44 protein-coding genes, 1 tRNA gene and 1 pseudogene (1 of these 46 running past the window's edge) are annotated in these 57671 nt (G+C 38.4%); 11 read left to right on the top strand and 35 right to left on the bottom strand.

Annotation, left to right across the window (positions count from 1 at the left end; all coding sequences use genetic code 11):
- The 3 genes from IEV57_RS00670 to IEV57_RS00660 form a co-directional block, all read left to right on the top strand.
- Nucleotides 1-2176 carry the 3' portion of an ATP-binding protein gene (locus tag IEV57_RS00670; RefSeq protein WP_188438581.1) on the top strand. It extends 2012 nt beyond the left edge of the window, so the window shows 2176 of its 4188 coding nt (coding positions 2013-4188); its start codon lies beyond the left edge, outside the window; the stop codon is at nucleotides 2174-2176.
- 319 nt (nucleotides 2177-2495) lie between these two features.
- Nucleotides 2496-2921: a hypothetical protein gene (locus IEV57_RS00665; RefSeq protein ID WP_188438579.1), complete on the top strand. Its 426-nt coding sequence runs from the start codon at nucleotides 2496-2498 to the stop codon at nucleotides 2919-2921.
- Between the two features lie 492 nt (nucleotides 2922-3413).
- Nucleotides 3414-3541 (top strand) — tRNA-Asp (locus IEV57_RS00660).
- A gap of 378 nt (nucleotides 3542-3919) precedes the next feature.
- On the opposite strand, the gene mtgA is transcribed toward IEV57_RS00660, so the two are convergent.
- On the bottom strand, nucleotides 3920-4615 hold the full coding sequence (mtgA, locus tag IEV57_RS00655) for a monofunctional biosynthetic peptidoglycan transglycosylase (RefSeq protein ID WP_188438576.1): 696 nt from the start codon (nucleotides 4613-4615) through the stop codon (nucleotides 3920-3922).
- Nucleotides 4616-4626: 11 nt separating this feature from the next.
- The gene (locus IEV57_RS00650; RefSeq protein ID WP_188438574.1) at nucleotides 4627-5445 is read right to left on the bottom strand and encodes a class I SAM-dependent methyltransferase; all 819 of its coding nucleotides are present in this window, start codon (nucleotides 5443-5445) and stop codon (nucleotides 4627-4629) included.
- Nucleotides 5446-5526: 81 nt separating this feature from the next.
- Between IEV57_RS00650 and IEV57_RS00645 the strand changes: the two genes are divergently transcribed.
- Nucleotides 5527-5991 carry a MaoC family dehydratase gene (locus IEV57_RS00645; RefSeq protein WP_188438572.1) on the top strand — a complete coding sequence of 155 codons (465 nt, stop codon included), beginning with the start codon at nucleotides 5527-5529 and terminating at the stop codon, nucleotides 5989-5991.
- A gap of 61 nt (nucleotides 5992-6052) precedes the next feature.
- Here IEV57_RS00645 and crtD read toward each other — a convergent pair whose 3' ends face one another.
- The 11 genes from crtD to IEV57_RS00590 form a co-directional block, all read right to left on the bottom strand.
- Nucleotides 6053-7516, bottom strand: coding sequence for a 1-hydroxycarotenoid 3,4-desaturase CrtD (gene crtD / locus IEV57_RS00640; protein ID WP_188438571.1), 1464 nt, complete (start codon nucleotides 7514-7516; stop codon nucleotides 6053-6055).
- Between the two features lie 242 nt (nucleotides 7517-7758).
- Complete coding sequence (locus IEV57_RS00635; RefSeq protein WP_188438568.1) at nucleotides 7759-8340, bottom strand: HD domain-containing protein; 582 nt, start codon at nucleotides 8338-8340, stop codon at nucleotides 7759-7761.
- 17 nt (nucleotides 8341-8357) lie between these two features.
- Entirely contained in the window at nucleotides 8358-9398 is a 1041-nt protein-coding gene (locus tag IEV57_RS00630) for an adenylate/guanylate cyclase domain-containing protein (RefSeq protein ID WP_188438566.1), read from the bottom strand.
- Nucleotides 9399-9413: 15 nt separating this feature from the next.
- Nucleotides 9414-9791, bottom strand: coding sequence for a response regulator (locus tag IEV57_RS00625; RefSeq protein ID WP_188438564.1), 378 nt, complete (start codon nucleotides 9789-9791; stop codon nucleotides 9414-9416).
- Between the two features lie 6 nt (nucleotides 9792-9797).
- A complete protein-coding gene (locus tag IEV57_RS00620) occupies nucleotides 9798-10685 on the bottom strand; it encodes a sensor histidine kinase (protein WP_188438561.1) in 888 nt (295 codons plus the stop codon).
- Between the two features lie 83 nt (nucleotides 10686-10768).
- Entirely contained in the window at nucleotides 10769-12550 is a 1782-nt protein-coding gene (locus IEV57_RS00615) for a patatin-like phospholipase family protein (protein ID WP_188438559.1), read from the bottom strand.
- 208 nt (nucleotides 12551-12758) lie between these two features.
- Complete coding sequence (locus tag IEV57_RS00610; protein WP_188438557.1) at nucleotides 12759-14147, bottom strand: sensor histidine kinase; 1389 nt, start codon at nucleotides 14145-14147, stop codon at nucleotides 12759-12761.
- A gap of 283 nt (nucleotides 14148-14430) precedes the next feature.
- Nucleotides 14431-15000, bottom strand: coding sequence for a porin family protein (locus tag IEV57_RS00605; protein ID WP_188438555.1), 570 nt, complete (start codon nucleotides 14998-15000; stop codon nucleotides 14431-14433).
- Nucleotides 15001-15274: 274 nt separating this feature from the next.
- Entirely contained in the window at nucleotides 15275-15478 is a 204-nt protein-coding gene (locus IEV57_RS00600) for a hypothetical protein (RefSeq protein ID WP_188438553.1), read from the bottom strand.
- A gap of 149 nt (nucleotides 15479-15627) precedes the next feature.
- On the bottom strand, nucleotides 15628-16005 hold the full coding sequence (locus IEV57_RS00595; RefSeq protein WP_188438551.1) for a response regulator transcription factor: 378 nt from the start codon (nucleotides 16003-16005) through the stop codon (nucleotides 15628-15630).
- A gap of 225 nt (nucleotides 16006-16230) precedes the next feature.
- Nucleotides 16231-16914 (bottom strand): hypothetical protein, encoded by a 684-nt coding sequence (locus IEV57_RS00590; protein WP_188438549.1) that lies wholly within the window; start codon nucleotides 16912-16914, stop codon nucleotides 16231-16233.
- Between the two features lie 384 nt (nucleotides 16915-17298).
- Here IEV57_RS00590 and IEV57_RS00585 point away from each other — a divergent pair, with 384 nt between their 5' ends.
- A complete protein-coding gene (locus IEV57_RS00585) occupies nucleotides 17299-19185 on the top strand; it encodes a sensor histidine kinase (RefSeq protein ID WP_229744188.1) in 1887 nt (628 codons plus the stop codon).
- Between the two features lie 259 nt (nucleotides 19186-19444).
- Nucleotides 19445-19744, top strand: coding sequence for a hypothetical protein (locus IEV57_RS00580; protein ID WP_188438547.1), 300 nt, complete (start codon nucleotides 19445-19447; stop codon nucleotides 19742-19744).
- A gap of 81 nt (nucleotides 19745-19825) precedes the next feature.
- On the opposite strand, the gene IEV57_RS00575 is transcribed toward IEV57_RS00580, so the two are convergent.
- The 5 genes from IEV57_RS00575 to IEV57_RS00555 form a co-directional block, all read right to left on the bottom strand.
- On the bottom strand, nucleotides 19826-20635 hold the full coding sequence (locus IEV57_RS00575; RefSeq protein ID WP_188438544.1) for a sterol desaturase family protein: 810 nt from the start codon (nucleotides 20633-20635) through the stop codon (nucleotides 19826-19828).
- Nucleotides 20636-20648: 13 nt separating this feature from the next.
- A complete protein-coding gene (locus IEV57_RS00570) occupies nucleotides 20649-21281 on the bottom strand; it encodes a DUF2306 domain-containing protein (protein ID WP_188438542.1) in 633 nt (210 codons plus the stop codon).
- 24 nt (nucleotides 21282-21305) lie between these two features.
- Nucleotides 21306-21701 (bottom strand): RidA family protein, encoded by a 396-nt coding sequence (locus IEV57_RS00565; RefSeq protein ID WP_188438540.1) that lies wholly within the window; start codon nucleotides 21699-21701, stop codon nucleotides 21306-21308.
- 94 nt (nucleotides 21702-21795) lie between these two features.
- Nucleotides 21796-22257 carry a YybH family protein gene (locus IEV57_RS00560; protein ID WP_229744187.1) on the bottom strand — a complete coding sequence of 154 codons (462 nt, stop codon included), beginning with the start codon at nucleotides 22255-22257 and terminating at the stop codon, nucleotides 21796-21798.
- A 398-nt stretch (nucleotides 22258-22655) separates the two neighbouring features.
- On the bottom strand, nucleotides 22656-23417 hold the full coding sequence (locus tag IEV57_RS00555) for a hypothetical protein (RefSeq protein WP_188438530.1): 762 nt from the start codon (nucleotides 23415-23417) through the stop codon (nucleotides 22656-22658).
- A 172-nt stretch (nucleotides 23418-23589) separates the two neighbouring features.
- On the opposite strand from IEV57_RS00555, the gene IEV57_RS00550 reads away from it, so the two are divergent.
- The gene (locus IEV57_RS00550) at nucleotides 23590-25533 is read left to right on the top strand and encodes a tetratricopeptide repeat protein (protein ID WP_188438528.1); all 1944 of its coding nucleotides are present in this window, start codon (nucleotides 23590-23592) and stop codon (nucleotides 25531-25533) included.
- Nucleotides 25530-26264, top strand: coding sequence for a LytR/AlgR family response regulator transcription factor (locus tag IEV57_RS00545; protein ID WP_188438526.1), 735 nt, complete (start codon nucleotides 25530-25532; stop codon nucleotides 26262-26264). The genes IEV57_RS00550 and IEV57_RS00545 overlap by 4 nt, the downstream gene beginning before the upstream one ends.
- A 17-nt stretch (nucleotides 26265-26281) precedes the next feature.
- On the opposite strand, the gene IEV57_RS00540 is transcribed toward IEV57_RS00545, so the two are convergent.
- The 14 genes from IEV57_RS00540 to IEV57_RS00475 form a co-directional block, all read right to left on the bottom strand.
- Nucleotides 26282-26473 carry a hypothetical protein gene (locus tag IEV57_RS00540; RefSeq protein ID WP_188438524.1) on the bottom strand — a complete coding sequence of 64 codons (192 nt, stop codon included), beginning with the start codon at nucleotides 26471-26473 and terminating at the stop codon, nucleotides 26282-26284.
- A 3-nt stretch (nucleotides 26474-26476) separates the two neighbouring features.
- Nucleotides 26477-30289: a sensor histidine kinase gene (locus IEV57_RS00535; protein WP_188438522.1), complete on the bottom strand. Its 3813-nt coding sequence runs from the start codon at nucleotides 30287-30289 to the stop codon at nucleotides 26477-26479.
- Between the two features lie 123 nt (nucleotides 30290-30412).
- Nucleotides 30413-30841, bottom strand: coding sequence for a hypothetical protein (locus IEV57_RS00530; RefSeq protein ID WP_188438520.1), 429 nt, complete (start codon nucleotides 30839-30841; stop codon nucleotides 30413-30415).
- Between the two features lie 431 nt (nucleotides 30842-31272).
- A complete protein-coding gene (locus IEV57_RS00525) occupies nucleotides 31273-32373 on the bottom strand; it encodes a sensor histidine kinase (protein WP_188438518.1) in 1101 nt (366 codons plus the stop codon).
- The gene (locus IEV57_RS00520) at nucleotides 32374-33450 is read right to left on the bottom strand and encodes an FIST signal transduction protein (RefSeq protein WP_188438517.1); all 1077 of its coding nucleotides are present in this window, start codon (nucleotides 33448-33450) and stop codon (nucleotides 32374-32376) included.
- Nucleotides 33451-33523: 73 nt separating this feature from the next.
- Nucleotides 33524-34696, bottom strand: coding sequence for an FIST N-terminal domain-containing protein (locus IEV57_RS00515; RefSeq protein ID WP_188438515.1), 1173 nt, complete (start codon nucleotides 34694-34696; stop codon nucleotides 33524-33526).
- A complete protein-coding gene (locus tag IEV57_RS00510) occupies nucleotides 34693-42294 on the bottom strand; it encodes an ATP-binding protein (protein ID WP_188438512.1) in 7602 nt (2533 codons plus the stop codon). The genes IEV57_RS00515 and IEV57_RS00510 overlap by 4 nt, the downstream gene beginning before the upstream one ends.
- A gap of 95 nt (nucleotides 42295-42389) precedes the next feature.
- Nucleotides 42390-44012, bottom strand: a complete 1623-nt coding sequence (locus tag IEV57_RS00505; RefSeq protein WP_229744186.1) for a sensor histidine kinase — start codon at nucleotides 44010-44012, stop codon at nucleotides 42390-42392.
- Nucleotides 44013-44099: 87 nt separating this feature from the next.
- Entirely contained in the window at nucleotides 44100-45242 is a 1143-nt protein-coding gene (locus IEV57_RS00500; protein ID WP_188438510.1) for an FIST signal transduction protein, read from the bottom strand.
- Between the two features lie 36 nt (nucleotides 45243-45278).
- Nucleotides 45279-46955: a flavin monoamine oxidase family protein gene (locus tag IEV57_RS00495; RefSeq protein ID WP_188438508.1), complete on the bottom strand. Its 1677-nt coding sequence runs from the start codon at nucleotides 46953-46955 to the stop codon at nucleotides 45279-45281.
- Between the two features lie 12 nt (nucleotides 46956-46967).
- Nucleotides 46968-48713: a thiamine pyrophosphate-binding protein gene (locus IEV57_RS00490; RefSeq protein WP_188438506.1), complete on the bottom strand. Its 1746-nt coding sequence runs from the start codon at nucleotides 48711-48713 to the stop codon at nucleotides 46968-46970.
- Nucleotides 48714-49185: 472 nt separating this feature from the next.
- Nucleotides 49186-50052: an HIT family protein gene (locus IEV57_RS00485; RefSeq protein ID WP_188438504.1), complete on the bottom strand. Its 867-nt coding sequence runs from the start codon at nucleotides 50050-50052 to the stop codon at nucleotides 49186-49188.
- Nucleotides 50049-51101, bottom strand: coding sequence for an HNH endonuclease domain-containing protein (locus tag IEV57_RS00480; RefSeq protein ID WP_188438502.1), 1053 nt, complete (start codon nucleotides 51099-51101; stop codon nucleotides 50049-50051). Before IEV57_RS00480 ends, IEV57_RS00485 begins: the two co-directional genes overlap by 4 nt.
- Nucleotides 51102-51209: 108 nt before the next feature.
- Entirely contained in the window at nucleotides 51210-52601 is a 1392-nt protein-coding gene (locus IEV57_RS00475; RefSeq protein WP_188438500.1) for a DUF4403 family protein, read from the bottom strand.
- Between the two features lie 144 nt (nucleotides 52602-52745).
- Between IEV57_RS00475 and ytxJ the strand changes: the two genes are divergently transcribed.
- The gene (ytxJ, locus tag IEV57_RS00470) at nucleotides 52746-53081 is read left to right on the top strand and encodes a bacillithiol system redox-active protein YtxJ (protein WP_188438498.1); all 336 of its coding nucleotides are present in this window, start codon (nucleotides 52746-52748) and stop codon (nucleotides 53079-53081) included.
- Nucleotides 53082-53270: 189 nt separating this feature from the next.
- On the opposite strand, the gene IEV57_RS19490 is transcribed toward ytxJ, so the two are convergent.
- Entirely contained in the window at nucleotides 53271-53522 is a 252-nt protein-coding gene (locus IEV57_RS19490; protein ID WP_188438496.1) for a hypothetical protein, read from the bottom strand.
- A 505-nt stretch (nucleotides 53523-54027) separates the two neighbouring features.
- Between IEV57_RS19490 and IEV57_RS00460 the strand changes: the two genes are divergently transcribed.
- The gene (locus IEV57_RS00460; protein ID WP_188438494.1) at nucleotides 54028-54273 is read left to right on the top strand and encodes a hypothetical protein; all 246 of its coding nucleotides are present in this window, start codon (nucleotides 54028-54030) and stop codon (nucleotides 54271-54273) included.
- A 99-nt stretch (nucleotides 54274-54372) separates the two neighbouring features.
- Nucleotides 54373-55542 (top strand): hypothetical protein, encoded by a 1170-nt coding sequence (locus tag IEV57_RS00455; protein ID WP_188438492.1) that lies wholly within the window; start codon nucleotides 54373-54375, stop codon nucleotides 55540-55542.
- Nucleotides 55543-55617: 75 nt separating this feature from the next.
- Here the strand turns inward: IEV57_RS00455 and IEV57_RS00450 are convergent.
- Nucleotides 55618-56813, bottom strand: a pseudogene (locus IEV57_RS00450) (IS256 family transposase).
- Nucleotides 56814-57013: 200 nt separating this feature from the next.
- A partial coding sequence (gene istB, locus IEV57_RS00445; RefSeq protein WP_444542115.1) for an IS21-like element helper ATPase IstB occupies nucleotides 57014-57671 on the bottom strand: 658 nt, incomplete at its 5' end.

The raw sequence follows: 57671 nt of genomic DNA, 5'->3' as shown, positions 1-57671 counted from the left end.
TAATGGTGATTTGTACTTCGCTTCGCAAATGGGCATAGTGAAAATCGATCCAAATACAATTGGTTTAGATATTCCACTTTCAAAAGTAGTAATAGATCAAGTTTATTCGAAAAACAAGAAAGTTGCTTTTGAAGATGGACAAATCAAATTGGAACCTAATGAAACAGATTTTTCGATTGATTTTACCAGCCCAGGATTTACAGCACCAGAGAGAGTTCGATATAAATATAAGCTTGAAGGATTTGATAAATATTGGGTTGAAAGTGGTGTTCGGAGAGAAGCTATTTATACCAACGTTCCTGCAGGAGAATATAAATTCTCGGTAGTAGCATTCTATGAAGGAGGCTTGGGCAATGCAGTGATCACTGAAATAGCTGTCATTAAACTTCCCAAATATTATGAAACCCAATGGTTCAAATTAGGAGTGCTCTTTCTATTTACTTTTCTAGTGATTGGATTCTATAAGGTTAGAGTTCGTCAGCTTAAAAAGAAGCAGCGGGAATTGGAGAAGTTGGTGGAATTGAGAACACATGATTTGGAAGAGGAAAAAAAGCTAACCGAGGCTCAAAAAGAGAAGTTAATTGAATTTGATAAAGAGAAAAATAAGGTCTTTGCGAATATAAGCCATGAATTTAGGACTCCATTGACTTTGATTTTGGGGCCACTGCAAGAGTTAAGAGAAGGTCGGGACGGCTGCATCTTAACGCAGGAAGCAAAAAGCTCTTTAGACATGGGCGTGAGAAATACAAAGAGGCTGATCCGACTAGTTGAGCAATTGATGGATCTTGCTAAGCTAGAAGCTAAACAAATGTCTTTGGATCTTCAACCTTCACCCTTGAATGACTACTTGATGGATATTGCCTTATCATTTCAGGGAATTGCTGAGAGCAAAAGTATTAATTACAGCATTCATATGCCTGAGGAAAGTGTCATCTTAAATTTTGATCCAAATCAGTTTGATAAAATTATTGCCAATCTTCTTTCCAATGCTTTCAAATTTACACCAAGTGGCGGAACTATTGATTTGAGCCTAAAGGTAGAGGATCAGGAGGCTATAATTGCCGTATCAGATTCTGGTATTGGAATATCTAAGGATAATCTGCCTAGACTTTTTGATCGATTTTATCAAATCGAAAAGTCAGAGCTTCAGCCGGGAAGTGGAATTGGACTTTCTTTAACAAAGGAATTGACAATCCTTCATGGCGGAATGATAACAGCCCAAAGTGAGCTTAAAAAGGGTACAACGCTTACCTTAAAATTTCCTTGTGAAGCATGTCTTGATATGAAAGACGTAGGTACTCTACAGTCATTTAATATTTTTCAAGAATCAGATTTTGAATCGAAAGAGTTGCCTCAAGAGCAAGAGGAAAATGAGGATTATTCATCTGATAAGGCTGTCATACTTATCGTAGATGACAATAAAGATATCCGAAAATACGTCATGAATCACCTCAATAAAAAATATAAGGTGATAGAAGCTACTTCTGGTAGAGAAGCTTTGTTAAAACTAGAAGAGTCCCTTCCAGATTTGATTATTTCTGATGTGATGATGCCAGATGGAGATGGGTTTTTCTTTCTTAAAGCGATTAGAAGCAATCCTAATTGGGCATTTCTTCCTTTTATTTTTCTTACTGCAAAAAATCAAATCGAAGACAAACTCGAAGCTTTGGAGATCGGGGGAGATGGATTTTTACCAAAGCCATTTAAAATGGAAGAACTATTGGCAATTGTCAAACATCAATTTCAACTGAGAAAAAGATTACAGGCCCATTATTCATATTCAGAATCTAGCACTACAGATTATGTGACTTTTAATCATGAAAACTCCAAACTAGAGTCTAGTGAAGCGCAATATCTTAAGGTTCTTTTTGAGATCGTTCGAGAGCATCTTTCTGATGAGAAGTTTACTGTCGAATCGCTTGCAGATAAAATGAATCAAAGTAGGTCGAACTTGTATAGGAAAGTTTTTTCGCTGACTAATGAGACACCAAGTAATTTATTGAAGAGAATGCGACTTGAGAGAAGCGTTCTCTTGGTAGAGTCAAGGGCAGGAAGTATCAGTGAGATAGCCTATTCATGTGGGTTTAATAGTATTGCACACTTTTCAAAAATTTTTAAAGATAAATACGGTAAATCTCCGTCGGACTACGCCAATAGCTTTATACAAGAAAAATAATAGGATTATCCGCAATTAAGTCAGTCAGTAAATTTAATACGTGGATTCTCGCGGATAATCGTCAACAGTCATCAGTCAACTGATGATAAATGTAAACTGAATACATTATTTAAGCGGCAAGTGGTATGCAAGCAGAAAGACACAATGAATAAATGTGGTTTTTAACTTTTTGAATCATCTAAACAAATAATTGCAACATCACAACAATTCCATTTTGTAGATCTTCGCTACATTTGAGTTCTAGTAAAGCTTACTTTATTATTTATAGGAAGCAGAGACTTTGTCTCTGCCTCCTTTCATTTGTCTAAACGGAGTCCTTATGAAATCAACTTCTGACAAACATAAAGATAGCTCTTCTGATTACGTCAGAAAGGAGGTGGATTTTTTATTAGAAATGGCTTCACCCGATTTTTCATCTCCTCCAGATTCTTTCGAAGACTCTAGAATCTTAATTGTATTGGAAAATAAAAATAAAATCGAAAAGTGCAGATCTCAATTTAAGAATGTTCTTGGAAGTGGGGTATCGTTACATGTAATTCATAATCTACAATTTTCGGACAACCTGTACACAGATCATTTTGATTTGATTATTTTTCAAAACAATGGTAAATCGAAGTATTTTTATTCTGATGCAGAGGTGATTGTTCCCAATGGTGCATCGGAAAGTTTTAAAAATTGGTTTTTCAAATCCCCCAATGCAGAAAAAATTCATCGTATCCTTCAGAAGCTTAATCCTAACCTCTAAATGAAATATGATGATATGTAGAATCACGAGTATGTGAATATTTCACTTGTATTCAAGACAATACTTATCACTGGTCTTTTACGTCATGGCGAACAAGTGACCACAGCTGATTGAAATGAACTTCATACAATATTACAGATCGCTACTGCTAAGGTAGCAGATACTCGTTTGTCACCATATAGATTTTGTTTAATTCCAAGATTTGATGTTTTTAATTGTTTCAGACTTACAGGATAAAATTTTAAAGATATCTTTTGAATCTATAGCTCTATAATATTTTTCAATAGAAATCAAGTTTTACCCCATTTCCATATTCTTAAAATCAATGTAGATTAAAAAGGTCTTATTACTATATGTGTAATAAAAAAGCTTAATAAATAAAAATAATGTAAAGTTTTAACTATTTTATTGAATAAATTTTAATGAATAGAATGTTTTATTAACTTTGAAACATCAAACAAAGACAAAAGGTCAAAAAATTGATAAACAACTTGTAGGATGTTGAAATTGGCAGACAAGCCCTCCTGTCTCGAGGGTGGAGAACCTAGGATAAAGCGAATATCGAGCTCGTATTTTTGCCTAACTACTCCGTGGAGGTTCGAATCCTTCTCCTACAGCCAAATTTTAGAAGTGTAAGACTTCTAAGAATTAAAATTTGAAAGTATTATACTGTAGGATGTTGAAACTGGCAGACATGCCCTCCTGTCTCGGGGGTGGGGTCCCGGCATAAAGCAAATATCGAGCTCGTGTTTTGCCTAACCGTCCCGTGGAGGTTCGAATCCTTCTCCTACAGCTGGTTATTTTGGGTTTATTGTTAATTGACTAAAGCTGTGAGACTTTGTTTCGCGGCTTTTTTATTTTAGATATCTATTATCATCAGTAGTCAGACAAATTTTTTATTTCAATGTCTCTTGATGCACTGATAACTGATAACGATTGTCCGTTTTAATTTAAGTGCCAAATCTTCTTCCATGTTCAATTGCGGATAATCATTTTTATCACTTCCCAAAGCCTACAGGCTCCAAATTATTCATGTTTCTTAAAATCCAAGCTTGCCTTCCGTAAATATACCCCGTTGGTTTGGCTGGAGACCACCTCCTTGGATTTGGTAGTGTGGCGGCGATTAATGCTGCTTCATTACGTGTAAGTTTGGAAGCAGATTTTTTGAAAAAGACATCTGCGGCAGCTTCTGCCCCATAAATTCCATCTCCCATCTCTATGACATTGAGATAGACCTCCATGATACGTTCCTTGCTCCAGATAAATTCTATCAAAACTGTAAAATAAGCTTCAAGTCCTTTTCTTACTAAGGTTCTTCCAGGCCATAAAAATACATTTTTAGCAGTCTGTTGTGATATTGTACTCGCGCCTTTGATACGTTTTCCCTTTTTATTTCCTTCCCAAGCCTTTTTCATCGCTTCAATATCAAAACCATTGTGCGTAGGAAATTTTTGATCTTCAGCAGCGACTACTGCTTGTGGGAGATGCTTTGAAATATTGTCAATAGATTCCCAGTTCTTGTATAGGCGAACTTCTTTTTTATCATCGAAACTTTGTTCCCAAACACGAATGAGCATCAATGGAGTAATTGGCACTGGGACAAATTTATAGACTACAGTTAATCCTATGGTGATAATGAAAAACCACATCACCAACTTAGCGAATAACAGAAGGATCTTTTTGAATATTTTCATAATTGAAGTTTTTAAGCGAAAGCTGTCGCCTGTATAAATCTGTAATAGAATATAGAATCTCTCCTTTCACTTAACTCATCCATTGCCTCTTGCATGGCTTTGATTTGAGCGGATGTGATCAAACCTTCTTCCAATAAAAGCGGTGCACCACTACTCATTAAGTTTTTCCAGTATGTAAAGACAGTTTTTTTATCTTCTGAATTTCTACTATCTAGGTGAAAACCTCCCGATCGAAGCGAGATATCCGAATATCCAGTTTCCTCTAAAAGATCTCCCAACCTCGCTCCCACATCTGGATCACCTCCAATGTTCACTTGATAGTCATTGTAAACTTTCCAGTAATCCATAATAGCAGGGACTAGTGGATAGGTGTAGAATGTGGCATTGAATACTTCCGTGATGACGACTTTCGCTTGAGGCTCAAGAAAGGTCTTCATGCTTTGTAAGACACGAATCGGATCTGAAATATGCTCCAAAACCCAACAGATAAATGCCGCGTCATATTTCTTTGAAAGGGATAATTCTCTTGCATCCTGATTGACAAATTCTATCTGTGGTGCTTCATAGCCAAGGTTTTTCATGTTTTCCTTTGCTTTTGCTATTTGTCTAATCTCGTACTCTACACCTGTGATTTGTAGGTTTGGGAATTTTCGAAGCAATATTTCTGTCTGAGCGCCTACCCCACTACCTATTTCTAAAAGTTTTTTGTTTTTAGAAAAATCTATGAAATCATAAATCGGCTTTTCGATCACAAGAGCTTGGTTTCTAAGTCTATCTTGTTCGGTTTCTAGGTAGCCGTGGATGTATTTTGATGGAGTGTTTTGGCTCATATTATTGACTATTCAACAGCAAATTAAGCTGAAATTTACTGGATTTTTAATACCTTTAATTTTTTTAAAACAGATAAATCTATGAGTCAGCTAAGAATTGGAAGTTTTGAAGACTTCGAAAAATATATTGGATTAGAATTAGGGGTTTCCGATTATCATAAAATTACACAGGAACAGATCAATCAATTTGCTACTGCTACATTGGATCATCAATGGATTCATACAGATCCTGAGCGCGCAAAGGCCGAGGGAGCATTTGGTGATACCATTGCGCATGGTTACTTGACGCTTTCGATTGTTCCATATCTTTGGGGTCAGGTTGTAGATGTTCAAAATCTAAAGATGATGGTGAACTATGGTATCGAAAGCCTTCGATTTGCACAGCCGGTACTAGTCAATAACGAGGTGCGACTCAATGCAAACCTTAAAAGTGTGGTTAATCTTCGTGGTACCATCAAGGCTGAAGTTAATGTGAAATTAGAAATTAAGGATCAAAAGAAGCCAGCTTTTTCAGGTGTTTTGGTTTTCTTATACCATTTTCAATAGGAGTTAAATAATATCTTAAGAGACCTAGCAGGTTTTCAAAACCTGCTAGGTCTCCCTTTTTTTAATCTATCATCTCGGTCATAATCTTCGCAGAAAGCAGACAAAGTGGGATTCCTCCTCCTGGATGAACGCTTCCTCCACAGAAATAAAGATTTTCGATCTCCGAGGAATAGTTTGCATGCCTCAAAAAAGCCGCGTATCTGTTATTGGAGCTATTGCCATAAAGCGCTCCATTGGCACTTGATGTCTTACTTTCTATCGTCCTCGGTTCAAGTATTTCTTCCACTTCAATCAATGGCTCAATATCTGTCTTCAATATTCTATTGATCTTTGCAATAATATTTTTCCTTGCTTCCTGGATCAGTGTGTCCCAATCTTGATCTTGGTTATTTGGCACATTGATCATGGTAAACCAATTCATACAACCTTTAGGTGCATCATCCTCTTTATAAACTGAGGTGATGTTGATATAGACCGTTGGGTCGTGATAAATACTGCTCTTATTGAATATATGCTCAAACTCCTCTTTGTAATTATTACTGAAAAGGATATTGTGAAGATCTAGTTCGGAAAATTCCTTTTTGATTCCCCAATAGAAAATAAGTGCAGAACTTGATTTCGCCTGATCTAGAAGTTTTTGAGGCTGTTTTTGTTTTTTGAGAATGGTCTTATATGCATTGACCATATCCATATTGTTGACAATAAGGTTAGCCAGCACTTCCTGCTGATTGACTTTAACACCAAGTGCTTGCTTCTTTTCCACAAGGATTTCTTCAACCTTAGCATTAAAATGAAACTTCACTCCTAGATCTAAAGCAAGCTTATAAAGACTTTGGGTGATGTCATGCATTCCTTTTTTTGGAAAAAAGGCACCTATATTAAATTCAAGATGAGGGATGATATTTAGGGTAGCTGGGGTTTCGTAAGGATTAGAACCGTTGTAGGTCGCGTAACGGTTGAAGAGTTGCACCGTTTTTTCCTGTCGGAACTGCTTTTGATTAGCACCATTCATGGTATCAAAAATCCCTAATTTTCCCATTTTCAAATAAGACCGGAGTGCTTGAGGATTGACCCAGGTGTTCCACTGATGAAGTGATCTATGCATAAAAAGAGGGGCAAGATGTTCGTAGATGTAAGCCGAACTTCTGAGGGCTTTTCTGATATTTTCAGAGGGTTCGCCTAGTTTGGTTTCTACTTCTTCCGCAAATGCATTGACATCTCCATATGCTTTGAGTGATTTGCCATCTTCCCAAAAATAGTGGCAGGCGACATCCAATTTGATATAGTCGAAATGCTCAGAAGGAATTTTCCCTGCGAGGAGAAATAACTCTTCGACTTGCTCAGGAAGAGTAAAAAGTGAGGGTCCAGCATCGAATCGATAACCCTTGCGAGTGATTTCAGAAAGTTTGCCTCCCGGATAAGGGTTAGATTCAAATACTTCTACTTGGTAGCCCTTTACGGCGAGTCGAATAGCAGCGGCGATTCCAGCGATTCCAGCTCCGATGATGATTGATTTTTGATTCATTGTAGTATAAACTCACTTGTAAAGTTATGGTTTAGATGAAGAAAAAGGGTAAATTTAGTTTATCAAAGATATTATTTAATAGCATATTTTACGATAAAAAATTTTGCGAAACATGCACAAAACAGAATTATAATTTTTAAATGCAAAAAGTAAGATTTGAAAGATTTGACGAGTAGCTTTAATTTTTCTGATTTATCCAAATATTGTTTGGTAAGTAATTAATTATCAGTGATGTGTCTGATTTATAGGGATCCCTCCTTTAGCTTTTTTAGGTTTAATTCCTTTTGAGGTTGTCGATTTTTTTTACAATAATCTGTATGATAATGATGTGATTCTAAAAAATCAATTTTCATAAGACGCCATTCTTCTTCAGTTAATAAAGGGATAAAGTACTTCATTTCTTTGAATAGCAATTTACTTCCTAGTTCAAAAAGATCAGTCCCCAAGTACTCTAAATCAGCATCTGCAACGATCATTTCCAAATGATTTTTTGGTTGTTGTGGTGTTTTAGTTGCTCTGATCATTCCACAGATTATCTCAACTTCATCTTCGTCTAAATCGAAAGCAGGTAAATCTCTTTTGGCTTCCTGACAACTGATTTCTTCATGTCCGTCTCTTTGTATTAAAAAACCTAAATCATGAAATAATACAGCGATTTTGAGAAGTGTAAGTGATTTTTCTTCTATGTTTTCTGATTTTGCAATGTATTCTACGCTATTTAAGACATGCTTAGTGTGGTGTACATTGTGGTATCTAAGGTAAAGAGGCGTATTTTTTTCTAGTTTGTCTAACTTTTCTTTAAAGAGTACTTCAAGGTTTTTCATGTGCTTATTTTGGATTTTTATTCTAAGACTTGGTAAGTCAAGAAGGGCTCTTTTTTATTTTTGAGATTTAACTCGCCAACTTTTTCACAGTGAAATGATTCCTTGACTAATTCATAGCTCTTTGATGAAATTAAGATTTGATTTTGCGCTGCTGCTGCTTGCAACCTAGCTGCTACATTGACTGTGTCTCCTATGACGGTAAAGTCAAAACGCTTTAAGGTAGAGGAACCGATATTTCCAGATACCATTTCCCCTGAGTTTAGCCCAATAGAAACCTTAGGTTTGAATCCTGAATCTGTAGACTCTTCATGAATCTTTCCGAGCGTTCTTTTGATCGAGAGACAAGCATCTAATGCTCTATCGATATGATATTCTCCTGTAAATACAGCCATAATAGCATCACCAATAAACTTGTCTACTACCCCACTTTCTTTAATGATTTCCTGAACCATGATATCAAAATAGCGATTCAGCAATTCTACGACTTGATCTGCACTTTCGTTTTCACTGATAGAAGTAAAGCTACAAATGTCTATAAAAACCACCGTGCCTTCTATGATTTCATTAAGGAGCATGGCTTGTTCTATTTCCTTTCCTCCCATGAAATTGAGCACCGTCTCATCCACATACATTTTGAGAATGTTATTTTCTTTGACAGCTTTTAGAGTATCCCTAAGCATAAGGACGTGATTCATCGTGCGGTCTATGGTAATCTCGAGATCTGCAAAGTTTACTGGTTTGGTGACAAAATCGAATGCTCCTCGATTCATCGCAATCCGAATATTGTCCATATCTCCGTATGCGGATACAATCACTGACTTCAAAAGTGTGTTTTGTTCACTTAGTTTTGAGAGCAGCGTCAAGCCGTCCATTTCAGGCATATTGATGTCACTCAAGACAATGTCTATGTCTTTATGGATTTGCAATTGCTCCAAAGCATGTCTTCCATTCATGGCGAATACAAATTCATATTCGTTCTGACGGATTTTTTGTCTAAACTTCTGTTTGATTAAAATTTCTAAATCCTCTTCATCATCGACTACTAAAATTTTTGCCATTCTTTTTTAATCTTACTATTGGTTGGATAATCTTTTTATTTCTGCTTTTAAAATATCAAAATCTATGGGCTTCGTGAAAAATTCCTTCGCTCCTGATTTGATAGCTTTGTCATAGTTTTCTGTATCTCCGTATGCTGAAATCATACTGACATTGATTTCTGGAAACTTGATTTTGATCTTATCCAAAAGCTCTAATCCTGTCATGCCAGGCATATTGATATCTGAAAAGACATAGACGAACTGCGGGGGATGATCGCTACCCAAAATTTCTAAGGCTTCATTTCCTGAAAAGGCAAATGCTAATTCGATTTCATTTGCACGAACTTCCTTTCGGAATTTTTGCCTGAAGAGCATTTCAACGTCTCTTTCATCATCAACAATTAGTATTTTCATATCTTCTTATTTTTTGTTTTTGGGTATGGTGATTACGAACTCCGTAAAAACTCCTTCGTCAGAATTGATAACTATCGTACCTCCATGATCTTTTATAATATCATTTGTAATACTTAGTCCTAACCCTGTTCCTTCTTTGCCTTTTTTGGTTGTGAAAAAAGGCTCTAGAATTTTATCTTTGATTTCTGAAGAAACACCCATGCCGTTGTCTTTTATGATAATGACTATTTGATTGCCATCACATATCGTTTGGACTGTAAGTAGGGCATGAAAATCATTCTGCTCAGATTCTGGGAGTGAATAAATTTTTTCTCTAAGTGTATCAAAAGCATTGTTACACAAATTTAAAATTACCCGGCTAAATTCTTCAGGGTTTAGCCTTACCTGACCCACTTCAAGATCTAGAGCTAAATCAATTTTCACATTTATGGCTTTTTTATTAGCCCTCATGCCGTGAAAAGCCAAGTTTACGTACTCTTTGATCATCTCGTTGAGATCAATTTTTTCTTTTTCACCTGTACCTCCACGACTGTGCATCAGCATAGATTTCACTATGCCGTCCGCTCGACTTCCATGATGATGGACCTTTTTTAAATTTTCATTGACATCATTCAAGATGTCGATGATGTTATTTTTGGCGGGGCTATCTTCTATTGTTTTCAGTTCTTCATTGATCTCTTCAATCAATTCCATGCTCAATTCAGAAAAGTTATTCACAAAATTCAATGGGTTTTTGATTTCATGGGCGATTCCAGCAGAAAGTTGACCTAGGGATGCAAGTTTTTCTAGCGCTATCAATTTCATCTGAGTCGCAGCCAAAGTATGCTTTACCTCTTCAAGGGCATCCTTGCATTTTTTGTTTTCTAGTTCAAACTTCTCTCGTTCATCACTCATAGAGCATTATATTTTTGGAGATAATTTATTCTTTGAAAAATTCACTGACTTAAAACATTATTTAAAGATTGAAAAAACAATTACTAGCCTTTCCAAAACCTATTTTCATCATCTAGCTCATCAAGATAAGATTTTATCTGATCATGTCCTTTTTTTATGACTTTTTTCCATTTGCTATCATCGAGCATACTTACAGCTCTTAGATTAATATCGAAATAGAGTGAGACTTTCGATTTCGTAATTTCTTCTTTTTGGATACTTTTGAAGGTCATTGAATTTAGCAGTACAGATGTCACTACTGGATCATCAAACTTTTTGGTTTTGCTGAAAGTCCCTTTTATCTGTTTCCATATGGATGGGATATCTTTATTATTCACATCTTGAGGTTCTGTGCCTGAAAGGGAAATGGCAATGATATGCTTGACAGGAAACTGATACATGGGGTCGACAGGGAGACCATCTGATGTGCCGGCATCTATATGAAGTTGGTCGCCGATTACCACAGGAGGAAAAATCCCTGGAAGTGAAAAACTCGCTTGGACATGTTGCCAGACCGGTCCATGACGATGGATTTTCACTTCTGAGTTGGAAACTGTGGCCGATACGCAATAGGAGTTGATCCAAAGGTCTTCGAGGTTTGTTTTTCCAAAAATAGATTTCATAAAAGCACTAATATTTTTCTCAGATGTTGAAGAAAAGACGGATAAAAAATAGTCGTTGACAGAAAGCTCTTTCTCACTCGCATTTTCACAAATCTCATCGATTTTTCCAAAGTCAAAATCCGCATAGGCCATACTGATTCCATAAAGTGCACCTGCACTTGACCCACCTACAAAATCGATCTCTACACCAGATTCCAATAATGCCTTTACTGCGCCGACATGGGCATACCCTTTTACTCCTGTTCCACCCAGTATCAATCCAACTGCCTGATTGGTGATGATTCGGCAGAGTCTATTCAAATCTTTTTGATTACCCTTTCTTGCATGAATATGAAGATGAAATGCTCTATCCTGAAACCACATTGAGGTTCCGGTTGGAGTTTTATGTTCATTCTGATGGAGTAATAGCAGATATGTTTTTTTGTTTAAAATATGTTTTTCATAGAGATGATGCTCTTTTTCTATTTCGTAGAGGTTTGGATCTGCGTAAAAATTTGAAGCAACGACAACAAGGTCGGCATAAGCCAAACAATGTTTTGTCCATTCGGGATTAGTCTGATCAGCTATCAGAATATTGATGCCAGCATGATTTTCAATTGCCTCAAAAGCTTCGCCAAAGGATTTTTCTCCATCCAAAGGCATATAAAAGGGATTGACAGACCCAAACGACTTTGAAAGATTTTCTTGGATGGCATTCACCCAATAGCTGAGATCCAAATCACCTTGCAGTGGGATAATAGTGATATTTTTAGGCGCGGCTTCTACATGTTGCTGAAGGATATTTCTCCGAAGTCTTTTGATTATAAAATTCGTAAGCGCTGATGCAAAGTCAGGATACTTTTGGACTATGTCTTTATATTGTTCTTGACCGATTTGAAGGACACTAGAGTTTCTGATTGCCACTACACTTGCCATTCTTGGCTCTTTGGTAAAAAGCGCTATTTCTCCTACAGGTTCCCCTTCTGCAATATCTCCTAAGATGACAGTGCCTCCTTTTTCTTGACTAGTTGCGCGAAGTCTACCGCTGATTACTATAAAAAGTTCGTTCTTGCTATCACCCTGTTTGAAGAGATATTCGCCTGCTTTAAGTTTTATCTTTTTACCTTTTTGATAAATTTCTTGAAGGCTCGCAGGATCCATCTCTTCAAAGAGTTTTTGAAGCAATTGATGTGGATAATTTTCCGGGTTTGAAATATCGGCCATATTGTGGGAATAGTTGTTTATTAAACTATTTCTTAAAATTATAGAATTAGCCTACCAATATTTTGTTGATAGGTTGCAATCTTTTGTTCTAGTGTTTCAGGATCCGTTTTTATAATTATTACCTTACCCTCAAACAGATGTTTTTATTTTTTTAAAAGTGCAATTTCTTCAATTGGTACCCCTCTCCTATATCAGGTAATTTATCGGTTTAATCTAATGGAAGAGTAATGATAAATTGTGTCCCATGATTGGGTTCACTTTTGACAGCAATCTCCCCGCCATGTACCTTGATGATATCATAACTTAGGCTCAAACCCAGACCTTTACCTAACCCTGTTGGTTTGGTCGTGAAAAAAGGTTGAAATATTTTATCTTTGATTTGATCAGGAATACCATTTCCGTTATCTGAAATAATGATTTCTATAATACTACCTAGATTTTTGGTACTGACTTGAACTTTCGGTATGTAACTTTCCGAAACTTTTCTTTTGTCATTACAGGCATAAAATGCATTGTTAAAAATATTCAGAAATACTCTCCCAATATCTGAAAATGCTACGTTGACAAGGGGGATTGATTGATCAAAATCTGTAGAAAAATCTGCTGAGAATGATTTGTCTTTTGCTCTAATTCCATGAAAAGAAAGTCTGAGGTATTCATCTGCCAAGAGATTGATATCAGTCGGTATTTTTTCTCCAGAATTGCTTCTGCTGTGTTCGAGCATTCCTTTTACAATAGAGTCTGCACGCTTGCCATGATGGGTGATTTTTTCTAGATTCTTACTGATATCTTCCAGGATTTCATCTTGGAGTTCTTCATTTTCATCTTTTGTATCGATTTTTGTTTCTCGCTTCTTAACTCTCAATTCTCGGATTTCTTCAAGCAATTCTATGCTTACTTCTGAGAAGTTATTGACAAAATTGAGTGGGTTTTGAATTTCGTGAGCGATGCCAGCAGTCAATTCTCCTAAAGAAGCCATTTTTTCGGCATGGATGAGCTGTGATTGGGCGGCTTTGAGCTCTTCTAGCGTTTTTTCTAATTCTGTTTTTTGTCTGATTAGTTCATTGGTGCGATCTGCTACTTCTAATTCTAGGGAAGCTTTTACGGATTCGATGATCTCCATTTCCCGTTCTCTTTCTATCGCTTTGAGTCTTTCTATTTCGAGGGCTTTTCTTTGTTTTCTGGTGATGAAATACATGACTACAGCCCATATAAAGGCAAATAGTAAAGCTACTTCAAATACTTTTTCCCATTCCTTGTAAAATCTAGGATTGATTATCTCAATCAAGTCTTCGATCACTCCTAAGATTATTATTGGAGCTACTGCATTGAGTAATGTTTTGGTGCGTTCAAATTCTGGGATTTTATAGACTAGATATCCCAAATAAGCGATAAGAGCTACTGACAAAATCTTGATAATTGTCGCTATAATATAAGCTTCCGAAAACTCAAATGAACCACCAGCAATCCATAAGGTTGATGCCACTACAAAACCTACATTTATCCATTTTTTTAAAGGAGATGTAGGATTAAACTTGATAATATTGGATCTCAGGTAGTAAAGGATGAGTAGAGAAAAGAAATTTACAAAATACATAATCTATCCTTTTGCGGTTAAAAACATCGTTTCTAAAAATTGATCTGTTGTGTTGATGGGTAAGTTCTCCATAGTTGTATCTCAAAAGACGAAAATCACAAAACTAAATATAATGATTTGATAGTGATTTTTTGAAAAAGTGACTGAGAATTATATTATCAGATTAAAAAATTGTACTTGATTCAAATAGGTTATACCTCTTTTTTGGTACTTTAGGTGTGGATATAAATAAAAAAACCGGCCTAAGTTTGAATTTAGGCCGGTAGATAAAAATTTCGGATTCTTAGTTTTTATGCTTAAATAAATAGAACACACCCAATTGGAAGCCTCTGTTTTTATAATCATTTGAGGCATTTTCGCTGATATTACTCAATCCAAGGTTGTATCTGGCATCTATTCCAAATCCAGAAGGTGGATGAACATAACTAGCGCCTAAGCCAAGACCTAGGTCAATGCTTTTGAAATCGTCTTTGACATCAACCTTTGTATCACCTGCGACAGCTTTAGCACTTGCCAATACACCAAGTTGAGGACCAGCTTGAATTCTGAAGCCATTGTCAAACATGTATTGTAGCAGAACTGGAACATTGATATAACCTAAATTCAGGCTATTGTCAGAACTTGCAAATTTTGCACCTTGCATGGAGTAGTAAATTTCTGGCTGTAAGCCAAATTTATCTGTCAAATGCACGTGACCAAGGAGTCCGATATGTGCACCTAATTTTTGATCAAAATTGCTTCCCGTAACGTTGTAGACGTTTAGTCCACCTTTTACACCAATATTTACATGTTGTGCTTGAAGTGTACTTGTCATCATGATTGCACAAAGCAATCCAATTAAATGAAATTTCATATTATACTTTTATTTATAGTGTTTGTTGAATTGTAGGCTGGTCTAGTAAAAGTGGTTTTTTAAAAGCTCTTAAAATATCTGGATACAATCTAATGTGGGTAGAGCATTAATGGTGCCCCGTTTGAAAATCTCAATTAATAAAGCGATTTATAAATTATGCTTGTTGTAAACACAAAAAAAGCTGAACCTTTCAGCTCAGCTTTTTTATAGGTTTAAGGTATATCCGATATCCTGAAAGCACTTTTGATATAAAGTGCAGGTAGCGGGTATCGAATTAATTATTTTCGTTTTTAATTTCTACTTCTACATTCTTTGTTTTGACAGAGCCACCGTTGGTACCAATTTTTATTTGAGTATCAGCTTCTTTTTCTTTTTGAACTTCTGTTCTAATTTCAGTTTTGGTGACTTTTTCGGTCTTGTCAGTACATCCGAAAGACATTGTCAAAGCGAGAATCCCTACTACTGCTAATATTTTCATTGTGTGTTCTTTTGTTGTGAACTAGCAACTAGTCAAAAGCTATACCAAAGAAATTTTATTTTGAAAGAAGCGTTATAAATGATAGAAATATCTGTCTTAGTTAAATTTTAAAGTCTGAAACAAATTATCATATTCAAATTTGGCCAAGGCTAGGTGTTTATCATCTTTTGGATCTCTTGTTTGATTGTGCTGAAGTCTAAAGGTTTTGTAAAAAACCCTTTAGCTCCGATTTTGATTGCACGATCATAATTTTCTATGTCTCCATAGGCTGATATCATGCTTACATGAATTTTTGGAAACTCTGATTTCACTTTTTGCAACAATTCTAATCCAGACATTCCGGGCATGTTGATGTCTGAAAATATGTATAATACTTCCGGAGGAATTCTTGATTTTAGTATTTCAAGTGCTTCTTGTCCAGAAAATGCAAAATCAAATTCAATCAAACCATTTCTTATCTCTTTTCTGAGTTGTTGTCGAAAAAGCATTTCAACATCTCTTTCATCATCTACTACTAAAAATTTCATTTTTATTAATTGTTTTATAATTACCACCTTAAGTTTAATTAGATATACTGGTTTTTTGGATAGATTAAATTTATAAAAATACGCCATGATAAATGATAGAATTGGGACGAATGCTACAGTAATCTGTCCGAGTGAAAACATAAAGTTTTCGAAATACTGAAATCTATCAATTCAAAAATTACTCAATCCAAAGTTTTTACGCTTGCATCAAAGGGTGTTTTTGGGTTAATTGAGGAATACCAGAAAAAAAGCAATGTTATACAGGAGAAAACAAGATAATGCGACCAAATAAGGCTTATAATCCTTTCCATTACGCTTATCCATCCATATAAGTGCTATGAGTATGAGATTCATAATTCCATAGGTAATTGGCATAGCGATCAAGTCATTTTGAAAGATTGTATAAGTCCATCTTCCAATTGTTGGGTCTATAAGAACAATAGCTGATGCGATGAAATAGCGCATATGTTTAGCAGCTGTTTTTCGGTGCTTGATTGCTAATGCATAAAAAATAATCAACAAGGTCATGGTGCCGATAGGAAAAACTAAAACATTATATTTTTCACTTTGAATGAGATTATTTATCATGGGTAAAAAACTCATTATCCAAAGGGGAAAAATAATATAGGTAACCTTACCCAAACGTTTATGCCACCGATAGTGCTTGTTGACTATTAAAAATGGTTGTAATATCAAAATTACTATCCACAAGGCGGAAAAAAAGAAATGCAGGTGCACCAGAATATCAATTTTCTGAAACTGTGTAGGAAAGAAACTGAAGTAACTAGGGTAAAATCCAATGCCTACCAAAGGAATGATTATTAAGAAAAATAACCCTGTTTTTGTGTAACTATTTTCTATTATAAAAGCCTTCGTTCGATTGTCCATAAAGTATGAATGATTTTTCATTTACCATTGCTTTTTGATTTCCAAATCGGCAAATGGTCTAAGTCATTTTATTAAAAAGACGTTATTTCTGACTATATTCTAATTTATGGAGTCAAGTTAAATACCCAGCCTTCTCTATTTTTATTACTTAGGACGAAATGGCTGATATTCTTCCCGAATAGAATATTTTTCTTTGCGAAAGACGAGTTTAGAGAATTTAAACAGCCGTATTTAAAGCTATTCTTCTGCTTTCTTTTAGATTTTGAATACCTAAATATTTTTTAAATATCTATTCTCGAAAAATAATTTTATGTTTGACACATGCTATATGTCCACCAATTTCTTCTGAAAATCAGCAGTTTAATAAACATATATTTTTGCATAGCGACCTTTACGTTTTTTTATTTGGCCACTTCAAATTCCTATGGACAGAACCCACATATTGACAGCAGCTTATTTAAGGAGGGTTTACTTGAATTAAAATTTAATGATAGCTGGCGATATCATCCGGGAGATGATTTGGAGTGGTCTAGCCCTGATTTTGATGACTCCAACTGGTACAAAGTAAACCCAATTGACCTAAAAGCTTATCAAATGCCTGACAGCTTATGGTCTGGATTTGGCTGGTGGAGGATTTCGTTTACTGCGGACAAAAATACCGTTGAAGCGATCGAGAGGCTCTATTTTTATTCATGGGGAGCAGCGGAGATTTATTTGGATGGGGAGCTTGTGGAAACTTATGGGAGTTTTTCCACCGATGAGCAATTCGAAAAAACCTATACCCCCGATTATGCACCAGACAGACCTTTGAAAATTACCCCACAGGATGTCCATACCTTGGCGGTCAGGTTTTCAAACCATCAGGCAAAAAATAACTTTAAAATATTTAGGTACTTTTCTGAGAATCTTGGCTTTGATGTTGGGTTCTCTTCAGCAGTCCGAGCAAAATATTCAGACTTCCGATATCCCAATAGCTTTGCCACACTATCCGTAATCGTAGTGGTGCTTTCTATTCTGTTGCTGTTGCATGTTCTGTTATTTTTCAAGTTCAGGAGAGAGGAGCCTTACCTGGTGATTACGCTTATCACCTTTTTCTTTCTATGTGCAGCCCTTTGTGCTCATATACTGCTGTTTGCGGAACTTACTGGTTTTTCAAACCCAATATTCAGTGGCATTTTAAATTCCACGGCTTTTGCTTTGGGTTATGGTCTTTTACCTTATTCTCTCAGCTCTCTATTTAGAACACAAAAATATTATTGGACCAAGCATCTTGTTTGGTTGGCTCTATTAAGGACTGCCAATTATTTCTTCCCTGTTTTCAATTTCATTCTTTTTGATGCTATTATCATACTTGCCGTCATTATTTTGATGGTCATCATCATGCGGATTGCCATTAAAGAGAAATACAAAGGGGCGCTTTATGTAACATTTGGGGCTATAGGTACTTCTGTTTTCTTATTGGTCAATAGGATGGTCAATGCTGACCTCATCACGCTGAGTACATTCTTTTATTATGTAGACTTGATCTTGTTGTATATCAGTTATCCATTGGGCATTTACATTTATATCACCAATCAGTATGGCAGGCTTTTTCTTGCTATGGAGCAAGAGGTCGAAGAGCGAACATATCAACTTCAGGCCATGATCAACGATTTGACGAAAACTCAAAAGCAGCTTTCATCAAAAAACGATGAAAATGTCCTCTTACTCAAGGAAATTCATCATCGAGTGAAAAACAACCTCGAAGTAGTCTCAGGATTGTTGGCTTTGCAGTCTGCAAAAATTGAGGACCCTAATATGCAGGAAGTGATGTTGGCGAGCCAAAATAGGGTACAGTCAATGGGGATATTACATCAAAAACTGTATCAAAGCGAGCATTTGGCATTTATTGAGATGAAAAATTACTTTGATAATCTTTGCATCAATATTTTGGATTCCTATAATGAGAGCGAAAGGATAAGCATAGATATCAACATGAATGAAATAGATCTTGATGTTGACACAGCCATCCCATTAGGACTTATCGTCAACGAACTGCTTACCAATTCACTGAAATATGCTTTTCCATCGGGTGAAAAAGGAAACATCGAATTAAGTTTGGTAAAATTGGATGAAGACAATTTTCAATTAAAAATCAAAGATGACGGAATTGGGAAACCTTCAGATGCAAAAGCTAAGGGAACTGGTTTTGGTACTCAATTGGTCGATTTGCTTACTCGTCAAATTGATGGCAAATTGACTCAGGATGTGAGTAGCGGGACCATGATTATGATTAGTTTTAAAAACAAATAGCTCATATTGCTAGAGCATAATCATATGGCTTTTTAGCAATTCAAAAGCTATCATTTTTTATGGTTTGGAGCTGTGGGATTTTAATTGTGGATAAAGGATGTCTTTAGAAAAACAGGTGATATTTTTTAATTCTTTGATAATTTCCAAGGAATGGGTGGTTGATAATTTTATAATCTTATTGAGAAATCATGTAACAGAAGGGTTAAGTAGAAGAGTTAGATTTGAATATCATAATTTATAACTTTTAAATCACAATAACATGAGCCAACAAAAAGATCAAAACCGCAATGCCCAAAATGACGACAAGTCAAATCAGAAGACCAACCAAGAAAGAGGCAGTAATGATCTGAATCAAACAGATCGAAACAAAAGAGATTCTGATAGAGAAAACGATCACGACGGTGACAAGAAGCAAAAGCATGATGTTGCTTCTAAGGATCAGAAGTCTTCCCAAGAAAGAAAAGATGACGATCAAAAAGCAGGAAAAAGCCAATCTGATCGTGAAAACCCGAATACCAATGCTGAAAATGAAAGTCAGAAGCAGAAATCGGGACGTTAAAATTCACCACAAATCTAATTGAACTCTCAAAAAGATGAGATCTTTAATCTGATTATAAACCCTTCTACGAGAGTAGGAGGGTTATTTTTTTTGAGAAATGCTATTAAAAAAAGGACTTCGTACTAAATACCAAAAAGTTTGTTTTTTCTCTTCTTCAAATTCCGCCAAGCCAAATTTGATCTGATCGACGGCTTTGTGCTTGTAGGTGCCGAATATTCTATCCCATAAGATGAAGATGTCTGCAAAATTGGAATCTGTATAATATTGATCCTGATCATGGTGAATCTTGTGCAAGTTGGGTGTGGTAATGATTAACCCAAATGAGCTATCAATCCAATTCGGAAATCGAAGATTGGAATGACCAAGAATCTGAAATAAGGTGAGAACCAGGAAGTACAAGCCTAAAATAGATAGATCAAAACCAAAAATAGCTGAGGCTAAAATAGTGGCACTACCAAACCATAAATACACTTCGAAGGGATGTGCTCTGAAATACGTTGTTGAGTCCATACTCGTATCACTATGATGCACGCGGTGAAATCGCCAAATGATAGGTACGAGATGAGAAATACGGTGAAACCAATATGCGGATAAATCTAAAATAGCAATTCCCAATACTGCCTTGATCCAAAAAGGGAGTTCAAGAATAAAAAACAAGCCGATTTCATATTGATTCAACCATTCGATGGCATTTACAAAGAGGATTGCCCAAAAAATATTTAGCAAGATAAACACAATCTGAAATAGGAAGCCTTGCCATAAATGCCTCCCTCTATTTTTGTAAGAGAACTGAGTTTTCAACAGCTGTTCTAGACTGAAGAAAATTGCTATCAAGCCAATTACAATGTAATTAAGATCAATAGAGAGAAGAAAGTCGAGGGTTTTTGTCATGTAGCAGGATCAATTATTTTTTATTCCATTGAATGATTATTTCAGTAATAAAGAGTGGAATCACCCAAGATATCCAAATGGCTGTTGGACCAGTTTCTTGAAAAGAGCCCAATTCATTGTAGAAAGGTTGACTAGTAAGCCATCGGAATAGCACAAAAGCAAATGTTACAACATAGCTTCTGATCATCCATTCTTTATGAAGTTGAATGCGGCGTAAGAGAATAAATCTAAATGCCATAGCGGTTGTGGAAAACCAAGCAGCAGCAAGCCCCAACAGAGCAAGGCTCCAAGTCCAATGAATGGCTAGTCCTGTGGTAAGCGAAAGTGCAATCGAACTGATTACTGCAATCAAGATCCCCAGAATATAGCCAACTCCCATCCATCGATGAATGTAGAGATACTTATTCCTGAATGCACTCCAAAACTGAAAGGGACCTAAAGTTAAAGCAATTAATCCGCCTGTAATATGGCCGATTAGTGGCCATTTCATCATCCAAAACCTTCCGAAAACCACTTCTTCAAACCCGAAGTAGGGAAGTGCGTCGTTTAGGATAAATTTTCCTGCAAAGAATGTTAAGAAAACAACAGCTAGCCAACTAAGTAAGACCTTAGAGCGGCTGGGCGCTATAGAAGAGTAATTTGACATGGCTTTTAATTTTATTTGCTTGACCTAGAATTTATGCATTTCCAATTCGATTTCAATCAAAAACTCAGGCATTACTAAGCCCTTTACCTCTATCCAAGATCCAGTTGGAAACTGCCGAGTATAGACGGAATTCCTGAATTCGGCATGTTCTAAAAATGCTGGCATATCGGTTGTATAAATATTCTCTACGAGGACATTTTCAAAGGAGCAGCCATAGTGCTTCAGCACCTTTTCCAAATCGGAATAGCAGTTTTTCATTTGTTGAAGGAAGTCACCCACAGCAGTAGGATTACCTTCAGCGTCCATACTGACTGCACCAGAGACTTTGATGCTGTTACCAATTTTGACAGCGTGGGAATATCCATAAGCTTTTTCAAGTTTTGGTCGAAGGGAGAAGTATTCTGGTTTTTCTGATTTCATAGGAATAATTTAATTTTCTTGACTATCGATATTAGAATCAAGCCCTCTGAAAAACCCATTGAGTCTTTCAGAGGGCTTGATTACAAAAAAGACTTTAATCTTGCTTTGAGTCGCTGTTGAAGATATCTCTTACGCAGACATACTTTCCATCGCGTTTTTCCCAAATAGCCATATACTTACCGGTTGAAATTACTTTTCCCGAAGCATCCGTTTGAGTGGATTTACCCACTTCTGTGACCGTATTTTCATCGCCAAAGACATCCAAAGTCTCATATTTAACTGTAACTCCTTCAGGTCGGGATGACATACTTGTCTCAAGTTGCTTTTGAATGGCAGCTTTGCCCACAGCCATAGGAGAGTCGCTTCCCATACTCACAGCATCCTCACTATAGAAAGCTAGCAAAGCTGTGACATCACTTGCATTATCAGCGGCCGCCCATTCATTTTCCAATTGCTGGATTTCAGACTTTATTTTCACCATATCTGCCTTTTCAGCTACTGGCGCTACGGCCACTTCTGAGGTGGTTGTTTCTGTTGGAGCTTGATTACAAGCCACATTACAAATAGAAAGAGCGATAAATAATGTCGCTAAGTGAAGAGAATTTTTTGTTTTCATTTTTTTGGTGTTTAGTGCTTACCCTGATTGCTTCTTTAAGTATGGATTAAATTTCTGCTGTGTTACCATAAATCGATGGATTACCAACCCAGTGAACGTTATCCAGTTTTTTAATGGAAACCTCTGTCAGGCAAATTGTTATGTTTAAGAAATCTAGTCTTTAGAACTGAAAATGGTAAATGTTTGAAGATGAAGCGCTAGATATTTTGTCCCAGTGCAAGGATTAATTTCCCCAATGAAAAAAAAATTGGGCTTCGGCTGAAAATTTTCACCTTTAGCTTCTGCCCATTTTAATCAACTAGACTAAAAACTCAACATTTTCCGTAATCAGCAAGTGTTTATTTATTAAGCCGACTTATTTCTTTATCTAATTTGTAGATATAATTCCATGACAGGTCAAGAGATGATCGAAATGCTGCTTGGAGTTCATCTTTTTTAGCTTTTCCAGCTTGTTTTTCAACTGTTTGCCATACTCCTTCCAGCATAATATCCATGGCTGCAAAGTCTTTGTAAGGCATGACATGATGGTAGCTTGGGCTTCCAGGATCAGCAGTTTGCCACTGATACCAATAGCCATTAGGTTCTAAATTAGCTTGTTTACGAATCGCTTCTACTTCTTTGACTACCTCCATCATCTTGTGACCGTTAGCATTGTTAAGAGAGTAAAAGGACACCCTTATGACATCTTCTGTGAGTAGTGCATTTTTGCTAATCCCAGGTTGCAGCCGTGTAATATGATTGGTAGCCTTTTCAATATGCGGATTGATCAAAGTTCTTCCAAGATCTTGGCAGGATGCTCCTGATTCATCAGATTTATCCATTTCTGCCCAGTTTGCCATTTCGGAGGCAAGGACAAAAACAGTACCTTCACCTTGTTGCCTTTGCCACAAGCGCCAGGTCCAATCCCCGTTGTTTTCGGAGTAGCAAGCCATCCAAGCCTTGATTCCTTCACGGAATTGCATTTCATGGCCAGGTTTGATAACCAATTCTGTCACTGATAGTAGTGGACCAAGATTTTCATTTTGAGCTTTCGCATTTTGTGGCATTAACAAAACGAGTGATAGCGTGAAAATCGCGAGATATTTCATGTTGTTTTTCATAGAAGTTTGGTTTTATAATTAGGATTGAATATCTAAACCTTTAACAAATCCTGCTACTCTTTGAGGATGAATGACCCTTAAAAGTGTCCCAGCCTTTGGTATTCTTTATCTAAAAAAATTTTTAAAAGACAAATTATTGATAATCAACAACTTTTTATGTTATATTAAAAGCATGAATAGGCTTTTAATACCATTCTTTTTCGTTATTCACCTCAATGCTTTTGCTCAACTTGTCAATGGGGGAGGTAGTATTCAATATCTCAGAATCTTTGAGGAGACAGATGATTTTGGTAAGGAGTATCTTGATGTACTTGAGGGATCAATAGAAAATGTCAAAAATGATACATTGAGATTCAAAATCATCAATGATTTGGGATATCATTATCATACCCGAAACCTTCAAAAGGCGCTGGAAATTATCAATCAGGGTTTAAGAGAAGTTAGAGCTGCAGGTAACGAGCTTTGGGAAGGGAGAATGCAGGTGAGCGAAGGGGCCATATTACTTCGAATGGAAGAACTTGATCATGCCGAATTGGTCCTTACGAGCGCGCTACAAAAATTACCCGAAGTGGAGACTTGGCTACTGTTGACTAATATGGGGTATGTATTTGAGCGCAGAGGTGACCTCAGTATGGCTTTTGAATATGCTACAAGGACATTGCAGCTAGGGGAAAAATACAGGGATAAAAAGGCCATTGCTATGGCTTACTCAGATATTAGTAATCTCTTTTGGAAACAAGGAAAATATGAAAAAGGGGTAGAGTATGGTAAAAAGTCTATTGCGCTTTTTGAAGAAAGGGGAATCTATGACCTCGATTATGATTTTACCCTTCATGTACTGGGTAATAATCTTGTAGAGCTAGACCAATTTGAAATTGCCTTACCCTATTTCAAGAAGTCCGTAGAAATTGGAGAGAAGTATGGGTTTTATAATAATTTGAGTGATTCACACATTGCCCTTGCTGAGTTGTACATACAGATTGAGGACTTTCAAAATGCTGAAATATCCGGAAAAGAGGCCTTAAAGTATGCTGAACTGCTTCAGAATGAATTTATGGTTGTCAGATCACTTTATTCGCTAGGGAAACTAAAAAATCAAGAAGGTGATTACGAGTCAGCCATAATCTACCTAGAAAGAAGTATTAGGACAGCTACCGATCAGTTTGGAGATTTATACTATTTAGGATTGATTTACCGCGATTTGAGTAGTGCATTGGAAGGAGCAGGTCAAAGCCATGAAGCTTTGCAAGCATTCAAAAAGTTCAACGAATTCAATAAGCTCGTCTTTAATTCAGATGCGGATAATAGAATAGCGCAATTGCAAACAGAGATGGATTTCAACCAAAAGGAAAACACGATTTTGTTGCAGGTAGAAAAACTCAAACGTCAAGAAACCATTCAAATTTTCACTATGGTTTTGACTGGATTCATGGTGATTTTTTTATTTATTCTTTATCGAGTATTTCTCAAGAGAAAGAAATACAGCATGTTGTTAGAAAAGCAAAACAAGGAAAAGGAATTTTTATTGAAAGAAATTCACCATCGCGTGAAAAATAACCTAGAAACTATCTCAAGTCTTCTTGCTTTACAGACAGCACAAATCGAAAATCAAGAACTTCATGATATCATGTTAGAGAGTCAAAACAGAGTTCACAGCATGGGGATGATTCATCAAAATTTGTATCAAGGGGATAATCTTGCAGCGATAGAGATGAAGCATTATTTTGAGAATTTAGGCAAGTTTGTTATTGATTCTTTTGATGCTACCGATCAAATTTCTCTAAGTGTATCGATGGAGGCTTTGGAGTTGAATGTCGAAAGAGCGATTCCCATCGGTCTAATCGTGAATGAATTGATTACTAATTCACTAAAATATGCATTTCCAGAAAATAGAGAAGGGAAAATTACAATCAGCTTGTATCAAAACAATGCTCATTTGTATTTACATTACGCAGATGATGGAATTGGTATGGATACAAAATCAAAAATAAAAGGAACCGGATTTGGGACGCAATTAATCAAACTTTTGACTCAGCAACTTGATGGGAAGATGACATTAAGTACCCAATCCGGTACGGAAGTGTATTTTGAATTTCACTTTGAAAAAGCAGCATGACAGACAAGACGAAAATTCTTATTGTAGAGGATGATATGATTATTGCAGCGAATATTTCTTTGCAACTATCAAAGTTAGGATACGAAGTTACGGGTATAGAATCTCGAGGAGAGGATGCTGTCAATCATGCCTTAGAAAATCGCCCCGATATCATCTTGATGGATATACAGCTTAAGGGTAAATTGAATGGAATCGAGACGGCGAAGGAAATTCAGAATACAGTAGATATCCCTCTAATTTATTTAACTGCAAACTCAGATGAGGCATCATTTCAAAAGGCCAAAGAGACCCACCCCTATGCCTTCATTTCAAAGCCTTTCAACAAGCTTAATCTAGAAAGAACGATTGCTTTGGTTGTGGAAAAGATAGCTATCGAAAATAATGAGGTTAAAGAAGTTGATGATTTAACTGACATCTTGGACGATAGGATTTTCATTAGAAACAACGGTAAGTTGATCAAATTGATGTTGGACGAAATCCTCTATATAGAAGCCGAGAGGAATTATTGTAACATTATCACCTCTAATCAAAACTATCTTATTGTCAGTCCGCTGAATGCCTTTTGTGAAAAAATGGAAAGGAAAGATTTCTTGAGGGTTCACCGGTCTTTTGTTGTCAACATTAAAAAACTTGATGCCGTAGCTGATTCACACTTAGAAATCAATAGAAAAGTCATCCCAATCAGTAAGATGTACAAAGATGATCTTATGAAAAGCATCAGAAGAGTATAGTTGATTTGAGACTTCCTTTACCCCACTTTCCCATCACCATTGATGTCTTTTCCACTTTGTTCTTCGAGCACTTTCAGCGTTTTCATGAGTAATTCCTGTGTTTTGTACAGTTCATTTTCCAGATAGGCCACTCTCGCTTCTAAAGTAGCGGCTCTTGATTGTTGATTAGAGATTTGGCTTTGCTGAAATAAATTCCAAAATAGTCCCATGCTTTAATTTTTTAAGTAAATATAAAAGTTAGTTCCAATATTTTCCTCACTTTCAATTTTTAATTCTCCCCCATGGGCTTTAATAATATCATGTGTTATTGAAAGACCCAAGCCAGTCCCATCAGTTCCCTTTTTGGTAGTGAAGAATGGCTGTAGAATCTTATCTTTGATTTCATCGGGAATGCCGGGCCCGTTATCTCCGATAGCTATCCGAACTCGACCATTTTCCAATCGAGTGGTTACTGTCAATTTCGGTAGGTAGCTTTCCTGAATTGCGGCTCCATCTTGTGTCTTCAAAACCTTGTCCCGCATCGCATCAAACGCATTGTTACACAGATTGATCACCACTCTAGAAAAATCCTCTTTCAAAAGTGGAAATTCTTTTACTTTATCATCCAAGTTCAAGACAATATCTACATTGATAGGGTTTTTGCTGGCCCGCATCCCGTGAAATGACAGGTTGACAAATTCCTTGATCAATGCATTTAAATTCGTTTGTTCCATTTCCCCTGAGCCACCTCGAGAATGCTGTAACATGGATGTCACGATTCCGTTGGCGCGGGTACCGTGGTCATTTATTTTTCTCAGGTTGATTTTGATGTCTTCCAAAGTTTCATCGATGATTCTTTCGTCTATTTCTGATGGTGAGGAAGCTCTTTTCTCCTGAATTTTACTTCTTGCTTCTATAATTTCATCAATCATTTCAATAGAAACCTCTGAAAAATTATTGACAAAGTTCAGTGGATTTTTGATTTCATGGGCGATGCCAGCAGTAAGTTGACCAAGGGAAGCTAGCTTTTCTTGTTGTATAAGCTGTGCTTGAGTGAGTTGAAGTTCCTGATATGCTTTTTCAATCGCCTTGCCTTGCTCAAGCTCTTTTTGCTGATTTCTTTCTCTTTCCTTTCGGATAGTTTTGCTTTTTTGAAATACATGAATCTGCTTGATTGCCACCAAAAGAATTATAAAATAGATCAAGTAAGCCCACCAAGTCCTATGCACGGGAGGAAGAATTGAAAATTTATAAACGGCCTCTTCGGACCATTCTTTTCCTTCACCTTCACTTGGGCCAGTATATCTGGCCATGACTCTAAATGTGTAATCACCCTCCCAGAGATTACCAAAACTGACGGTGCTGGTTTTTATAATCGGACTCCAGTGTTTACTATATCCTTCTAAGATATACTTGTATTCGATTAGATTTGATCTTACCAGTTCATCTGTTCCGAAGTCAATCGTTATTTGATTTTGAGCATAAGGTAGTCTAAGGTTTAATGGGTAATTATCAAATCGTTGGACTTCGGAGAACTCAATTTTTGCGAACTCTTTATTTTGTGTTTTTCTTTCTTCTGCGCTGAGGACCTTACCAAATACGATTACTTCTTCTGTAATATTTGCCCATCTTTTGGTACTGTCTGTAATAATCTCCTCCTTTTCATTTTTTAAAGAAATCCAACTTACTGGATTTTCATAAATGCCAATACTTTTAATTTTGATTGAAGGTTTTTTATTCCTTTTTCTTAAGGCTTGATAGTTAAATTTCACTAGCCCTGTTTTATCACTTCCATTTCCAGCCCAAATTTCTCCATTCCTGTCTAAGTACATTCCTGTATTTACATCTTTGACAGGATAGCCATTTGAAGTATTGTAGTATTCTATTTTATCACTCAATTTTTCAAAGGGATAGGTGGCTACATCCGCAGGAATCACTGTAAAACCCCGATTTGTTCCTATGAAAATATTGCCTTCTAAATCCTCCAAAAGATCATAAACTGTGTTATCAACCAAACCCTCAGCTTTTGTGAATGAAGAAAAAGACGCACCATCAAATCTGGAAACACCACCACCTTGGGTGCCAAACCAGAGGTTTCCAACCTTATCTTCCAGAATACTCCACACGATGTCATTGGTAAGCCCTTGTGCTGTGGTGTAATTGGTGAAGGATTCTCCATTAAACCTAGAAACACCACCACCACCTGTACCAATCCAAAGTTCCCCTCTCTTGTCTTCATGCAAGCTGTAGATCGTATTGTTGCTCAGACCTTGGTTTGTTGCATAAACGGTAAAGCTAGATTGTCCCAATGGCATTGTATTCCAGTCAAATTTCACCAGACCGCCACCGCCTGTACCTATCCAAAGATTTCCAAACTGATCTTCTTTGATTGTATAGATAATGTCATTAGGTAGACCATTTGTTGAATTGAATGTGGTGAAACTTGCCCTTTCATTATTTTCAGACTTTTCCCTATATAATACTAAACCACCCCCTCCTGTGCCAAACCATATATTCCCATTTTGATCCTTGACTGAACAAATGACAAGAGGATTCGGCAAACCTTGATCAGTTGTATAGTTTGTAAAAGATTTTCCATCAAATTTTGAGATGCCACCCCCATCTGTTGCAAACCAAAAGCTGCCATCGTTGTCTTCTAATATACCATATACACTGTTTTTGGCTAAGCCTAAATCGGAAGTATAGTTTGTAAAAGCGGCCCCTATGTAGAGCGAAATGCCACCTCCCGCAGTTCCAAACCAAAGACTTCCTGATCTGTCAGTAGAAATACTATAGACCACATTTTCGCTCAATCCTTCTGCTGTGGTATAATTGGTAAATTTCAGTCCATCATACTTTGAAACTCCACCACTTCCGGTGGCAAACCACATGTTGCCCTCAAAATCCTCTTCGATATCCCAAATATCATTGTGAGCAAGCCCATCAGCTTTACTGAAATTGGTAAAAGTTCCTCTGTTCTCTTTATTTGTGTTGTACTTCGAGACACCCCCTCCTTTGGTTCCAAACCAAAGATTTCCTTTTCTATCCTTTGTGATACAATTAATCGAGTTCTCAGCTAAACCATCTTCTTTGGTAAAATTCGTAAAGGTTTTACCATCAAATCTCGACACTCCATCATTTCCTGTTCCAAACCAGATAAAGCCATTGTCATCTTCAGCAATTTTTATGATTGAATTGCTTGGAAGACCATCTTCTTTGTTGAAATTGACAAATGATTTTCCATCAAATTTGGATGCTCCTCCTTCACCAGTTGCTATCCAAATGTCTCCGTTTTTGACAGGGGTAATTCCATATACAATGTCGTTGGCTAGACCTTCAGATTTGGATTTGTTAGAAAAAGAATAACCGTCATATTTAGATAGGCCTCCACCATCAGTTCCAATCCAAATATTACCTTCGGCATCTTCTGCAAGACAGTGAACCAAATTATTAGAAAGCCCGTGCGCTACGGTGAAATTGGTGAAAGAAATCCCATCATATTTGGAAACTCCAGCTCCCCAAGTTCCAAACCAGAGGTTCCCCGCTCTATCTAAGAGAGATGAAGTGATGTTGTCCAAACCCAAGCCGTCATCCGTGGTGAAAGTGCCAAAATGTGCTCTTCCTCCATTGCCCGTGTAATAATGATTCCCTTGCGAATCAAAAATAGCTTCCCCTTTTTCATTCTTCAAATATGGTCGCCTAATGGTTTGAGGAAAAGTAACTGTTTGGGTTTGCTTCTCTTCATCCTGATAAGTTAGTACTTCTAAGGGATTTTTTGGAAGATACTTTATGATGGGTTTGGGTTGGTCTTTTAGCCATATTTTCTGAGGCCTCAGTGAGTCACTGAGAAGATCCAAAGATATTACAAGCGGTGGGTCGTAGACTTTTTGGATGGGAATAGTTTGCTCTGAATCCTCCAAAACGGTGTGATTGTTTTGGCAAGACATCATAAAAATAAGAAAACTGAAGAAGCCCAAAGCTGATTTTCTATACTTCATCAAACCAACTTTGGGCACATGATTTATACTTTTATTTTTAAGGTTCATGCTTTATTCTTTCAATCTTACGTCTTTATCACCCAATTAGGGGAGATTTTTAATTGCATTGCTTTAGACATCATTTAATTCAAACTTCCTTAATTTGACAATGAGGATGAGTTTTTTAGTGATTTATCTGATGATGATTCTAGGTGGTGACTGACCTCGCGCGTAGGTCATGGATTCGTGGATAAATACTGTGTAAGGAAACTTCCCCCTAGGACTATTTGCAGATACTGCCATGACCAAAGGATTTCCATCACTTACATCTCTTGTTTCAAGACCAAAAATCCGACTATCAGGAAATGCAAAAGAAGCATCTGAGCCCTGAACTATCCATCGAATTCGATCTCCTCTCCTCAGGGTGACATCACTCACAGAGTCATCATCTTCTGTAACTACTCTCCATTCATCTCCAATGATTTTTACGACTAGCCTATACTCTACTCTTCCCTGTTCTTGGTCTAGTTGACTTTCATCAAAGTTGCTTTGGAAATATTGCCCCGAAAGGAATAATAATGGAGTTAAGAATAGAAAAGCTAAGATTTTTTTTAAGTACATAATTTGTTTTTTAAGGTTAGAAAAGAATTGTTTTTTAAATTTTATGCATTTCCGCTTTCATGCCAGTAGCCATCCAAAATAAGGTAATCATCAGATTTAGATCATCAGTTAAGCGTTGTCCGCGGACTGTTGACAATTATCCGCTATAATTCAGGTTTTTAACTTAGTTATTGGTGGAATTGCGGGTAATCATTTAAATTCATATGAATCATATCTTTCGGATCAAATCAGTTTTTGTTTCTTCAACTTAAAGGATACAAGCTGCTATATATTTTATGTTTATTTCTTTAAATATAGTCAACAGACTCGTTTTAATTCATAAAATATGTAATTTATATTGAGTAAAATGTCTTTCACGAAATTTTACTTTTTGACAGTATTTGATTTATGTTTTTAACATTAGTGATTGATTCTATTCTCGCAAAATTCATTCAGGCTATTGGCAATCGAATAATAAATTCCGTTCCTTTTCCTTCCTCAACTTTTATATTAATTTCTCCCCCATGCGTCTTCACAATATCATGTGTAATACTTAGCCCAAGTCCAGTTCCCTCCGTTCCTTTTTTCGTAGTGAAGAAAGGTTGGAAGATTTTGTCCTTGATCTCATCTCGAATCCCCGGACCATTGTCCTCAAGTGATAACCTAACCCAACCCTTTTCAAGCATTGTGGTCACTTTTAATTTTGGCAGATAGTTTCCATCAACCACTGCTCTATCATTGTACTCCGTACTTGGTACTTGGTACTTTTTCACTTTCTCCCGCATCGCATCAAAAGCATTATTACAAAGATTGATCACCACCCTAGTGAAATCCTCTTTGATCAAGGATACCTTGCCCAAATCAGTATCCAACACCAATTGGATATCTACATTGATAGGATTCTTTCCGGCCCGCATTCCGTGAAAACTCAGGTTGACATATTCCTTGATCAGGGCATTGAGATCCGTTGGCTCTTTTTTGCCAGAACCTCCACGGGAATGCTGCAACATCGAAGTCACAATACCATTTGCCCGCGAACCATGCTCATGTATTTTCTTCAAATTGGCTTTTATATCCTCTAAAATCTCATCCTCAATTTCATCAGCCTCCGTCTTGAGTCTTGCATCTTGTGTCTTGTATCTTGAATCTATTATCTCCTCCATCATCTCAATCGACACCTCCGAGAAGTTATTCACAAAATTCAGCGGATTCTTAATTTCGTGGGCAATTCCTGCCGTGAGCTGGCCTAGAGAGGCGAGTTTTTCCTGCTGTACTAGTTGGTCCTGAGCTGCTTTTAAATCTTCTAGCGATTTTTGCAGAGCCAAATTGCTTTCTTCAACTGCTTTTCTTTTCTGCACCAATTCTTCGATAGTTTCTTCAAGAAGAATGGTAGTGGTACGCTTTACTTTTTCCGTCCGATCTGATTTGAATTCCAAAATGGTCAATTCTTTATCGACATCCTTCAACGATTTAGTGATGGCGGCTTTACGTTCTTCAGAAAGGTTTTCTATCTGTTGAAGAGTGTCGAAGATATATTGGAGGTGTGTGTTCATTTATTTCTCCTTTAATGCCACGCAACATGTGGTCAAATTGTGCATTTCCAAATTTCCTCCGGCCATTCTTCCGAGTTCCGCATTGGAAAACATCCCTGCCATAGGCACATTCCAAACCTCTTTCACACCTTCTATCTCAGCATTCATCATCGGGCCAAATGATAGAATCCTTCCTCCACAGCTGAATACAACCACGGCGTCTGCTTCAGGCATTTCAGTTTCTTTGAGGTTTTGAACGCCTTTGACCACTTTTTCCATTACATCCCAGTCAGGTGGTAAAGAAAAGCGTATCATTGAGCCTTCAGGTACAGAGCCACTTGTATAAAAGGAATGGTCTTCCCAATCAACAACTAAAGCCGGACGCATGACCGGATTACCTTTTTCCCGCTGTAATTGTAAAGGGAAATTAGCTGCGAGTTCCGTTACTATATCCTTGTTATCAGGGCTGACGTTTTCTAGTCCACCGTATTTTGTGGTAATATCTAGGGCAGGGGTGCCATCAATAGTAAACACATGATTTCCTTCACTTTTGGTTACCACTTTTTCTGTTCCCACGGCTTTCCATCCACAAGTAGCGATACCGCTGACAGCCACTTTTTCTTCATCTATAGCAATACAAACCATCCCGTGATTATTTTCCCATCCGTTCGTAAACACCCATGTTTCCTCAAAAGCATAGTCATCACCAGCAGCTCCTCCAAACGCATTGACCTGATTACCAGCGACCTCTTGAAGTCCTATCAACACCTCTTCACCGTCTGTAGTCGCGTTGCTGGTCACCAGAAGGAAAGCAACCTTTTCAAAGTCCTGACTGGCTTTCCCAGCGACAGTTTTTGATGTTTCCCGATAGCTATAGTTTTGAAATTCTGCTGAATGAATTCTGAAATGTTCTTTTTTGATGTCTAGGAGTAGGATGGCTATCGAGCCTGTTTCGATCTCTTCATCGATAAACTCGCCGTGAGTGGTAGAACCAAAAACGGTGATCCCAGCTTCGTCAAGTAAGCTGCAAATAGCTTTGCGGTCTTGAGCTACAGACATAAACACGATAGCAAGTGTGGGCTTGAATCCAACAGACATGCTTTCATCCAGTGCCGTTTTAATTTCTGCTTTTGACTTACCTTTAATTGATTTTGCTTTCATGGTCCTTAACTTAGTCGTGAGATTGTTTTTCTTTTAGTGCCACCCAGCTTACTGTTGTTCCCTGAAACTCACAGCGGCCTTTATCCAATTTTCCAAATTCACCCAAAGAGAAATAACCTATCATGGGTTTGCCCCATGTGGATGCCAGCCCTTCTATTTCTGTGGAGATCAGCGGACCAAAAGTCCCTAATCTTCCTACACATGAAAAAACCATTAACACATCGGCAACCGGCATCTCCTTTTCTTTGCTATTTCTGGTGGTTTCTACTACTTTGTCAATCACATCAAAATCAGGTGGAAGGGAGAAACGGAATTGATCTCCTTCATTTACACCACCTGCAATCATGACGGATTGATCAGCAGGATTGAAAAACAGCGCAGGCTTCATAATAGCATTTCCTGATGCTCGCTCAAACTGTAATGGATAGCCCAGATCCGTTGGAATAAATCCACTTCCTTCTGAATTCGTCCTTACTATATCATTCCCTAAGAATCTTTGAATGACATGCATCGCCGGTTCATTGTCAATGGTTAGCGCCCAGTCGCCTTCACACTTCGTGATTTTTTTTGTAGTTCCAACAGGCTTCCAGCCTGAAACCGCCAGACCGCTTATCGCAACCTTATCCTGATCAAGAATGAGTGCAAGCAATCCCCCTTTACTAGATGCATCACTGGTAAAAATGACTCCTGAAAAATCAGCCGGATCACCACTGACGCCTCCCGCAATCATGATATCTTGGCCTGCCGCATCCGTTAATCCTCTGGTAACTTCATCGTTGGAAACTCTGAAGTCTAATGGTGAAATGATGAAGCCCGGATTTGAAAAAGCGGTCTTACCGTATATGCCGGCATTATAACCGGCTTCGTAGGCAGACGATCCCTCGTAATCGTTTAATATAACTTTGAAATTCTCTGGTTTGATATCCATAACCAGAACTACGATATCACCCGGGTTGATTCCTTGTTCAGTAAATTTTTGAGGTGCTGTTAATCCGAAAATTGCAATGCCCTGTGTCCCAAAAATAGAGCGGAGTGATTCCGCATCGTCCATATTGCTTATCATAATGATAGCAAGGGTCGGTTTGAAATCCTGCCCATCAGATAAGCTGGAATCGCTTATGCTTTCCTCCAATGCTTTTTGTATTTCTGAAGGTGTTTTTCCTTTGATCGATTTTGCGTTCATTTGCTTAGTTTGATAATAAAACTTGTCCCTTTGTTGATAGCTGTTTCTATTTCCAGTTCCCCCCCATGAGCCTTCACAATATCATGGGTAATACTGAGACCTAGTCCTGTCCCTTCGGTTCCTTTTTTGGTGGTGAAGAAAGGCTGGAAGATTTTGTCCTTGATCTCATCTGGAATCCCCGGACCATTGTCCTCAAGTGATAACCTAACCCAACCCTTTTCAAGCATTGTGGTCACTTTTAATTTTGGCAGATAGTTTCCATCAACCACTGCTCTATCATTGTACTCCGTACTTCGTACTTCGTACTTTTTCACTTTCTCCCGCATCGCATCAAAAGCATTATTACAAAGATTGATCACCACCCTAGTGAAATCCTCTTTGATCAAGGATACCTTGCCCAAATCAGTATCCAACACCAATTGGATATCCACATTGATAGGATTCTTTCCGGCACGCATTCCGTGAAAACTCAGGTTGACATATTCCTTGATCAGGGCATTGAGGTCCGTTGGCTCTTTTTTGCCAGAACCTCCACGGGAATGCTGTAGCATGGAGGTGACAATTCCATTGGCACGCGATCCGTGTTCATGGATTTTCTTCAAATTGGCTTTTATATCCTCCAAAATCTCATCCTCAATTTCATCAGCCTCCGTCTTGAGTCTTGCATCTTGTGTCTTGTATCTTGAATCTATTATCTCCTCAATCATTTCAATCGATACCTCAGAGAAGTTATTTACAAAATTCAGCGGGTTCTTGATCTCGTGGGCAATTCCCGCCGTGAGCTGGCCTAAAGAAGCAAGTTTTTCCTGTTGAACAAGTTGAGATTGAGTGGCTTTGAGTTCGGTCATAGCGGATTCTACCCTGGTCTTGGCTTGCTCCAGCTTGACAAAATCCTCGTATCTGGCGTAGGCAATAGAGAAAGCCTTGGCCAATGCCTGTACCAATTCCAGTTCATTTTCCTCCAAGGGACTGACTGCGCCGACATATAGCATTCCCTGATCAAAAGGGACAAAATGCAGATCTAGCGATTCGGGAGGAGCCGCTGTCCCCTGATAAGTACTGCCATTCTGAATCTGATCCTGTTCCATCAATTGGTTGATCCATTGAACAAAATCTTCCTTATTCCAATGCTGTCTGAGAACCTCTCCTTTTCGCCAGGCCTTTACAGTCTGATAGGTGAGTTCGCTGGCTTTATAAGGAAGCCGCAAAACCCCAAGGGAGTTGCCTTCGGGTGAAGAAAGGTAGGCTTCGACTATTTTTTGTTTTTCTTGGATAATAAAAACCCCACATCGGATAAATGGAACACCAAGAACGGTCAGCTCTTTAAAAATTAGTGGCGTGATCCTGTCAAGGTCAACAGCATTGCGCATGGATGAAATATCGGCTCGAACACGGTCCAATGAAGCCTGTCGCATGGCGGTTCGGGCGCTGGCTTGGGCCATTTGCAAATCCCTGAACCGCGTATAAGCAAAGGAAAATACTGCCGTTGCTCTTTTTAAAAGTTCCCAGCTTTCTGAGGAAATCTCTCCGGGAGCAGCAGCACCAATATAGCCATTGGAAAATTTGTACAAATGATAGGTACGATCAGGAATAGTCTCTCCATAAAAATTACTGATCCCAAACAGGTCGGTTTTTTCTTCGCAGTAACGGATCCATTCAATTCTTTGCTCACCCTGCATCAGAATGGAAGTCTGATTAGAAGAAGAACGATAAAAATCAAGCATTTTCCTTCCCACCCAAGTATCCTGAAGGGCAATAGTCATTTGGTCTGTTATCGCTTTGTTAGGGTTATCCGGATTCTTAATGGTAAACCAACATTGGGTCAATCCGGTACTTTCATCCTGGATGTAAATAGAGCTAGTTTCCAATTCCTCGACTCCCAATGCGCCCATTTCTTCTCTGAGAAGTTGCGCAACTTCAATGAGTTCATCAGGACTCTGCATCGCCAATGACCTTGAGCGGACTTTTTCCAATGCTGCTTCGATTTGCGCCTCCCTTGCCTGCGCTTCGGCTTTTTTCAGGTCTAGGAAACGGGTGTAGGTTTGATCAAAAACAATAGTAAACCGTTTGAAAATAGCATGGGCATCGGTCACCTTTTCATAGGTAATGAACAGGATAAATCCACCGTTGAATTTGCAGAGGTGGTTGATCTGATAGGTGGGTAGGGAAAACCCTTTTGCCTCGATATTTTCAAAAGTGGATTTCAAGTCGGGGAAGGTTTTCATGTATGCATAGTGATCTTCCAACGCTTGACCACCGAGTTCCTGAACAAACATTGTATGATCACTCAGGATGAATTCACCCATTTCATCAAAAGAGGCTTCACCAAACAAGCGAAGCTGAAAAGGCGTTTGCATGATTCCTTCGCTACTCATCCAGGCAGTAGCTGTTTTTTTATCTTCAGCGAGAATATTATACCCACAACTCCATGCAGGGATACCAAGCGACCTCACTTCTGTAAACAGCAGGTTGGCTACTTCAGGTAATTCCTCACTACTTTGCATGCCCATGGTACGGGAGCGAACTTTTTCTAGAGCGGTTTCAATTTTTGACTCTCTGGCTTGTGCCTCTGCTTTTTGCAAGTCTAGAAAGCGGGTGTAGGTCTGGTCAAATACCTTTGCAAATCGCTTAAAGATCTCCTCTTCAGGGCAAGGCTCAGTGGTAATGATGACCAAATAGCCCTTTGAAAAGTAGGCCGCATGTAATTTTTGCCATTCCGGCCGCTGCATTCCCGCCGCTTCCATATCATCAAAAATATTTTTGGCAACTGGAATTTCCATGAGCCAGTCATAGTGCTCTTGCAATTTATCCCCTTCCAACTGAACCGTCCGGAATGAATCTCCCTCAAGCCAGCCTTCGTAAAGTGTGGAATGGGCATAATCGATTACATTGGGTAAAAAGAAACCACGAGAAAAGCCATCTTCCAGGCTCAACCACCATTCATCTTCTTCGCGACTTTTTTCGCACAATACAAATCCACAAGTCCATAGATTGTACACCAAGTCATTCATTTCTGCAAAAAGCACATTAGCCACTTCTGCCAATTCATCAGAGTTCTGCATTCCCATGGTTCGGGAGCGGACTTTTTCGAGGGAGGTTTCAATTTTAGCTTCTCTGACCTGAGCTTCTGCTTTTTTGATATCAAGAAAGCGGATATAGGTTTGCCTGAACTCTTTTGCAAAGCGTTCGAAAATTTCAAGTTCCTCATCTGTATAGGGTTCTGCATTCCATTTTACCATAGAAACAGTTATCTCTTCCAAAAAAGCATCTACTATTATTGAACCTGGAGTGGCATTAACATAATTGACAAATTCATCTGACACAGCTGGTGCATGCTTCCAATAGTGGTCGAGAAATTCATTCTTCTCTTTCTTTGTGAATGTTTTTACTTGGATGGGCTGTCCAGTCTTTTGGTACTCTTTTACAGCTTTTTCTGTTTTTGTGAAATACGGAGTCTCTATATAAGGAATGAGAATTTTATCGGTTGTATTTTCTGCCTCCGGCGCATAGCTCCATAATTCCCAGTCTCTTTTTTTTGTGATGGGGCCTTCGATAAACGTGACGTTATCAAACCTTATACCTACTGCACTCAGTTGTTCGCCAAATAACTCAATGATACCGAGGAGATCAGACTGGGTTTTCATGGCCATGGTCTTAGCTCTCACTCTTTCCAGCGCCAATTGGATTTCAGCTTCCCTGGCTTGTGCCTCTGCTTTTTGCAAGTCTAAGAAACGGGTGTAGGCCTGATCGAATACCCGCACAAAACGTTGGATGATATCTATTTCATTTTTGGCTAAAACCTTTCCTTCAAAATCATTGACATTAAACACTGCATTTTTAACCGCGACCATGGAAATGGTATAGTTGGTGCTATCGAATATCATGCGCTTGATATCCTCGGGCAAATGCCTGAATTCAGCAGTATGTTCAATCACATAGTTATAGAAGGCATCTTTTTCTTCTTTTGAATAATGACCCACAAAATAATCCAATTGCTCTTCAATGGCCCCGTACAAATCTTTCGGTACAGGATTATCAAAGTAAGGGAGACGATAATTAGTGATGACCAGGCCAGCTTCATTTTGACCACAGACAAAAGCATTTAAATCTTTTGAGCCTTCAATGTTTGTGGCGATGCCAACGGCAGTAAATGGGATTTGCAGGTCTTTTAATTTCCCGAAAAGAACAGAGACCACTTCTTTTAGCTCACCGCTTTTATGCATGGCCAAGGACCGGGAACGTACTTTTTCCAGTGCAGCTTCTATCTGTGCTTCCCTTGCCTGCGCTTCTGCTTTTTGGAGATCAAGAAAGCGGGTATAGGTTTGTTCGAAAACTTTGGCGAATCGAATAAAAATATCATGTGCTTCCGGGCAAGGCTCGTATGTAATGAACATGAGGTTGCCGTGAGAGAAATTTGCGAGGTGGTTTATCTGAAAAGTAGGGCGGTGCTCACCAGCCTGAGCTCGCTTTTCAAAAGCTTCTTTAATACCAGGAAGCGTAAGAAAATATCGGTAGTGTGCATCCAGGGTTTCTCCTTCCAATACATCTACAAAAAGCTTGTCGCCCCTGTCCCTTGATTCCTGAAAATGGATAAACGTGGCCTCTTCAGTAAGCGGAATTTTGACACCCTCTAAAATAGCGCCATCGGGACTACCCATGTAGGAGGTGAAAACCGTATCACCTTGCTCCCAGATATTAAATCCACATGCCCAGGGCGGCACACCTAAGGTTTGTATCTGCTGAAACAATAGCGCAGACGTTTCGCCCAATTCACTGCTATGCTGCATGGCCATGGTTCTGGCGCGCACTCTCTCCATGGCCAGTTGAATCTGTGATTCCCTTGCCTGTGCTTCGGCTTTTTGTAGATCGAGAAAGCGGGTGTAAGTCTGTTGGAATACTTTTCCAAAGCGCATCAGGATAGCATTCTCTTCAGCTGTATAGGGAGTCATTGAATAATGCTCAATGTACAATCCCACATTGTCCAGCAATACGGTGGAGATGGCAAGTGCCGGTTTGTTGAAAATAGCTTGCTGCGCTTCTTCAGTCAATTCCGGAATCAATTCGAATAGATCCCGGTAGAACTTGTTTTTTACTTCAAAGGGGAGCAGATTGGCAAAGAAAGATTCTTCTTTGGTTTTTGCCTCCCGGTAACTGTTCCAATGAGGCGAATCAAAATAAGGAATGGTGATCTCAGTGGGCACTCCTTGTTGGTGATCTGCCAGCCAGATATGCATATCCTCCCGCTCCTTGTAGTCCAGAATAAATCCTGCATGGTCTACATGGATATTCAAATCCACAAATTGATCGAACACCACCTGAATAACCTCTTTGAGTTCTTCGGTATGGTGCATGGCCATGGTCCTTGCCCTTACCCGTTCCAGTGCCAATTCGATTTCTGCTTCCCGGGCTTGGGATTCGGCTTTTACCAAATCCAGATACCTTCTGTAGGTTTGTTCAAACAGAGAACTGAACCGCTTAGTAATTTGAATTAATTCGGGTTGGAATTCACGGGGACTGAATGCATAAAAAAATCCATGCTCGAAAATGAAACAATGTTGGATCTCTTTTTTAGGTAATTTTTCGATCGGGATCTGAATTTTGTAGTCAGGTGCTTGATTGAGCATGCGGTAGTAACTCAGCAAACCTTCTCCTTCCAACACATACTTGTGAAAGGGAACCTGCTCTAGCCAAGCCTGACGGGCTCTCATTAGCATGGGGTGCCAAGCCATATCGATGTTGCCGATATGCATGTTGACTTCCTCTCCGGTTTTGCGTGCCGTCCAAAGCTGATTGTTTTCGTTTTCATGGTTCAGGATGCCGATCCCAAACCGGGTCCCTTCATCCACCCCTAATGCCGTGAGTTCACTGAACATCTTGACCACACATTTCCCTACATCTTCGCTGCTGTGCATGGCCATAGTCTGAGCTCTTACTCTTTCGAGCGCTGCTTCGATCTGCGCTTCTCTTGCCAGTGCTTCAGCTTTTTGAAGGTCGAGAAATCGCTGATAGGCTTGGTTGAACGCCCCTGCGATTTTCAATACGATGGTTTTGGTGTCCTCGGAGGGAGGACTTACCAGGTCAACGCCGAGCAATCCTTCCGTAATTCTGGCGCAAGCACTCCATTGATGGGTTAGGATTCCCTTTGTTAAAGCTTCTTTAAAAGCGTTGGCAACCTCTGGATTTATTTCTTCTATCTCGGAAACAGCCTTCTCTAGTTTTTCAAAGGGATAATCAGCAATGAAGTAGTTCAGGTCAGTTTGCTGGAGGATTTTAAATGGGTATCCCATCATTTCATACTTTTTGAAGTCGAATTGAAGGGTATAACTGTTCTGGTTTCCTATATTTCCCGGACTTGAAAAATCCCAGGCTTTCACCCATCCATCCTGATCGACCAGATAAAAAGTGACTCCTGAAAGTCCTTCGATCTGAAGCCAGTTAAGTTGCGTTAATATTTCTTTGTTTACTTTATCCAGGTCATCGGGATGGTGCATTGCCATGGATTGGGCACGAACACGTTCCACCGCAACTTCAATCTGTGCTTCCCTCGCCTGCGCTTCGGCTTTTTGGATTTCCCGAAACCGTTGGTAAGCCAAGGAAAAAACTTGGTGAAAACGCTTAAACAAATTCAAAATATCCTCAGCCATGGGTTGATACAAAGTCAGACCAAGTCCGCCTTCGCCTATGGACAAAAAGCAATAATCCAATTTGGTAACTTTATCCAAAAATGGATCAGGAAAATGGTTTTCGGTTTTGCGATGCTCTCGAAATTTTTTCAGTTCCTTTCCTTCAAGTGTTCCAGTAAAATGCCCATCCTTAGAAGCCAGCATTTGCTTGACCATGCCATGTTCTACTGGACTTTTGAGGTATTCTGTTTTTTCAACAGCGGTTTTGTCATAAGGGGTGAAATACTGATAGCAGAGGTATTGACCTATGTTTTCGTCTATGATCGCGAGCTGAACATTTCGAATTTCTGTTACACCGAATTGTTGCAACTGATCTGAAATTACCCGACAGACATCTAGCATATCTTCCGGTTTTTTCATGCCCATGGCTACTGCACGCACTTTCTCCAGTGCCGCTTCAATCTCCAACTCGCGGTTTTTGTTTTTAAGATCTGCTGTCTGCTCGTCAACAAGTTTCTGGAGTTTCTCTTTTTCCCGCTTCCATTCTTCCATGTGCCAGTGATCATTTTCAGTCTCTACCGGGGTGGAGGCGTGCCAGTGGGTTACCTTCCACTGCTCAGCGCTGTACTGCATCACACAGCTGGTTCGTAAATAAAGACTATTGGTGATTTCTTCCGAGACGAGGGTAAGCGTTATTTCTTCTGCAATGACTGCACTGTTATCGTCGTCTGATATATGGGTATACAGCCGCTTGCGTTCAACAGATGGTTCAAAGCGTTCCATTTGCTGGTACTGAGATTTAAATAAATCTATTAATTCATTTAACGAAAAAATCTTCTCGTCTTTTGTAGTGCCAAAAAGCATCATGCCAGGATCAACGATATCAGATATATCCTGATACGGTACCAGACAAAATCCCACATTGACGATCAGGTCATAACTTTCTTCTAATAATTTTTCCTTTTGAGAATCCATGCTAGTCTTTTTGCTCCACTGCCATACTTTATTAATTTAAAATCCGTGTCATCCTTAAATCCGTCCAATCCCTGCCTGCTGCAGGCAGGCGTGGTTCAGACAAGAGGCAATCGAATCATAAACTCCGTCCCCTCTCCTTCCTTACTTTCCACCCTAATTTCCCCACCATGTGCTTTGATGATATCATAGCTCAAACTCAATCCCAAGCCTGTGCCTTGGCCTGTTGCTTTGGTGGTGAAGAAGGGTTGGAAGATTTTTTCTTTGATATTTTCAGGAATTCCGGAGCCGTTGTCTGCTATGCTAATTTCTACTTGATTATGGTCGGGACTTTCGCCGATCATTCTACTGCTGATTTTTACCTGAGGTTTGTAGCCATTTGATGCGTGTTTGATTCTTTTTTCATTTACCGCAAAAAATGCATTGTTGATTAGATTCAAAAACACCCTTCCCATGTCCTGACGGATGATTTTCACCTTAGGTAGCGTACTGTCCAGCTCGGTGACAAAGTCAGCGTTGAAAGTTTTGTCTTTGGCGCGAAGCCCGTGGTAGGAAAGTCTCAGGTATTCATCCACCAACGCATTGATGTTGACTTCAAGCTTTTCACCTCCACTCGATCGGCTGTGTTGAAGCATTCCTTTGACGATGGAATCGGCTCGTTTGCCATGCTGATTGATTTTATCAAGATTCTTAGCAATGTCTTCCAAAATCTCCTCTTCCAACCCAGGATCTCTTTCAGCCTCAGGAAGGAATTTCTCTGCTTTCAATTCGTCCAAAAGCTCATTGGCCATGCTTGAAAAGTTGATGACGAAGTTGAGGGGATTTTGGATTTCGTGGGCGATGCCAGCAGTTAGCTCACCCAAAGAAGCCATTTTTTCACTTTGGATTAGTAGTTTTTGGGCTTCCTTGAGGTCTTTCAGGGTTTTTTCGACTTCCAATTTGGCAAGCTCCAGTTTTTTGAAATCTTCATAGCGATCATAAGCTACTGAAAAAGCTTCTGCAAGGGATAAACCTAATTTTAAATTTTCCTCTGAAAGCTGCTCCGTATTTCCAATATACAGCATGCCTTGTTTGAAAGGTAAAAAATGAAGCTCAAGGTGGTTAGGAGAAACTCCAGATTCATAATTTTCCTTAGATTCAATATAACCTTGGTCCATCAACTTTCCCGTCCATTGATTGAAATCTTGCTGATCCCACTGCTCGTGAAAAGCAGTTTGATTTTTCCATGCTTTCACAGCACTTTCTGCAAGAGGAATACCCTTGAAAGGAAGGTGAAGCACGGCAATAGAATTGCCTTTTGGTGTGCTGAGGTAAGTGTGGATATTTTCCTCTTCCTCATCCATGATAAACAAGCCGCATCGGATAAATGGAATTTTCAATTTTTTCAACTCTTCCCAAATTAGCGGAGTGATTTGTTGCAAATCATTTGTAGTCCTCATAGAGGCTATTTCTGCTCTAATTCTGTCAAGAGAGGCTTGTCTAGAAGACTCCAAAGCAAGATTTTCTACAGCCAATCTTTTTTGCTCAAGCTCTTCTATGGTCTCTTCGAGGAGAATAGAAGTGGTTCGCTTTACTTTTTCGGTACGTTCTAATCTGAATTCAGCAATTGTTAAGTCTTTGTCAACACTTTGAATGATTTTTTTCATTTCTTCAAGTTGCTGATCATGGATGGACTCAACTCCTTCAAGCATTTCTAACAGCTGTTTGAGGTGAGATTTCATATATTTTGTTTGGGAATTAAGTTTGAATCTTTTTGTAGGTATGAATCTTTAGTGCTGTTGTAATTTATTGATATATATTGGTTTAACTTATTTTTTTTCAGATAATACCACAAGTGAACAAGTGTTATTATGAAATTCATGCTTCCCTTTCGTAGCTTTTCCCATTTCCCCGTAACTGAAAAAACCAATCATTGGGGCATTCCATACATTTTTTACTCTATCAATCTCTTCACTGACCATCGGGCCGAGAGAGAGATGACGGGCTTTGCAAGAGAACATAATCATCGCCTCGGCTTCATTGAGTTCCTTGTCTTTGACGGTTTCACATTCGTCGACAACTTTATCTATAACAGAGTCATCAGGAGGAAGGGAAAACCGAACTTTGGATCCTTGAGGAACACTTCCGGCACAGACGAGCGAGCGATCTTCTTTATTGGCAAATAGTGGAGCCCGAATGACAGGTTCCGCATTTTCGCGTTGGATTTGCATTGGAAATTCTGATCCTACATTCATGATCACATCTTTCCACTCGTCAAGATTTTTATTGATACCCATGTATTTGATCACCACGTCTAGGGCAGGTTGATCATCGATGGTGTAGACTACATTTCCTTCACTTTTTGTGATTGTTCTGACTGTGCCCACAGGCTCCCAACCACTAGAAGCCAATCCTTTTACATTGATTTTATCCTCATCCAAGATGATCACGACAAGGCCATTGATGCTATAATGTCGGTTAGTGAAGACATAAGTCCCTGACATTTTGAAATCATCTCCTGCTAGCCCGCCAAAGATGGTCACCTTCGGCCCAACAGCTTCTTCAATGCCACGAACAATCATTTCGCCATCAGTACTGATCCCTCCTGATGCTATGATAAATGCTGGATTTGAAAAAGTCTCCAATCCCTGTTGGCCAATTGATTTGGCTACAGCTAAAGTTTGGCTGCTTCCTGTTTCTAAGTGCACAAGCTTATAATGGTCGTGGCTGATATCCAAGAGCATCATGGCAACAGATTCTTCACCAATCTCACCGTCTATAAATTCTCCAGCTGTGGTAGAACCAAAAATATCTATCTCATGCTTCTCAAGAAGTCTACAAATGGCCTCCCTATCTTGTGCCACGGATAGAAATATTACAGCAAGTGTTGGTTTAAATCCATCTGATATGGCATTATTGAAGGCACTTTCAATCTCCTTTAAGGAGTTTCCTTTTATTGTTTTCGCTTTCATAATTGGTGTCTTTTAATTTTTGAATAAAGTGGGCAGTTATTTTTTTGAGGAGGAACTCGTCTCCGTTATACCGTCTTCGGCGTAGGCTTGAAGTCCGAAACCTTTCACCATCACGTAGTCGCTCATAATCAAGGCCCCTTCGACCCAGCCTTGTTCTGGTGACCATGACTCATTGCAGACAAAGAGGTTTTCCGAAGGGTTGTAAATATTTGGATAAACATCTTCGTCATTCACATTGATTTTGTACTGATGATAGCCGTATCCAAAATCCCCTTCACCCCAAACTCGATAAGTGCTCAAGACAGGTTTTGGTACTACCGCATCTTTATCCAGACCAAAAAGTAACTTCAGTTGAATCATCATCTCGTTGACGAGAGCCTTAGATGCCGGTTCTGTGTTGGGTGGGTTTACAGGAAAATCTGGAGTTTGATAGCTTTCTCCAATATTTTGAAGTTCCATCCAGAAATTTCCCCGAATGTAGTCCGTGTATTGCGTAAGCGCTGCAGGTCCAATGTACTTTTGATCTTCATCATCATTCTCTGGGAATTGAGAAAAAGTGTATACCGACCCAAGTGGTAAATCAGAAAAGTTAGGCCCGTTGGTAAGGTTAATTTTTTCATGTGAATGCCACCAACGCTCCTTAAAATACAGTCCGACTTTAGTCAATTCCATGTTTTTGACGCTATTCACGGCTTCTTTGAAATGCTTATTCTCGAGTAGAATGGGAGAATTTTCTGTCAGGATTTTGAGTGGCTTCTTCGGAATGGCAAGAATGACTTTTTCAGCATAATAGCTGACCGTGTTCCCCGTCAGTTCTTCTCTTCCTTCAACAAAATAACCTTCCCCTTCTGTTTTTAAAGAATCTACATTGATTTGAAAATCAAAGTGGCCCTGTTTTTTTGTGATTTCATTTTCTAATGCTTTGGGTAATCCTTCAAATCCGTTGGCCAACGTTTTGAATGGTGTGGCTGCGGGTTTGGGGAAATCGAAAAGAATCTGCAAGCCTTCGCCGGCATTGATATATTCTTGGAATGGACCCATAAAGCCCAAAACATGGCTGAGCATCTCAATGCATTCTTGTGAAAGTCCATAGGTGCGAAGTAAGCTCCAAAAACCCCATTGATTAATTGTTATTGCATTTCCTTCATAATCATTAAATGTACAGTGGTTTCTAAAATGAATCCATTCTTTAGGAGATTTTGGGTTTATATCCTTCGGCATGTTGTTTTGCCTTAAGATTTCATTCATCACTTCGGTAAGGATATCCGAAGGTTCCTTTCCTTGTTCGTTTGCTGATAAGGTAAAAATCTCCGACCAAATTTTCTGATTGCTATCGATTGCATCTTGTACAGTGAATGACCTCCCTCTCACATAGTAGCGATTATTGCCATTTCCCATAATAAAAGGAACGGGTTTCAGGGGGTGGCCTGCTGTCTGCATGTCGCAGATAAGCTTCCAAAGATGTTGCATTTGCCCACTTTCTTTGGGCACAAAACGCATCCCTCCTTCTTCATCGTGTACAGATACGATTTCGCCATTGATATCTTCGATGTCTACAAATGTGGTTTGGAGTCGACCACCTGTTCGGTGGAGTTTCTCTACAATTTGTATTTTTAGGTTTGGATTGTCTGACAGCAGTCTCCAAGCAGCAAAAAGTCCGCTCATGCCTGCGCCAATGATTAAAACATCTGATTTTTTTGTTTGATTGTCCATGGTTTCAAAAGATTACTTGTTGACAAATAGTGACCACGCTGAAGGATAATCCCTTTCATTGAGGTTGATATTTACTAAGAATGCTGCATTTGGATTGTTATTGATGGTTTCCAAGACATTGTGGAGGTCTTGGACGGTATTGACATTGGCACTCTGCCCATTGGGTGAATTGTTTGAAAAAGCCTTCATCAAGCTTACATAGTCCCATTCTTGGAGTATATTGGCTTCTTCAAATGGCTCTGTAGAATCTTGTTTATAAGGAGCAGGATCGAGGAGCATTTGCTCTACCCCATAGACCTTATTGTTCATGACAAACACCACAGTGTTTCTTTTTTCCATCACCATCGTAGAGACAGCCTGACAAGTAAGTTTGAATGCTCCATCTCCAACAATCACAAGTGCGCGGGTTCCATCGACAAAGGAAGCCCCTAGTCCGGCAGGGACACTCCAACCTATGGATGCCCAAATATTTTGTGCTTGGATGCCATTTGGCCTTGTGATTTTTAAAGATGAAGTACCACCAAAAGTAGAGAGACCTATATCTGCCATGATGATGTGATTTGGTGTGATAAAAGAATCAAGCACACTATAAAACCCATCATAAGTGATCGGATCCGATGCATTAGGAGGTACAGGAGCGCTAGGAGGTACAGGTGTTGACCACTTAGGTGTATACCCGTTTTTATCGATCAAAGCCAAAAGTGCGTCGAGTAAGTTGGAAAGGGACACTTGAACATACAGCTCATTGCCTGCCTTGACCATGCTGCGGGAAACATCAATGTCACTGATTAGGCCCAAGTTATTGCTCTTGACTCCGAATTGGTTCAAATCTGTATTCCACACCCCGAGGCCAATCAAGCAGTCACTTTTTTGAATAAACTGATTGGTATAAGCTGAAGTAAAAACGCCATCATGCAAGCCAATAAACCATGGGTTATCCTCCGGAATGATCGCTTTGCCGAGCAAACTGTAGGCGTAAGGCGCTTTGATTTTATCCAATAGTGCCAGAAATTTATCTTGCAAATGATAGGTTTGAATTTCCTTTCCGATCCATAGCACGGGAGCTTTGCTGGCACAAAGCTTATCGTAAATCGACTGCGCAGCACCATCCAAGGCCGTCACGATCTGTGTAGCGTACTTGTTGGACGTGGCAGCAGCCATTTGTCTGAGGATTTCTATAGATTCATAACTTGCCACAGGAGATAGTTCGCCTACAGGATCTGCGCAAGGCATGTAGTAGCAATCTTCTGTGATTTCTATTGCAACAGGTTTCCTTTGGCTGATACAAGCTATTAGTGCCTGATCGATTTGAGCAGGGGCAGTCAGAGGATTGCTTATTTTCTCAAATGCCACAGTAACAGGTTTGTAAACCTGAAGATTTGCATCACCACTTCCGACATTGTGGTGGTACAGTTCAGCGCCATTTATTTCGTCAAGAGCTTTGGTATTGCTCAATGTGCCAATGATGGCAACGACGGGAACGTCTTCCACAAAAGCTCCTCCGATTGCATTCAGTAAACTGAAGGAGCCTACACCGGTGGTGACAGCTACTGCTCCAAGTCCATTGATTCTAGCATATCCATCGGCCGCATATCCGGCATTGAGTTCATTACAATTCCCAATTCGCTTGAGTGTGGTTTGCGTATCGACAATTTCCAAAAGATCACTGGTATAATCCCCTGGAACGGAAAATAAGTGGTTAACACCCAGTTGTTGTAATCTGGTCGTGAGGTAAGTTACTACGTTTGTTGAAGCCATATTTTAAAAGATTTAGATGGTGGTTATAAAATGTCAAAGTGCTATCAATAAAATGCTCTATTTAGCAGAAAGTCAGTGTTATAAAGGCTATGATTTTAGCTTGTTAAAATCATTTTAACTCGTTTTTTATTTAATCATTTTGTCAAAAAATCGAGCGAGCAAGATTTAAAAATTGCGCGATGCCTGATTAGAATGAGAGGTGGAAAATGGAGATTTCCACCAAGCTCAAAATGATGTAAACTTTAATAAGCTGCTGAATAGTGATGCCATGGCATCAATTAGCTGCTTCCCCCTAACCACTGAACTTGTGATTAAAATATTTGAACAAATGATTGATTTTCACCGACTTGCTCTAGGGTAAAAATAGACAAGAGCGGAATAAAAAATTTGTCTTTATGATGCAAAGGTTTGTCCTTATGGTGCAAAGCAGAGTAATAGCAGCTTTGAAATACAAAAAAGTGCTTGTATTTGGCTAAAGGAGGTAGTTTCCTTTATCGGGAATAATGTTTCTGATGCCTCCTACGGGATTATCAACATCATCCTTGTATCTAGGAATCAGATGGATGTGGGCATGCATAATTGTTTGTCCACCAGAGTCGCCAATATTGATTCCAACATTAAACCCATCAGGTTGAAATTTTTCTTGGAGCATTAATTTGACATGATTTAGCATAAAAATACATGCAGATTGCTCCTTAAAAGTCAAATCAAAATAACTGGAGCAATGTCTCTTTGGAATGATCAGGGCATGTCCTTCATTAACTGGAAACTTATCATAAATCGCAAATGCAGTTGCTGATTCGGTAATTAACTCAGTCCCTTTATTGGGGTGGCAAAAAATACAATCTTCAGATTTAGAGATTTCCCGTTGATTGATAGGAATATATTCATAAATCTCACAATTGTCATTTTTGAAACATGAAGGATAGGGTAAAATGACATTGCATTGAAAGGTGGGTTTTTGATGGATTTTATGTGTACGATACCCCACATAAACGAGGTCCCTGCGAACAGCAAAATAAGCTTTCCCATTTGGTTTTAGGAGACTTGAAACCTCCATTAAAACTTTTGCTTGCTCTTCGGGCAGCAATACATTCAGAACATAAAAGCAAATGACCGTGTCAAACTGCTTTTTCGGGAATTCGGGAAAATAATGTTTATCATATCCGGTTACGCTTAATCCTTTTTCATTCAATATTTCAACATCCTTTCCAAAACCACATCCAAAATCGAGTATATCACCTTTCAGCATTCCCTTTTCCAGCAAAATCCTAGCAGGGAAAGATATTCTGTCTCTTTCTTTGGCGGTAAGATGGGAGTAGATGTTGGTTGAATTCATGGCAAAAACTGAAAACCGTTGTTTGAAGCAATAGTAATTAATGGAGTTATTCTTTCTTCAAATCTACTTTTATCGAAAACATCAGATAGATTTTCGACTGTTGAAAGTTCAGGAAATATTGTCAAATATTCCAAAAGGAATTTGTTGTTAGGATTTTTCTCAAAAACGATTTTCACAGCTTCTTTTTGTAAATCAAAAAAGGCATTAAAATGCTTCTTTATAACTGGAAGCTTATTGTTTTTTGAACTGTTAAACCTTTTGTCAGCAGGAATTAAATTCCAAATTAGATCGTGAGAAACAAAACTATGTGGGATGAAATGTTCAACATCATAATTATCGATTGTTAGCATTTCACCAGTGTAAATACATTGAATTTCATTTTTTTCCTGAAATACCAAATTCCAAAAATGCTTTCGCTGATCTGTTAACTTATCTCTGACAGCACTTTTTATCAATTTATTTGGGATATCTGGCACATTTGGATTTCGTGCTTGTAGGTATAGTGCTAAATTCCAGTAGCAGAAGTCTTTTAAAATCTTGGCATTTTTCAAAAGGTATTCCTCCCAATAGGGATTGATTTTGATATAATCTTTCTCAAGTTCATACAGACATTTATTTTCGATGTTTTTTGAAAATTCATATACCGATTTTTTATTATCTGCAGATATCCATGGACTTAAAAAGTGATGTGGCACATTTTTATTAAAATGATTCAGAGTTTTAATTGTAGCCCGATTTTGAGATTCAATTAAATTCTTTTTAATTATGTGCTTTTCTTCCTGAATAGTTATTTTTTCGATTTTCTGAATTTCAATAATGGCTTTTTGAAATTGATCTTGTACTCCAAAGCTTAGATTGAAATAGTTTGTGGTGTACCAAGAATTGGCAATCATCCCAGCAAAGATTTCTTTTTTACTGATTTCACGTTTGCCTGTTTCTAGAATTTGAATAATGGAAAGAAACCAGTAAAACTTGTACGTTGTGGATTTATAGTTAAAACAAGTAGCAAGCTTGTGAATTGGAAGACTGTCAGAATATGGTAAAGACATGATTAAAAATTGAAGTAAAAGAAATAGCACTTCAAATTAATCAAAAAAATTGAAAATGAAACTATTAACTCTTTTTCAACCATTACCCAATCCCCCAATCAACCTCCATTACATCCCCCTCACCTTTACATTCATTTTTCCAGTAGTGCGGAGGTAGATGCGGATGTCGTTTTCGGTGTTGTAAATGCCCTCTACCTCGAGTTGGGAATTGAGCAGGGAGAAGTCGGCATATTCAGTTCTTACCTGACCTTGAAGGCGCATTTCTCGGCGCGCTTCATCCAAGTATTCGCCGATTGGGTAGGCAGCAAGCTTTTTGATTTGGGTCAAAACCTGCCCTTGCTTCATCCAAGTGGCACTTCGAGCGAGAATATTTTTGGTGTTGATGTCAAACTCGATCTCCTCAAATCGGATGGATTCGGTCGCTTCATCATATTTCGGCTTTCCCACAAGATACATTTGTCCTGTGATTTGCTTTCTACCCTTTCTGATGGCCAAAAAGTCCATTTTCAACAAAGTACGATCTCCGAAACTTTGGGATTCTAGATTCGATACTTCTAATTCGGTTTTCTTGTCGGTTCGGAATCTTTTCCCTGCAAGATTTTCATTAAGATATTGGTCCAAATCACTGTAGCTTATTGCCAAAGGAATCATGATATCTACCTTATTTTCGCTGCTTTCATTGTAGGTGATGTTGGGAAGAGGTGTTTTTTTGGTTTGCGGTAAACTGCCTATCTGGGAAAATACCTCACCTTCGATTCCTAAAAAGAGTTTTAGTTTGCGATCAGAAGTGACTTCTTCTCTGATTTTGAGTTTGGTAGGTTGGGTGTAAATGTAGGCAGACACACCATCCTGCTCAAGGGCAATGGGCTTGCTAAATCCATCCCAAGCTTCTTGAGCCATCTCCCTAAAATCCATTCGTGTCAGGTTCGAGGCACTCAGTTGATTGTTCAATACACTTTGCAGCTGCTTGCGAATCATCGGGTCGAGGTCAATTTCAAATCCAAGCAAGTTATATTTCATCGATCTGCCGTAACTCTCGATATTGATGTCTTCGAGGGAAAAATCCCAGTTTTGACCGATTTTCGGCCTGAAGCTGATTTCAGGCATCAAGGATTCATTGAAAGGAATAGCTGTATTGAGGTTTTGACCAAAAATCCGCTTTTCAAACTTGAGGTTGCCCGCCATATTCATGGGGATTTGAAGGGAGAGTTTTTTGGAATCTATCGCAGCTAATTTGATGAAGCCTGTTCTATTGACATCGATATCAGTAAAAAATCCGGAACCTAAGTCCAAGCCCTTGTCCGCAAAAAGTTTTTGCCCCAAGGCATTGTTGAGGTTACTTTCAATCATTGAAAAAGGAATTTCTATGGGTATATTGATGATTGATGTTGCTCGGGGAAGGACAACAGGTTCACCGGAATAGGTAGGTTTGTTGGGATTGATGCTTTTGCAAGAAACGGTAAAAATTAAAAGAATCAGGATTCGAAAGGATGTGTTCATAAAAAGGGAATTCGGGTGATGTTTACTTTGCATAGAAAGCGAAGTTTCAAAAAACCTGCCAGCTATCCAAAGCCAAAGATACAAAGGAACTATTTTTACGAATAAATAATTGAACGAGATATCAGATTAAGAAAAATTAAGATTATGAATTGGTTGAATTTAAAAAACGCTACACAATTAGAAGAAATAAAGGCTCAGAGCAGTGACAAACCAGTATTGATTTTTAAGCATTCCACAACTTGTTCTATCAGCAGTATGGCATGGAATAGAATGCAGCGAAATTGGAAAGAAGAGGATCTTCAAAAGGTGACTCCATACTATTTGGATTTACTTTCTTACAGAGCGATTTCAAATCAGATAGCTACAGATTTCGGCGTTTATCACCAAAGTCCACAGGTAATTTTGATCAAAGATGGAAAAGCCATCTACGACAACAGCCACATGGGTATCAGCTATGCCGAGATTATGGAAAAGGTGTGATTAAGTGCAGAGGTTATTTTACCACGGATAAACACAGATGAACACTATTTTTCTTTGCATTCCCCAGCGTTCATTAGCGGCTAAAAATATTTGCCGCTGAGAGCGCAATGAATCGCAGAGGGATTTTACCACGGATGGATTCGAATGAACACAATTTTTCTTTGCGTTTCCTAGCACCATCTGTGAGTATTATTTTAAATCCTTAGGACTACCGTCAGTTTTGCGCGACGCCCACATTTTGGATTCAACAACAAGAAGCCCATCATCTTTGTCAATAAACTTCTTGAAATAATTTCTTAATTGAGGAGCTGATGTATTTAATCTGTTAAAGCACCATGTAGACTCTAATACTCTTACAGCATTAAATTTTTCGAGTTCATCGTATATTTTTTGGTAATCCCGACCCTTTCTAAGGTCATATGTTAAGAAATAAAGTGCCATAGCTTCACGTTTATGTTAGTTTTTATGTTTTGTATCCAAGATCTACTCAGTATAAACACGACAATCAAAAATTATATCAAACTTTCGTGGCTAAACATACCCATTCCCTTTCAAACAAAAAATACCAACTATCGGGTATTTTTACAGAGTAAAAATCTAATTAAGTTAAAGCTGCAATAACTACTTTAATTAACGATAGTTTTCATCATTCAATCTTTTCAATTACTTATCTGTCATTCTTGTAATTTTTTCTACCAAAGAAATTGAAAGGCACAATCATAAATACCAAAAAATCAGTATTTGTAAAAGTATATTTTAATTTTTTTAAAAATAATATCTCTGATTATTAACTAGTTACATCTAAATAATAAAATTAAATTAGTTTAAAACTTGCATTAATCACTAATGATTTATTATAATTGAAAATCAGATCATTACAAAAGGAACTGCGCAGTGATTTTTAGATCGGGTGAATAAATAAATTTTATAAATTCTAATTTTAATAATGATGAAAAGGTTAATAGCTAATTCTTTATTTATTTTAGGAGTTGCTCTCCTAAGTTTTGGATCCATAAATCCGGCAATAAGTTCAGATGGAATCAGTATCTGTACCCAATTAGGAAAGTGTCAGTCTAAAGGTGGATATGTGGATGTAATTGTGCCAGGTTCTGGAGGCATGGAAGGTCAAACAGTTCATGTATGCGGTTTGACAGAAGGTCAAATATGTTGTCAAGATTGTACTCCTCAATAAACGTTAAGATGTTAATGCATATACTCGTAGAGGCATTTATTCTAGATGCTTCTACGAGCTTTAGTAATAAAAAAGTCAATAATTTATTATTTAAGTTGAATGAGAAACCTAATTTTTATAATTGCTATTAATATTCTAATTTTAGGGTTGATTTCTTGTGAAAAAGATTCAAATCAAACATTTTATGAAGATCAGAAGACCTTTAGCTTGGTTATAGAAGACTCCATTTTTGTTAATTATTTGGGTGTTTTAGGTGTGATTGATTTTAATAAGGAAAGTAATCGCTACCTCGCCAAAGACTATAATTACGACGGGCAAGTTTTTATTGTTTTTGATGAACAGGGAATTGTGATTAACAAGTTCGATAATCGAATAGCTGGATCAAATGCTTACAAAGGGAGTTTGTATGGCGTTGGGTTTCATCTTGATGGGTATATGATAGCTTCAGGAGGAGGTGTTTACTTCTATAATGAACATTGGGAAGTAGTTGATTTTATTCCTGATCTGAATACAACAGATCCTTCTTACAATTATTGGCACAAGTTGATGAAAGTAGATACAGATAAAAAAGAGTCTTTTTTATTTTTATATCGCGGTACAGAAGAAAGTAGATATTTGGATGGTATTGATGTTTATCTAACTTCTCCCAATTTTGGAAGGTTTGATGGTGAAATAACTGATCATGTATTTAAAATTCCCAAAGAGTCTATTTATATAGATCAAAGATATGATTTCAACCTCTTTGTCAGATGTTTTGCATATAGCAATTATTCAGGGAAGTTTTATTTGGCATTTGGTAGTGATCCAAATTTATACAGGTATGATTTGAAAAAAGATCATATCTATCCTGATACAGTAATCAACATGAATTTGGAATTTTATGGTCTAGAACTTTCCAATTTTACAGCAGGTAGAAAAGAGGTTTTTGCAGGAGCACTAGACTCTAAGATAGCTAATCTATTGGAAGCAGAAGGAAGGGTTTTTATCACCTACTCAAGTGCTGTTGATCATAATAAGTTTATTGGAAGAGGTTTCTCTTATGACAATAGTCCTGAATCGAGGGCATACATTTCGCAGGAAAAGAAATTTATGTTTACGATTTTTGAAGATGGGAAAAACAAGTTAAGAGATGTCAATATAAATGGTAAACTTGGTATGCCTTGGTATGCTTTTGATAAGAACACCCTCCTTTTCAGTCCTTGGAATAGGGATGAGTCACTGGATGGAGAGGTGTTTTATAAAGTCAAAGTTGTTAAAGATAATGAATAAACTTTAATAGGAAGAATAGAGAAATGAAAAAGTGACACTATCCAGAGAAGTGTGTAAATACATTTTTGGGAAAGTTTATAATTTTAAACGATTTTCAAACATAATCATAAATTGATTAAGGATCATGCCGCAATCTCTGATTGGCATGGTCCATTTTTTTGTATTTTCTTGTACAGCCAAGAATACTGATTTCATGACTGCTTCATCAGTAGGATACGACAATTTGTTCTTAGTATTTTTTCTGATTTTCCCATTTAGGTTTTCTATGATGTTGGTTGTGTAGACTATTTTCCTTATCTCTAAAGGGAATGCCAAGAAAGCAGTAAGTTCTTCCCAGTTATCTCTCCAGCTTTTAATTGCATAGCCATACTTAGCTCCCCAGTTTTTTCGAGCTGATCTAGAGCGGCTTTAGCCGCGTCCTTGTTTGGAGCGCTATAGATTTCCTTCATGTCAGCAGTAAATGCTTTACAATCTTTCCAGACTACAAACCTGCATGCATTTCTGATCTGGTGAACAATACAGATTTGTTTGGTAGATTCAGGAAACACGCTTCTGATAGCCTCTGTAAACCCTTTTAAGTTGTCAGTGGCAGTAATTAGGATATCCTTCACACCTCTTGCTTTCAGGTCAGTGAGTACACTCAACCAGAAGGATGCAGATTCATTTTTGCCTAGCCACAACCCTAATACTTCTTTTTTTTCATTCGTGCGTAAGCCTATGGCGATGTCGATGGTTTTGTCGATCACCCATGAATTTTCCCGAACTTTAAAAACAATAACATCCATCCAGACAATGCAATAAACAGATTCAAGTGGTCTGATTTGCCATGCTGTGACATCTTGAGTCACCCGATCTGTGATCCTGGAGATAGCAGAAGTGGATATGTCAAAATTGTACAAGTCTATTATCTGTTCCTCGATATCACTGACACTCATTCCTTTGGCATAAAGGGATATGATGATATTTTCCACACCATCGGTAATGTTCTTTCGCTTGGGAACTAAAACGGGATCGAATGAACTCTCCCGGTATCTGGGAACCTTAATCTCCAGCTCACCATACTGATTTCTCAGTTTCTTTTTGCTGTGGCCATTTCTGCTGTTTTCACCATTAGAATTTTGGTGTTTGTCATACCCAAGGTGATTGTCCAACTCTCCTTCAAGAATGGCTTCAACACCACGCTTTTGGAGTTGACTTAGAAAGGAGAATAAATCTTCTCCGGTTTTAAACTGCTTGGGGAACTCCTCGCTGAATACATCTTCTTTTTTCATAGGTTAAGTGTGAATTTAGTCCCGAAAAAGTTATTTCTGTATTTTTTTTTAGGCCTATTGAAAGGGCCAAAAAAATTCCAGAATAACTTTTCTTAACTGCATATAGCCTTCAAAGTGACCCCCTATCAGCGCTGCAAAGTGACCCCCCGGAGTTAAGTAATTTTTTTGGTCAGGAATAGTGGACTTACATCGCGTTAAAGTTATTGTTTTTCGGGATTAATATTACGTTTTCTTCTCAGGGATTCTCCCTTTAGTTCTATCCGGTGAGCATCGTGCACAATTCTGTCCAAAATGGCATCTGCAAGAGTTTGATCTCCGATTATTTCATACCATGCACTGACCGGTAACTGCGAAGTGATGATGGTGGACTTTTTACCATGTCGGTCCTCTATAATCTCCATCAGCAACATTCTGCTCTGAACATCCAGGGGTTGTATCCCAAAGTCATCGAGTATCAACACATCAAGTTTTTCGAGTTTGAGCATCTCTTTGATAGAAGATCCATCAGCCTTAGCCATTTTCAGTTGGGTAAGCAACTTGGTCGTATTCGCATAAAGGACTTTGTGTCCTTTGCTACAAGCCTGATTGCCCAAGGCACAGGCAAGATAACTCTTACCTGTGCCTGTACTTCCTGTCATCAGAATGTTTTCTCCTTTTTGGATGTATGCTCCGTCTGCGAGTCTCAATAGTTGATTTTTATCCAGTTCACGCCCAGGACGAAAATCCAGTTCCTCGACAGTGGCTTTGTATCGGAAACGTGCACCACGAAGGCTTCGATCCATCCTGCGGTTTTGACGGTCATCCCATTCGCTTTCCACGAGCAGACTAATCAGTTCATCCGGTGTAAGGGATGCCAGG

The organism is Belliella aquatica (genome assembly GCF_014637795.1).
Taxonomy (GTDB): domain Bacteria; phylum Bacteroidota; class Bacteroidia; order Cytophagales; family Cyclobacteriaceae; genus Belliella; species Belliella aquatica.
This window is presented reverse-complemented; position numbering and strand designations above follow the sequence as displayed.

Bases quoted from the DNA above. Each gene is read 5' to 3' on its own strand.
- IEV57_RS00665 (WP_188438579.1), top strand. From the start codon at position 2,496: ATGAAATCAACTTCTGACAAACATAAAGATAGCTCTTCTGATTACGTC.
- mtgA (WP_188438576.1), bottom strand. From the start codon at position 4,615: ATGAAAATATTCAAAAAGATCCTTCTGTTATTCGCTAAGTTGGTGATG.
- IEV57_RS00650 (WP_188438574.1), bottom strand. From the start codon at position 5,445: ATGAGCCAAAACACTCCATCAAAATACATCCACGGCTACCTAGAAACC.
- IEV57_RS00645 (WP_188438572.1), top strand. From the start codon at position 5,527: ATGAGTCAGCTAAGAATTGGAAGTTTTGAAGACTTCGAAAAATATATT.
- crtD (WP_188438571.1), bottom strand. From the start codon at position 7,516: ATGAATCAAAAATCAATCATCATCGGAGCTGGAATCGCTGGAATCGCC.
- IEV57_RS00635 (WP_188438568.1), bottom strand. From the start codon at position 8,340: ATGAAAAACCTTGAAGTACTCTTTAAAGAAAAGTTAGACAAACTAGAA.
- IEV57_RS00630 (WP_188438566.1), bottom strand. From the start codon at position 9,398: ATGGCAAAAATTTTAGTAGTCGATGATGAAGAGGATTTAGAAATTTTA.
- IEV57_RS00625 (WP_188438564.1), bottom strand. From the start codon at position 9,791: ATGAAAATACTAATTGTTGATGATGAAAGAGACGTTGAAATGCTCTTC.
- IEV57_RS00620 (WP_188438561.1), bottom strand. From the start codon at position 10,685: ATGAGTGATGAACGAGAGAAGTTTGAACTAGAAAACAAAAAATGCAAG.
- IEV57_RS00615 (WP_188438559.1), bottom strand. From the start codon at position 12,550: ATGGCCGATATTTCAAACCCGGAAAATTATCCACATCAATTGCTTCAA.
- IEV57_RS00610 (WP_188438557.1), bottom strand. From the start codon at position 14,147: ATGTATTTTGTAAATTTCTTTTCTCTACTCATCCTTTACTACCTGAGA.
- IEV57_RS00605 (WP_188438555.1), bottom strand. From the start codon at position 15,000: ATGAAATTTCATTTAATTGGATTGCTTTGTGCAATCATGATGACAAGT.
- IEV57_RS00600 (WP_188438553.1), bottom strand. From the start codon at position 15,478: ATGAAAATATTAGCAGTAGTAGGGATTCTCGCTTTGACAATGTCTTTC.
- IEV57_RS00595 (WP_188438551.1), bottom strand. From the start codon at position 16,005: ATGAAATTTTTAGTAGTAGATGATGAAAGAGATGTTGAAATGCTTTTT.
- IEV57_RS00590 (WP_188438549.1), bottom strand. From the start codon at position 16,914: ATGAAAAATCATTCATACTTTATGGACAATCGAACGAAGGCTTTTATA.
- IEV57_RS00580 (WP_188438547.1), top strand. From the start codon at position 19,445: ATGAGCCAACAAAAAGATCAAAACCGCAATGCCCAAAATGACGACAAG.
- IEV57_RS00575 (WP_188438544.1), bottom strand. From the start codon at position 20,635: ATGACAAAAACCCTCGACTTTCTTCTCTCTATTGATCTTAATTACATT.
- IEV57_RS00570 (WP_188438542.1), bottom strand. From the start codon at position 21,281: ATGTCAAATTACTCTTCTATAGCGCCCAGCCGCTCTAAGGTCTTACTT.
- IEV57_RS00565 (WP_188438540.1), bottom strand. From the start codon at position 21,701: ATGAAATCAGAAAAACCAGAATACTTCTCCCTTCGACCAAAACTTGAA.
- IEV57_RS00555 (WP_188438530.1), bottom strand. From the start codon at position 23,417: ATGAAAAACAACATGAAATATCTCGCGATTTTCACGCTATCACTCGTT.
- IEV57_RS00550 (WP_188438528.1), top strand. From the start codon at position 23,590: ATGAATAGGCTTTTAATACCATTCTTTTTCGTTATTCACCTCAATGCT.
- IEV57_RS00545 (WP_188438526.1), top strand. From the start codon at position 25,530: ATGACAGACAAGACGAAAATTCTTATTGTAGAGGATGATATGATTATT.
- IEV57_RS00540 (WP_188438524.1), bottom strand. From the start codon at position 26,473: ATGGGACTATTTTGGAATTTATTTCAGCAAAGCCAAATCTCTAATCAA.
- IEV57_RS00535 (WP_188438522.1), bottom strand. From the start codon at position 30,289: ATGAACCTTAAAAATAAAAGTATAAATCATGTGCCCAAAGTTGGTTTG.
- IEV57_RS00530 (WP_188438520.1), bottom strand. From the start codon at position 30,841: ATGTACTTAAAAAAAATCTTAGCTTTTCTATTCTTAACTCCATTATTA.
- IEV57_RS00525 (WP_188438518.1), bottom strand. From the start codon at position 32,373: ATGAACACACACCTCCAATATATCTTCGACACTCTTCAACAGATAGAA.
- IEV57_RS00520 (WP_188438517.1), bottom strand. From the start codon at position 33,450: ATGTCTGTTGGATTCAAGCCCACACTTGCTATCGTGTTTATGTCTGTA.
- IEV57_RS00515 (WP_188438515.1), bottom strand. From the start codon at position 34,696: ATGAACGCAAAATCGATCAAAGGAAAAACACCTTCAGAAATACAAAAA.
- IEV57_RS00510 (WP_188438512.1), bottom strand. From the start codon at position 42,294: ATGGATTCTCAAAAGGAAAAATTATTAGAAGAAAGTTATGACCTGATC.
- IEV57_RS00505 (WP_229744186.1), bottom strand. From the start codon at position 44,012: ATGAAATCTCACCTCAAACAGCTGTTAGAAATGCTTGAAGGAGTTGAG.
- IEV57_RS00500 (WP_188438510.1), bottom strand. From the start codon at position 45,242: ATGAAAGCGAAAACAATAAAAGGAAACTCCTTAAAGGAGATTGAAAGT.
- IEV57_RS00495 (WP_188438508.1), bottom strand. From the start codon at position 46,955: ATGGACAATCAAACAAAAAAATCAGATGTTTTAATCATTGGCGCAGGC.
- IEV57_RS00490 (WP_188438506.1), bottom strand. From the start codon at position 48,713: ATGGCTTCAACAAACGTAGTAACTTACCTCACGACCAGATTACAACAA.
- IEV57_RS00485 (WP_188438504.1), bottom strand. From the start codon at position 50,052: ATGAATTCAACCAACATCTACTCCCATCTTACCGCCAAAGAAAGAGAC.
- IEV57_RS00480 (WP_188438502.1), bottom strand. From the start codon at position 51,101: ATGTCTTTACCATATTCTGACAGTCTTCCAATTCACAAGCTTGCTACT.
- IEV57_RS00475 (WP_188438500.1), bottom strand. From the start codon at position 52,601: ATGAACACATCCTTTCGAATCCTGATTCTTTTAATTTTTACCGTTTCT.
- ytxJ (WP_188438498.1), top strand. From the start codon at position 52,746: ATGAATTGGTTGAATTTAAAAAACGCTACACAATTAGAAGAAATAAAG.
- IEV57_RS19490 (WP_188438496.1), bottom strand. From the start codon at position 53,522: ATGGCACTTTATTTCTTAACATATGACCTTAGAAAGGGTCGGGATTAC.
- IEV57_RS00460 (WP_188438494.1), top strand. From the start codon at position 54,028: ATGATGAAAAGGTTAATAGCTAATTCTTTATTTATTTTAGGAGTTGCT.
- IEV57_RS00455 (WP_188438492.1), top strand. From the start codon at position 54,373: ATGAGAAACCTAATTTTTATAATTGCTATTAATATTCTAATTTTAGGG.